The 57,671-nt window shown below is 42.3% G+C and carries 56 protein-coding genes (1 of these 56 running past the window's edge); 18 read left to right on the forward strand and 38 right to left on the reverse strand.

What is annotated here, in order from left to right:
- The first annotated feature begins 343 nt into the window (after nucleotides 1-343).
- Nucleotides 344-1,618: a CinA family nicotinamide mononucleotide deamidase-related protein gene (locus tag IEY03_RS12180; RefSeq protein WP_188842068.1), complete on the forward strand. Its 1,275-nt coding sequence runs from the start codon at nucleotides 344-346 to the stop codon at nucleotides 1,616-1,618.
- Nucleotides 1,619-1,672: 54 nt separating this feature from the next.
- Here IEY03_RS12180 and IEY03_RS12185 read toward each other — a convergent pair whose 3' ends face one another.
- The 3 genes from IEY03_RS12185 to argE all read right to left on the reverse strand — a co-directional run bounded on the left by IEY03_RS12185 (nucleotide 1,673) and on the right by argE (nucleotide 6,157).
- Nucleotides 1,673-2,209: a YceB family lipoprotein gene (locus tag IEY03_RS12185; RefSeq protein ID WP_188842070.1), complete on the reverse strand. Its 537-nt coding sequence runs from the start codon at nucleotides 2,207-2,209 to the stop codon at nucleotides 1,673-1,675.
- The gene (gene ppc, locus IEY03_RS12190) at nucleotides 2,209-4,857 is read right to left on the reverse strand and encodes a phosphoenolpyruvate carboxylase (RefSeq protein WP_188842073.1); all 2,649 of its coding nucleotides are present in this window, start codon (nucleotides 4,855-4,857) and stop codon (nucleotides 2,209-2,211) included. The genes IEY03_RS12185 and ppc overlap by 1 nt, the downstream gene beginning before the upstream one ends.
- A 148-nt stretch (nucleotides 4,858-5,005) precedes the next feature.
- The gene (gene argE / locus IEY03_RS12195) at nucleotides 5,006-6,157 is read right to left on the reverse strand and encodes an acetylornithine deacetylase (protein WP_188842074.1); all 1,152 of its coding nucleotides are present in this window, start codon (nucleotides 6,155-6,157) and stop codon (nucleotides 5,006-5,008) included.
- A 264-nt stretch (nucleotides 6,158-6,421) separates the two neighbouring features.
- Here argE and argC point away from each other — a divergent pair, with 264 nt between their 5' ends.
- From argC to IEY03_RS12230, 7 genes are all read left to right on the forward strand, one after another.
- Entirely contained in the window at nucleotides 6,422-7,402 is a 981-nt protein-coding gene (gene argC / locus IEY03_RS12200) for an N-acetyl-gamma-glutamyl-phosphate reductase (RefSeq protein ID WP_188842076.1), read from the forward strand.
- A gap of 25 nt (nucleotides 7,403-7,427) precedes the next feature.
- Nucleotides 7,428-8,207, forward strand: a complete 780-nt coding sequence (gene argB / locus IEY03_RS12205; protein ID WP_188842078.1) for an acetylglutamate kinase — start codon at nucleotides 7,428-7,430, stop codon at nucleotides 8,205-8,207.
- Nucleotides 8,208-8,218: 11 nt separating this feature from the next.
- Nucleotides 8,219-9,124, forward strand: a complete 906-nt coding sequence (locus IEY03_RS12210) for an ornithine carbamoyltransferase (protein WP_188842080.1) — start codon at nucleotides 8,219-8,221, stop codon at nucleotides 9,122-9,124.
- A gap of 63 nt (nucleotides 9,125-9,187) precedes the next feature.
- Complete coding sequence (locus IEY03_RS12215; protein WP_188842082.1) at nucleotides 9,188-10,411, forward strand: argininosuccinate synthase; 1,224 nt, start codon at nucleotides 9,188-9,190, stop codon at nucleotides 10,409-10,411.
- 141 nt (nucleotides 10,412-10,552) lie between these two features.
- A complete protein-coding gene (argH, locus tag IEY03_RS12220) occupies nucleotides 10,553-11,917 on the forward strand; it encodes an argininosuccinate lyase (protein ID WP_188842084.1) in 1,365 nt (454 codons plus the stop codon).
- A 159-nt stretch (nucleotides 11,918-12,076) separates the two neighbouring features.
- Entirely contained in the window at nucleotides 12,077-14,029 is a 1,953-nt protein-coding gene (locus tag IEY03_RS12225; protein WP_188842086.1) for a methyl-accepting chemotaxis protein, read from the forward strand.
- A gap of 160 nt (nucleotides 14,030-14,189) precedes the next feature.
- On the forward strand, nucleotides 14,190-15,626 hold the full coding sequence (locus IEY03_RS12230; RefSeq protein WP_188842088.1) for an MFS transporter: 1,437 nt from the start codon (nucleotides 14,190-14,192) through the stop codon (nucleotides 15,624-15,626).
- Between the two features lie 46 nt (nucleotides 15,627-15,672).
- Here the strand turns inward: IEY03_RS12230 and IEY03_RS12235 are convergent, their stop codons facing one another.
- From IEY03_RS12235 to IEY03_RS12315, 16 genes are all read right to left on the reverse strand, one after another.
- A complete protein-coding gene (locus IEY03_RS12235; protein ID WP_188842090.1) occupies nucleotides 15,673-16,389 on the reverse strand; it encodes a sulfotransferase in 717 nt (238 codons plus the stop codon).
- Between the two features lie 117 nt (nucleotides 16,390-16,506).
- Entirely contained in the window at nucleotides 16,507-17,691 is a 1,185-nt protein-coding gene (locus tag IEY03_RS12240; protein WP_188842092.1) for a winged helix-turn-helix domain-containing protein, read from the reverse strand.
- A gap of 12 nt (nucleotides 17,692-17,703) precedes the next feature.
- Complete coding sequence (locus IEY03_RS12245) at nucleotides 17,704-18,054, reverse strand: FKBP-type peptidyl-prolyl cis-trans isomerase (RefSeq protein WP_188842094.1); 351 nt, start codon at nucleotides 18,052-18,054, stop codon at nucleotides 17,704-17,706.
- 237 nt (nucleotides 18,055-18,291) lie between these two features.
- Entirely contained in the window at nucleotides 18,292-19,626 is a 1,335-nt protein-coding gene (locus IEY03_RS12250; protein WP_229778313.1) for an MATE family efflux transporter, read from the reverse strand.
- 97 nt (nucleotides 19,627-19,723) lie between these two features.
- Entirely contained in the window at nucleotides 19,724-20,755 is a 1,032-nt protein-coding gene (locus tag IEY03_RS12255; RefSeq protein ID WP_188842096.1) for a protein-glutamate methylesterase/protein-glutamine glutaminase, read from the reverse strand.
- Complete coding sequence (locus IEY03_RS12260; protein WP_229778314.1) at nucleotides 20,752-21,627, reverse strand: CheR family methyltransferase; 876 nt, start codon at nucleotides 21,625-21,627, stop codon at nucleotides 20,752-20,754. Before IEY03_RS12260 ends, IEY03_RS12255 begins: the two co-directional genes overlap by 4 nt.
- Before the next feature lie 94 nt (nucleotides 21,628-21,721).
- Nucleotides 21,722-23,920 carry a methyl-accepting chemotaxis protein gene (locus IEY03_RS12265; RefSeq protein WP_188842098.1) on the reverse strand — a complete coding sequence of 733 codons (2,199 nt, stop codon included), beginning with the start codon at nucleotides 23,918-23,920 and terminating at the stop codon, nucleotides 21,722-21,724.
- Nucleotides 23,921-23,966: 46 nt separating this feature from the next.
- The gene (locus IEY03_RS12270) at nucleotides 23,967-24,503 is read right to left on the reverse strand and encodes a chemotaxis protein CheW (protein WP_229778315.1); all 537 of its coding nucleotides are present in this window, start codon (nucleotides 24,501-24,503) and stop codon (nucleotides 23,967-23,969) included.
- 14 nt (nucleotides 24,504-24,517) lie between these two features.
- Nucleotides 24,518-26,884 (reverse strand): chemotaxis protein CheA, encoded by a 2,367-nt coding sequence (locus IEY03_RS17085; protein WP_229778316.1) that lies wholly within the window; start codon nucleotides 26,882-26,884, stop codon nucleotides 24,518-24,520.
- A gap of 17 nt (nucleotides 26,885-26,901) precedes the next feature.
- Complete coding sequence (locus tag IEY03_RS12285) at nucleotides 26,902-27,267, reverse strand: response regulator (protein ID WP_188842100.1); 366 nt, start codon at nucleotides 27,265-27,267, stop codon at nucleotides 26,902-26,904.
- Between the two features lie 12 nt (nucleotides 27,268-27,279).
- A complete protein-coding gene (locus IEY03_RS12290; RefSeq protein ID WP_188842102.1) occupies nucleotides 27,280-27,561 on the reverse strand; it encodes an STAS domain-containing protein in 282 nt (93 codons plus the stop codon).
- A gap of 319 nt (nucleotides 27,562-27,880) precedes the next feature.
- Nucleotides 27,881-28,543, reverse strand: a complete 663-nt coding sequence (locus tag IEY03_RS12295; protein ID WP_188842104.1) for an SCO family protein — start codon at nucleotides 28,541-28,543, stop codon at nucleotides 27,881-27,883.
- Nucleotides 28,544-28,597: 54 nt separating this feature from the next.
- Nucleotides 28,598-29,506: a heme o synthase gene (gene cyoE / locus IEY03_RS12300; protein WP_188842106.1), complete on the reverse strand. Its 909-nt coding sequence runs from the start codon at nucleotides 29,504-29,506 to the stop codon at nucleotides 28,598-28,600.
- Between the two features lie 15 nt (nucleotides 29,507-29,521).
- The gene (locus IEY03_RS12305; RefSeq protein ID WP_188842108.1) at nucleotides 29,522-30,502 is read right to left on the reverse strand and encodes a COX15/CtaA family protein; all 981 of its coding nucleotides are present in this window, start codon (nucleotides 30,500-30,502) and stop codon (nucleotides 29,522-29,524) included.
- A complete protein-coding gene (locus IEY03_RS12310; protein ID WP_188842110.1) occupies nucleotides 30,502-31,053 on the reverse strand; it encodes a redox-active disulfide-containing membrane protein in 552 nt (183 codons plus the stop codon). Before IEY03_RS12310 ends, IEY03_RS12305 begins: the two co-directional genes overlap by 1 nt.
- 47 nt (nucleotides 31,054-31,100) lie before the next feature.
- Nucleotides 31,101-31,919, reverse strand: a complete 819-nt coding sequence (locus IEY03_RS12315) for an SURF1 family protein (RefSeq protein WP_188842111.1) — start codon at nucleotides 31,917-31,919, stop codon at nucleotides 31,101-31,103.
- A 1-nt stretch (nucleotide 31,920) separates the two neighbouring features.
- Here IEY03_RS12315 and IEY03_RS17090 point away from each other — a divergent pair, with 1 nt between their 5' ends.
- Nucleotides 31,921-32,085: a DUF2909 domain-containing protein gene (locus IEY03_RS17090; RefSeq protein ID WP_229778317.1), complete on the forward strand. Its 165-nt coding sequence runs from the start codon at nucleotides 31,921-31,923 to the stop codon at nucleotides 32,083-32,085.
- 9 nt (nucleotides 32,086-32,094) lie between these two features.
- Here IEY03_RS17090 and IEY03_RS12325 read toward each other — a convergent pair whose 3' ends face one another.
- The 6 genes from IEY03_RS12325 to lexA all read right to left on the reverse strand — a co-directional run bounded on the left by IEY03_RS12325 (nucleotide 32,095) and on the right by lexA (nucleotide 38,210).
- Nucleotides 32,095-32,970 (reverse strand): cytochrome c oxidase subunit 3, encoded by an 876-nt coding sequence (locus tag IEY03_RS12325; protein WP_188842115.1) that lies wholly within the window; start codon nucleotides 32,968-32,970, stop codon nucleotides 32,095-32,097.
- Nucleotides 32,967-33,530 (reverse strand): cytochrome c oxidase assembly protein, encoded by a 564-nt coding sequence (locus IEY03_RS12330; protein WP_188842118.1) that lies wholly within the window; start codon nucleotides 33,528-33,530, stop codon nucleotides 32,967-32,969. The genes IEY03_RS12325 and IEY03_RS12330 overlap by 4 nt, the downstream gene beginning before the upstream one ends.
- A 1-nt stretch (nucleotide 33,531) precedes the next feature.
- The gene (gene ctaD, locus IEY03_RS12335; RefSeq protein WP_188842120.1) at nucleotides 33,532-35,124 is read right to left on the reverse strand and encodes a cytochrome c oxidase subunit I; all 1,593 of its coding nucleotides are present in this window, start codon (nucleotides 35,122-35,124) and stop codon (nucleotides 33,532-33,534) included.
- Between the two features lie 10 nt (nucleotides 35,125-35,134).
- Complete coding sequence (gene coxB, locus IEY03_RS12340; RefSeq protein WP_188842122.1) at nucleotides 35,135-36,688, reverse strand: cytochrome c oxidase subunit II; 1,554 nt, start codon at nucleotides 36,686-36,688, stop codon at nucleotides 35,135-35,137.
- 389 nt (nucleotides 36,689-37,077) lie between these two features.
- Nucleotides 37,078-37,596, reverse strand: a complete 519-nt coding sequence (locus IEY03_RS12345) for a cell division inhibitor SulA (protein ID WP_188842124.1) — start codon at nucleotides 37,594-37,596, stop codon at nucleotides 37,078-37,080.
- The gene (lexA, locus tag IEY03_RS12350) at nucleotides 37,593-38,210 is read right to left on the reverse strand and encodes a transcriptional repressor LexA (RefSeq protein WP_188842126.1); all 618 of its coding nucleotides are present in this window, start codon (nucleotides 38,208-38,210) and stop codon (nucleotides 37,593-37,595) included. The genes IEY03_RS12345 and lexA overlap by 4 nt, the downstream gene beginning before the upstream one ends.
- Nucleotides 38,211-38,460: 250 nt before the next feature.
- Between lexA and plsB the strand changes: the two genes are divergently transcribed.
- The 4 genes from plsB (at nucleotide 38,461) to IEY03_RS12370 (ending at nucleotide 43,489) form a co-directional block, all read left to right on the forward strand.
- Nucleotides 38,461-40,884 (forward strand): glycerol-3-phosphate 1-O-acyltransferase PlsB, encoded by a 2,424-nt coding sequence (plsB, locus tag IEY03_RS12355; protein WP_188842419.1) that lies wholly within the window; start codon nucleotides 38,461-38,463, stop codon nucleotides 40,882-40,884.
- Nucleotides 40,884-42,140 (forward strand): tryptophan permease, encoded by a 1,257-nt coding sequence (gene mtr / locus IEY03_RS12360; protein WP_188842128.1) that lies wholly within the window; start codon nucleotides 40,884-40,886, stop codon nucleotides 42,138-42,140. Before plsB ends, mtr begins: the two co-directional genes overlap by 1 nt.
- A 247-nt stretch (nucleotides 42,141-42,387) precedes the next feature.
- Complete coding sequence (locus IEY03_RS12365) at nucleotides 42,388-42,654, forward strand: hypothetical protein (RefSeq protein WP_188842130.1); 267 nt, start codon at nucleotides 42,388-42,390, stop codon at nucleotides 42,652-42,654.
- A 271-nt stretch (nucleotides 42,655-42,925) separates the two neighbouring features.
- Entirely contained in the window at nucleotides 42,926-43,489 is a 564-nt protein-coding gene (locus tag IEY03_RS12370) for a NapC/NirT family cytochrome c (protein ID WP_188842421.1), read from the forward strand.
- A gap of 74 nt (nucleotides 43,490-43,563) precedes the next feature.
- Here the strand turns inward: IEY03_RS12370 and IEY03_RS12375 are convergent, their stop codons facing one another.
- Both IEY03_RS12375 and rsmD read right to left on the reverse strand, forming a co-directional pair.
- Nucleotides 43,564-43,842: a DUF1145 domain-containing protein gene (locus tag IEY03_RS12375; RefSeq protein WP_188842132.1), complete on the reverse strand. Its 279-nt coding sequence runs from the start codon at nucleotides 43,840-43,842 to the stop codon at nucleotides 43,564-43,566.
- Nucleotides 43,843-43,845: 3 nt separating this feature from the next.
- Nucleotides 43,846-44,427 carry a 16S rRNA (guanine(966)-N(2))-methyltransferase RsmD gene (rsmD, locus tag IEY03_RS12380; protein ID WP_188842134.1) on the reverse strand — a complete coding sequence of 194 codons (582 nt, stop codon included), beginning with the start codon at nucleotides 44,425-44,427 and terminating at the stop codon, nucleotides 43,846-43,848.
- Between the two features lie 178 nt (nucleotides 44,428-44,605).
- Here rsmD and ftsY point away from each other — a divergent pair, with 178 nt between their 5' ends.
- From ftsY to rpoH, 4 genes are all read left to right on the forward strand, one after another.
- Complete coding sequence (gene ftsY, locus IEY03_RS12385; RefSeq protein ID WP_188842136.1) at nucleotides 44,606-45,970, forward strand: signal recognition particle-docking protein FtsY; 1,365 nt, start codon at nucleotides 44,606-44,608, stop codon at nucleotides 45,968-45,970.
- A 3-nt stretch (nucleotides 45,971-45,973) separates the two neighbouring features.
- Complete coding sequence (ftsE, locus tag IEY03_RS12390; RefSeq protein ID WP_188842138.1) at nucleotides 45,974-46,660, forward strand: cell division ATP-binding protein FtsE; 687 nt, start codon at nucleotides 45,974-45,976, stop codon at nucleotides 46,658-46,660.
- The gene (gene ftsX / locus IEY03_RS12395) at nucleotides 46,661-47,626 is read left to right on the forward strand and encodes a permease-like cell division protein FtsX (RefSeq protein ID WP_188842140.1); all 966 of its coding nucleotides are present in this window, start codon (nucleotides 46,661-46,663) and stop codon (nucleotides 47,624-47,626) included. It begins immediately after the preceding gene.
- Nucleotides 47,627-47,903: 277 nt separating this feature from the next.
- Nucleotides 47,904-48,764, forward strand: a complete 861-nt coding sequence (gene rpoH / locus IEY03_RS12400; RefSeq protein ID WP_188842142.1) for an RNA polymerase sigma factor RpoH — start codon at nucleotides 47,904-47,906, stop codon at nucleotides 48,762-48,764.
- 145 nt (nucleotides 48,765-48,909) lie between these two features.
- On the opposite strand, the gene IEY03_RS12405 is transcribed toward rpoH, so the two are convergent.
- Together IEY03_RS12405 and IEY03_RS12410 are read right to left on the reverse strand one after the other, a co-directional pair.
- Nucleotides 48,910-49,914 (reverse strand): hypothetical protein, encoded by a 1,005-nt coding sequence (locus IEY03_RS12405; RefSeq protein WP_188842144.1) that lies wholly within the window; start codon nucleotides 49,912-49,914, stop codon nucleotides 48,910-48,912.
- 54 nt (nucleotides 49,915-49,968) lie between these two features.
- Entirely contained in the window at nucleotides 49,969-50,175 is a 207-nt protein-coding gene (locus IEY03_RS12410; protein WP_188842146.1) for a hypothetical protein, read from the reverse strand.
- Nucleotides 50,176-50,473: 298 nt separating this feature from the next.
- Between IEY03_RS12410 and IEY03_RS12415 the strand changes: the two genes are divergently transcribed.
- On the forward strand, nucleotides 50,474-51,616 hold the full coding sequence (locus IEY03_RS12415) for an SDH family Clp fold serine proteinase (RefSeq protein WP_229778318.1): 1,143 nt from the start codon (nucleotides 50,474-50,476) through the stop codon (nucleotides 51,614-51,616).
- Nucleotides 51,617-52,057: 441 nt separating this feature from the next.
- Here IEY03_RS12415 and IEY03_RS12420 read toward each other — a convergent pair whose 3' ends face one another.
- From IEY03_RS12420 to IEY03_RS12460, 9 genes are all read right to left on the reverse strand, one after another.
- Nucleotides 52,058-52,729, reverse strand: a complete 672-nt coding sequence (locus tag IEY03_RS12420; protein ID WP_188842148.1) for a nucleotidyltransferase family protein — start codon at nucleotides 52,727-52,729, stop codon at nucleotides 52,058-52,060.
- A gap of 393 nt (nucleotides 52,730-53,122) precedes the next feature.
- Nucleotides 53,123-53,752, reverse strand: a complete 630-nt coding sequence (locus tag IEY03_RS12425; RefSeq protein ID WP_011494774.1) for a tyrosine-type recombinase/integrase — start codon at nucleotides 53,750-53,752, stop codon at nucleotides 53,123-53,125.
- A 7-nt stretch (nucleotides 53,753-53,759) separates the two neighbouring features.
- Entirely contained in the window at nucleotides 53,760-53,966 is a 207-nt protein-coding gene (locus IEY03_RS12430; RefSeq protein ID WP_188842150.1) for a hypothetical protein, read from the reverse strand.
- Nucleotides 53,967-54,195: 229 nt separating this feature from the next.
- Complete coding sequence (locus IEY03_RS12435) at nucleotides 54,196-54,654, reverse strand: hypothetical protein (RefSeq protein ID WP_188842152.1); 459 nt, start codon at nucleotides 54,652-54,654, stop codon at nucleotides 54,196-54,198.
- A 58-nt stretch (nucleotides 54,655-54,712) separates the two neighbouring features.
- The gene (locus tag IEY03_RS12440) at nucleotides 54,713-54,985 is read right to left on the reverse strand and encodes a hypothetical protein (protein WP_188842154.1); all 273 of its coding nucleotides are present in this window, start codon (nucleotides 54,983-54,985) and stop codon (nucleotides 54,713-54,715) included.
- Entirely contained in the window at nucleotides 54,982-55,278 is a 297-nt protein-coding gene (locus IEY03_RS12445) for an AlpA family phage regulatory protein (protein ID WP_188842155.1), read from the reverse strand. Before IEY03_RS12445 ends, IEY03_RS12440 begins: the two co-directional genes overlap by 4 nt.
- A 97-nt stretch (nucleotides 55,279-55,375) precedes the next feature.
- The gene (locus tag IEY03_RS12450; RefSeq protein WP_188842157.1) at nucleotides 55,376-56,098 is read right to left on the reverse strand and encodes a DUF6387 family protein; all 723 of its coding nucleotides are present in this window, start codon (nucleotides 56,096-56,098) and stop codon (nucleotides 55,376-55,378) included.
- Between the two features lie 5 nt (nucleotides 56,099-56,103).
- Entirely contained in the window at nucleotides 56,104-57,318 is a 1,215-nt protein-coding gene (locus tag IEY03_RS12455; RefSeq protein WP_188842159.1) for a tyrosine-type recombinase/integrase, read from the reverse strand.
- A gap of 168 nt (nucleotides 57,319-57,486) precedes the next feature.
- Nucleotides 57,487-57,671 carry the end of a YicC/YloC family endoribonuclease gene (locus IEY03_RS12460; protein WP_188842161.1) on the reverse strand. Its footprint extends 679 nt past the window's final position, so the window shows 185 of its 864 coding nt (coding positions 680-864); the start codon falls outside the window, past its right edge — the gene reads right to left on this strand; its stop codon occupies nucleotides 57,487-57,489.

A 57,671-nucleotide genomic window follows, 5' to 3' on the forward strand; every position in this document is an offset into this window, starting at 1 on the left:
TACCTTTTGCGCCCATATCTACTTTGATTAATGCTCTCTGCATTTACCTGCTTATGTTCTCTTTTTTAAAATGATTATTGGCTAATGTTTAATACCAATCGTAATAAATAACTGATCATTTTAGCTTGTGATAATACCTGATAACGGCGTTAGATTTTTTGATTGTAGAATAACTACTTATCAAAAAAATCTGCCTTGTTATCACGCATTTTTCCTACGCTATTTCTGGCCACTTATTTACTGTGATTGGTATAAAACATTATGATAAATAGATCTATTTTCTTGCTATTGCCATATTGGTTGCCTAACTTATGGGGCAATTACTGCATTAAAGGATTTAGTAATGAAGCTAGAAATGATTTGTACTGGTGAAGAAGTATTATCTGGCCAGATTATTGATACCAATGCTGCTTGGGTTGCTAACGAGCTAATGTCGCTTGGCATTGAAATGCAACAACGAACGACCGTTGGCGATCGTCTAGATGATTTAATCGCCGTGTTTCAGGAACGGAGCAAATTTGCGGATGTTATTTTGGTTAATGGCGGTTTAGGACCTACTAGCGATGACATGTCAGCGCTTGCGATGGCCAAAGCCAAAGGTGAAGCCTTAGTTGAAAATAGCCAATGGCGTGATCACTTAGTAGATTGGTTTACTAAGAATGGTCGTGTTATGGCTAAAAGTAATTTGAAGCAGGCTATGCTTCCTGAATCCGCTGTCATGGTAGATAATCCCGTAGGTACTGCTTGTGGTTTTCGGGTAAAACTCAATAATGCGTGGTTGTTTTTTACCCCAGGGGTGCCTTTTGAGCTTAAGCATATGTTTAAAGAACAGTTTGTGCCCTTTATTAATCAAGAGTTCGGATCGGGTGATAATACTCAATTACATAAACTACTGACTATCGGCTATGGAGAATCTGCATTAGCGGATATGTTGACAGAACTCACCCTTCCAACTGGGATTGAGCTAGGTTATCGCTCTTCAATGCCGCACATTGAAATAAAAATCTTTGCTCGTGGTGATAAGGCTATTCGTGCTTTACCAGAAGTAACTAAGGCGGTTAAACAATGTTTAGGTACAGCGGTCGTGGCTGATAACAAGCCTACGCTAGCTGCAGAGATCCATGGTCGTTTATTACAATCTGGTTTTAGTCTTAGTGTGGCTGAATCTTGCACAGGCGGGATGATCACCAGTCAGCTGATTGATTTCGCCGGAAGTTCATCATACTTGCATCATGGATTAGTGACTTACAGTAATGAATCTAAGGTTAAAGTGTTGGGTGTTAGCCCTGAAGTTTTAGATGATCATGGCGCCGTTTCCATCGCAACGGTAGAGGCTATGGCTGAAGGTGCGCGTAAGATTTTGGACAGTGATTTTGCTTTGGCTACCAGTGGCATAGCTGGCCCTGACGGCGGAACAGATGATAAACCTGTGGGAACGGTTGCTATTGCATTAGCTACCAAGCAGGGTATGTATAGCCAAATGATTAAATTACCTAGACGTTCTCGCCAATTGGTAAGGAGTTTAAGCGCTGCAGTTGCTTACGATATGTTACGCCGATCATTACTCGATGAGGCCGTGATTGTTGATTACCCCTCAATTGGCCGTTTTGATAAATAAGTGCTGGAAACAAATAAAGCGCCCATGGCGCTTTATTTTTAAAGGAGCTCTAAGCTAAAATTTTACTACCAATTTGCCTTTTTCAACGGCGAGTTCTTTAGTCATTTTAGCCATTAGTGCCTGATTAGTGTCATTCATATCCAGCGTATAAACAGGCTGGTTTTCTAGAAAACCACGTAAAAAAGTCATCACTTGTGGCGTTATTGCAGATAGTGTTTGTTCAATGTCGGCCGGTTCTGCACTGACACTCACTAAATTCAACTGACGTAAATAAACGCTTTTTGTTTGGCTGTCGTACCAAGGTTGTGCTTCAAATGTTGTTTTAAGCTTAGCGCTAATTGGCATTAGGGGATTGCGAATACTGACTTTTGTCGTAGCCGTTAACCCCATAATGTTAGGTTTGTCGCCTAAGCTAACTTGCATATCATTTAATACCAGATTAATACCGATAATCTGGTTACCTTGTTTTACCTCAAAGTGCATTTCATTATTAAGGTAATTTTCTATCTCATTTTCAGTAATGCTGTACTGACTGGCGCAGCCAGTCAGTAGTAGCAATCCACTGACCAAAATCAGTTGTAATGTTTTCATTAACCCGTGTTTCTCATGCCTGCGGCAACACCCGCGATAGTAAGCATTAGCGCCAATTGCACGTGCGCAGAAGGCTCTACTTCTTTACGTGTACGCGCTAATAGCTCAGTTTGCAGGAAGTTTAACGGATCAATGTATGGATTGCGAAGCTTAACTGATTCACGGTTCCACGGTGTGTGCGACATTAACTGATCTGATTCCGTTAGCGACAGCACAGTATCAACGCCAAGTTGTAGTCTTTGGCGAAGTTTTTCACCTAAATGATGCAGTTCAGGTTTCACTAAGCAGTTTTCATAATAACGCGCTAAGTTTGGCTCTGCTTTCATGTAAACCATTTCTAGCATGGAAATACGTGTTTCAAAAAATGGCCATTCGGCTTCCATTTCACGCAGTAATGCTAACTCGTCACGTTCTATCGCAGCATTCAATGCTTCGCCTGCACCTAACCAAGCGGGTAACATTAAACGGTTTTGAGACCAAGCAAAAATCCATGGAATAGCACGTAAGCTCTCAATGCCACCATCGACTTTACGTTTTGCAGGTCGGCTTCCCAAAGGCAGCTTACCTAACTCGACTTCTGGTGTGGCTGAACGGAAATAAGGCACAAAGTCTTTTTCTTCACGTACAATCCCGCGGTAATGTAATACTGATTCTTCAGCAATACGCTGCATACAATCGCGCCAGGCTTTTTTCGGTTCTGGAGGCGGTAATAATGTCGCTTCCATAACGGCTGATGTATATAGCGCTAAGCTTTGTACGGCTAATTTAGGTAAGCCAAACTTAAAGCGGATCATCTCGCCTTGCTCTGTCACTCGGATACGGCCATCTACCGAACCAGGAGGTTGTGACAAAATCGCTTTGTGTGCTGGTCCGCCGCCGCGGCCAATTGAGCCACCACGGCCATGGAATAGCATCAATTTAACATTAGCTTTATTACATACCGCAACAAGTTGTTCTTGAGCACGATATTGCGCCCAAGCCGCTGCCATTACCCCCGCATCTTTTGCTGAGTCAGAATAACCAATCATGACTTCTTGCATGCCTTTGGTGTATCCACGATACCAATCGATATTTAATAACGACTCAATGCAGCTTGCCGCATTGGTTAAATCTTCCAGTGTTTCAAACAATGGCACAACACGCATTGGATGACTGCAGCCAGTTTCTTTTAATAGTAGTAACACGGTCAAAACATCAGACGGTTTACCTGCCATTGAAATAACATATGAGCCTAAAGATTCTTTAGGTTGTTTAGCAATAAGCGCACAGGTTTTAATTACCTCTGCAACATCATCACTTGGTTGCCAATTTGATGGTATCAATGGGCGGCGGCTGGTTAACTCGCGCAATAAGAAAGCTTGTTTCTCGTTTTCATCCCAATGGTTGTAATCACCTAAACCTAAATATCGGGTTAGTTCAGCAATAACATCGCTATGGCGAGTAGAGTCTTGGCGGATATCTAGGCGCAGCATGTGAATACCAAAGCTGGCAAGACGTCGTAAAATATCCAGTAGTAAGCCGTTAGCAATCAACTTCATGCCACTATCGCATAAGCTATGGTAAAGAAGCTCTAATGGCTCTTGAAGATCGGCTTGGCGCCAAACAATATCACGGGTATCAATATCAGGATGACGACCTTCAAGACGTTCGTTTAAGTAGTCAATCGTTTTACGTAACTTACAGCGCAACTGGCGTAACACCACACGATAAGGCTCGTTACTGTTATCGGTCAGGGCCAATAATTCAGGCGTTGCTTGCTCCATAGATAACTCACCCACTAAAGCCACTACGTCTTTTAAATAAAGGCGTGCGGCGGCATGGCGGTTTCTGTCTAATACTTCTTGGGTTACTTTGTGGGTAACAAATGGGTTGCCATCGCGATCGCCACCCATCCAGCTAGAAAATCTTACTGGGGCAATGTTGATAGGTAACTCTTTACCTGTACGTTGTTCAACTTGGTCATTTAGCTGACGTAAAAAGTCAGGGATAGCTTGCCATAACGAGGTTTCAATGGTGCTTAATCCCCAACGGGCTTCATCCACAGGAGTTGGACGTTCGCTGCGTATTTCGTTGGTATGCCATATTTGAGCAATTAACTGACGTAAACGTAAGTTATTTTGGTTACGCTCGCGATCAGATAACTGGCTGTTTTCCTGGTCAGTTAAGCAATCTACCACGGCAGAGTATTTTTGAATTAATGTACGGCGAGAAATTTCTGTCGGATGTGCCGTTAACACTAAATCGATTTCAAGTTGCTTTAAGCAATTGATGACATCGTTTTCGTCTAAATCAGTATTTAATATTCTGCCAAGCAACTGCTCTACTGGATCGGGCACACATACCAATTCATCGCAGTTGCGACTGATAGTATGGTATTGCTCAGCAATGTTAGCTAAGTTTAAAAATTGGTTGAAGGCTTTGGCAAATGGGACTAATTCTTCATCAGGCAAAGATGTCAGCAGGGCTAACATTTGCTCACGTGAACTTTCATCACCCTTACGAGCTTGTTTGGCGAGAATACGAATTTGTTCAACTTTCTCAAGAAATGCATCACCAAGATGGCTTTGCATAGTTTCACCTAAAATTTGGCCTAAATGTCCCACGTTCGATCTCAGTGAGGCATACATATCTGCCACTTGCTCTGCCATACATACTCCAAAGTCACTCGTTAAAATTGCCTGACTATCACAATAACCATCGTACAGTATTCGGTCAATACACCAACACTGTGTTTTGTAATTTTATTTCGTTAATAACTTTCATATTGCACTATTTGTAGTGCTTATTTAGTTGTTACTACTTAATACATGCGTGATAAATCATCTTTTTGATCAGTTCTACCGTAGGTGTAAGGTATTCCAAACCGATAAACTCATCGGGTTGATGTGCTTGATTAATACTACCAGGGCCTAAGACGAGGGTCTGACAGCCTAACTTATTAATGTATGGCGCCTCAGTTGAATAGTTAACCACTTCTGCTTCATGGCCAGATAACTCTGCGACCAGTTTGGTCCATGGGTTATCTGCTTTACCTGCAAATGATTCGGCGCCAGGGTATAAGGTGCTGACACTAATACTGCCTGGGTACTCTTTGCTAATATCGCTTAAATAATTCAAAACCATTAATTCAAGCTCAGCCAATTCCATGCCGGGAAGAGGGCGAATATCAAGATGCAAATCACAACAGCCACAAATTCGATTCGCCGCATCACCGCCATGAATATGGCCAAAGTTCATCGTTGGGTAAGGTACAGTAAAAGCATCTTCGCGATAGTTTTCACTTAAATGCTGTTTCAGTTTCATTAACTGACTGATGACTTTATGCATTACCTCAATGGCATTTAATCCTCTTGCGGGATCTGAAGAGTGACCGCTGCGACCGATAACTCGAATTCCCTGGGCTAAATGGCCTTTATGCATATACACAGGTTTTAAGCTGGTCGGTTCGCCGATCACCGCATAATCTGGGGCAATCGCTTTTGAGTCAGCAAACGCTTTGGCACCGCTCATGGTGGTTTCTTCGTCGGCGCTAGCAAAAATGGTTAACGGACGCTTAAAATCTTCAAGTGGCATATCTTTCAATGCTTCAAGGACTAACGCAAAAAAACCTTTCATGTCGCAAGTACCTAATCCGTACCAGCGATTATCCTTCTCAACTAACTCAAATGGGCTCTGACTCCAGCGGCCTTCATCAAATGGCACTGTATCTGTGTGGCCTGCCAATAAAAGCCCGCCTTCACCTTGTCCCAAACGGGCAATTAAATTCTGTTTGTTGCGTGAGTCGGCCACTACTGGCGTCTCACAACTAAACCCCAACTCGCTAAACCAGCTTTGTAACAACTCAATAACTGCATGGTTACTCATATCGTGCTCAGCTTCTAATGCACTGATAGATGGCGTGCTAATTAATTGTGAAAAGGCACTTTTAAGGTTAGGTAGTGTGCTCATTTGTGATCCTAAGTAGAAAAACAATAAAATACTTATTCAGTAATATTGCATAAATAATATTGTGTGTTAGTCTAGCAAACAGATGACTAAGGCACTACAACTTGAATGTAAGAAATGAAAATAAATATGTGTAAACTTGCTGTGAAATCCAATATACCAATAATTAAAGCGAACTTCCTGCGACGATAGCGCTAAATTAGACGTCCCCTGTCTAAATGCTTTATGCTAACACTTCCATTTATTACAACAAAAGACAACAACACAATGAAAAACATCGCAATTATTGGTGCTAGTGGTTACACCGGCGCGCAAATTACGTCTTTGATTAATGCAGATGCTAATTTATCTGTACAGGGTTTGTATGTCTCTGAAGGCAGTTTAGATAAAGGCCGTAAACTGGCAGATTTGTACCCTACTTATAGTCATATGTCCTATGTACTTTCCCCTTTAACGGCAGAGGCTAAAGCGCAAATTGTCGCAGAAGCAGATGCCGTGGTATTAGCCACTGAGCATTCAATTAGTTTGGAGTTAGCGGCGGAGTTTTATCAAAAAGGCTTGGCGGTATTTGATTTAAGCGGCGCGTATCGTTTTGCGGATGTTGCCCAATATCCTAAATGGTATGGCTTTGAACATACTCATCCAGAAGTATTGGCCGATGCGGTTTATGGTTTAGCTGAATGGAATGCTGAACAAATTCAGCAGACAAAAATGATTGCAGTACCTGGGTGCTACCCAACCGCATCATTAACGGCGCTAAAGCCGTTAAAACCTTTTTTAACATCAGCTTATCCAGTAATTAATGCCGTGAGTGGTGTGACTGGCGCAGGACGTAAAGCGCAATTACATACCAGTTTTTGTGAGGTTAGCTTAACGCCATACGGAGTATTAGGTCACAGACATCAACCTGAAATCGCCACTCAATTAGGCCAAGAAGTTATTTTTACTCCACATTTGGGTAACTTCAAGCGAGGTATTCTCGCTACGATTACCGTGCAATTAAAACCAGGCACGACAGAAGCCGATGTAGCAAAAGCATATAGCGTGTATGACAACTCGCCAATTGTGACGGTTAAACATAACCAATTTCCAAAAGTTGATGATGTGGTTTTAACGCCAAATTGCCATTTGGGTTGGAAATACGATGCTAACAGTGGCTACTTGGTTGTTGCCAGTGCAATCGATAATTTAATGAAAGGTGCAGCAAGCCAAGGTTTGCAATGTATCAAAATCCACTTCGGCGTTTAACGGCTAATAAAACAAGGATATAAAAATGACAACTCATTCTGTTTTAGTGCTTAAAGTTGGCGGCGCGTTATTACAAACTGAATCTGGCATGGCTAATTTAATGTCTGCCATTAAAGACATGACAGCAGCAGGTCAGAAAATTGTATTAGTGCATGGTGGTGGTTGCTTAGTTGACGAGCAGTTAACCGCCAACGGTAAAGAAATTATCAAGCTTGACGGTTTACGCGTTACCCCGGCAGATCAAATCGGCATTGTTGTGGGCGCATTAGCCGGCACCTCAAACAAAATCCTTCAAGCTGCGGCAGCCAAAGCGGGTGTCGTCAGTGTTGGCATGAGTTTGGGCGACGGTAATGTGGTTAAGGCGAACATTAAAGATGAACGCTTAGGTCTAGTCGGTGAAGTTACCCCGAATGACGCCAGCTATTTGAACTTTATTTTACAACAAGGCTGGTTGCCCATTTGCAGTTCTATCGCGGTGTCTGATGCCGGCGAAATGTTGAATGTGAATGCGGATCAGGCTGCAACGGCATTAGCCAAGTTAGTCAATGGCACATTGGTATTGTTATCTGATGTTGCTGGTGTGTGGGATGCAAACAAGCAAGTGATTAAAAGTTTGAACAAAAGCCAAATTGAAACCTTGGTTGCAGAGGGCGTGATTGAAAAAGGTATGAAAGTAAAAGTTGAAGCGGCTTTAGAAGTGGCCCAATGGATGGGGAAACCCGTTTTAGTTGCTTCTTGGCTAGAGACTGAGCAGTTAAAAACATTAGCACAAGGCGGGTCCATCGGGACTCAAATACAGCCTTAATGGAGTAGTTTATGAAGCACCTGTTGTCGATAAAAGAGTTATCTCAAACTCAGTTACTGGATATTTTAGCGCTAGCTAAAAAAATTAAAGCAAACCCAGCTGAGTACCGTCGCGCCTTAGATGGAAAAAGCGTTGTGATGCTTTTTGAAAAACCATCACTGCGCACTCGAGTTAGCTTTGACATCGGCATCAATAAATTAGGCGGTCATTGTTTATATCTTGATCAGCAAAATGGTGCTTTAGGTAAGCGTGAATCGGTGGAGGATTTTGCCACCAATATTTCATGCTGGGCCGATGCGATTGTTGCTAGAACCTATTCACATACCACAATTGAAAAATTAGCTAAGCATGGCAGTGTGCCAGTGATTAATGCCTTATCGGATCTGTATCACCCCTGCCAAGCACTTGCTGACTTTTTATCATTATCAGAGCAATTTGATGATGTCAGCAAAGCCAAACTAGCTTATGTTGGTGATGGTAATAATGTCACTCATTCACTGATTTATGGCGCGGCAATTTTAGGCTTAACCATGACAGTGATTTGTCCAGAAGGGTATTTCCCTGACGCCTTAGTGGTTACAGAGGCGCAAGCTTTAGCGGCAAAAAATGGCGGTAAGTTGACATTGTCGGCCGACATTAATCAAATAGAAGGTCACGATGCTATCTATACTGACACTTGGATTTCAATGGGGGATGAAACCTCTTTAACCGAAATTAAAGAACGTTTCAGCCCTTACCAAGTGAACGCAGAGCTTATGGCGAAAGCGGGAGCAAAATACTTCATGCATTGTTTACCCGCGCACCGTGGCGTAGAGGTGACAGATGAAGTCATGGACGGCAAAGGTTCGTTAATTCTGGATCAAGCTGAAAATCGTATGCATGCTCAAAATGCCGTATTAGTCACCTTATTAAGTTAATACTGTTAGCAGTGTTAATCGTTAAATTGAACAGCGTTAAGTCGCAGATTTTAGGAAGAAAACATGTCTAGTGCAGTGAAAAAAACCGGCGTTAAAAAAGTCGTATTAGCTTACTCAGGTGGGTTAGACACCTCAGCCATCATTCCATGGTTAAAAGAAACCTATGATGACTGTGAGATTGTGGCATTTTGTGCTGACGTTGGTCAGGGCGAAGAAGAGTTAATAGGCTTACATGAAAAGGCTATCGCATCAGGTGCTTCTGAGTGTCATATCGTTGATCTAAAAGAAGAGTTTGTTGCCGATTATATCTACCCAACTATTGCTACTGGCGCAATTTATGAGGGCACCTACTTGTTAGGTACGTCTATGGCGCGTCCGATTATTGCTAAAGCGCAAGTTGAAGTGGCTCGCAAAGTGGGCGCAGACGCCGTATGTCATGGTTGTACTGGTAAAGGTAATGATCAGGTGCGTTTTGAAGGGTGTTTTGCTGCGCTAGCACCAGATTTAAAAGTGATTGCACCATGGCGAGAGTGGGAAATGCGTAGTCGTGAAGACTTACTTGCCTACTTGGCAGAGCGTGACATTAAAACCAGTGCCTCAGCGACTAAAATTTATAGCCGTGATGCAAACGCATGGCACATTTCACACGAAGGTGGCGAGTTAGAAGATCCGTGGAACGAGCCATCAAAAGGTGTGTGGACGCTAACCGTTGCCCCAGAAGATGCACCGAACGAGCCTGAATATGTGTCACTGGCGATTAAAAATGGCCGTGTGACCCACGTAAATGATGAAGCATTGTCGCCCTATGCGGCATTAATGAAGTTAAATGATATTGCTGGTAAACACGGTGTAGGCCGTATCGATATTACTGAAAACCGTTTAGTCGGCATGAAGTCACGTGGTTGCTACGAAACACCTGGCGGCACTGTAATGTTTGCAGGCTTGCGCGCCATTGAAGAGTTGGTGCTAGATAAAACTAGCCGTACTTGGCGTGAACAAATTGCCGGCCAAATGTCGCATCTAGTCTATGACGGTCGCTGGTTTACGCCGTTATGTAAGTCGCTTATTGCAGCATCTGAATCTTTAGCAGAATCAGTTAATGGTGATGTGGTGATCAAGCTTTATAAAGGCCAAGCAACACCGGTTAAAAAGCGCTCGCCAAATAGCTTATATTCAGAATCATTCGCCACCTTTGGTGAAGATGATGTATATGACCAAAAGCACGCTGAAGGCTTTATCCGTTTATATTCTTTAGCTAGCCGAATTCGCGCGCTAAATAGCAAATAAACATAAAGCTCACGATATTAGGGCGCTATTAGGCGCCCTTCTTGTAATCACTTTTACTCTCGTACAAAGAGTGCTTACCAGAAGTAAATACTCATAAAATCGACATAATTGAATAGCTACAGCTAAAAAGAGGATACCGACATGGCATTATGGGGCGGAAGATTTCAGGGCGAGACCAGTGCACTTTTCAAATTATTTAATGACTCGCTGCCCGTTGATTATCGCTTATTTGAACAGGATGTTGTCGGTTCAATTGCCTGGGCTGATGCAATCGCTAGCGTGGGTATTATCACAGCTCAAGAGTGCACCAGCTTAAAAGCGGCGTTAAATGAATTACTCCTCGAAGTGGGTGATGATCCCCAAGCCATTATCGGTAACGGCGCAGAAGATATTCACAGTTTTGTAGAACAAAAACTGATTGCTAAAGTGGGCGATTTAGGCAAAAAACTTCATACCGGTCGTTCTCGTAATGATCAGGTCGCCACCGACTTAAAATTATGGTGTAAAAAAGAAGGCGCAGCCTTACTTGCGCGGTTAGGCACTTTACATGCTGAACTGATAGCCCTTGCTGAGCGTGAAGTGGACGCAGTTATGCCGGGTTATACCCATTTACAACGTGCGCAACCGGTGACTTTTGGTCACTGGGCAATGGCCTATGTTGAAATGTTTGAGCGTGACATTAGCCGTTTACAAGATGCACTTAAGCGTGCGGATTCGTGTCCATTAGGTTCAGGGGCATTAGCGGGTACGGCTTACCCGATTGATCGTCATGCACTTGCTGCGGCGCTTAACTTTGCTCGCCCAACGCTTAACAGTTTAGATACCGTTTCAGACCGGGATCATGTGGTTGAATTATGTAGCGCAGCGTCAATCAGCATGATGCACTTAAGCCGTATGGCTGAAGATTTAATTTTCTTCAACTCAGGCGAAGCTAATTTCATCTCATTAGCTGATGAAGTGACCTCTGGCTCATCTTTAATGCCGCAAAAGAAAAACCCTGATGCATTAGAGTTAATCCGCGGCAAAACCGGTCGCGTATATGGCAGCTTAGTGGGGATTTTAACCACGATGAAAGCCTTACCGCTGGCATACAACAAAGACATGCAAGAAGACAAAGAAGGCTTGTTTGATGTGGTTGATAGCTGGGCAATTTGTTTAGACATGGCCGCATTAGTATTGTCAGGCTTAAAAGTGAATCGTCCCCAAGCTTTACTTGCGGCGCAACAAGGTTATGCCAATGCGACCGAATTAGCGGATTACTTAGTCGCGAAAGGCATGCCGTTCCGTGAAGCGCATCATGTTGTCGGAGAAGTGGTCGTGTTTGCGATTGGCGAGCAAAAGCCGATTGAAGAGTTAACCGTAGCGCAATTACAGCAGTTTGCTAAGGTGATCAGCGACGATGTTTACCCTAACTTAACGATTGAAGCATGTTTAGAAAAACGTGATGTTTTGGGGGGCACCGCCTTGAATCAAGTGAAAGCTGCCATCGCCGCTAAAAAAGCGTAAATATCACATCACTTATCAAAACGCCCTGCTGGTGGACACCAACAGGGCGTTTTCATTTTGTGATGTCCCTAGGGTAACTCTGTTGAGTTAATTGTCATCTTTTTGTCATAACATCTTCATATTATGGGGTAAATAATTTTTCTCTATTAGAACCCTGCCATGAAAATTTCGACGCTTTCATTAACCGCATCGGCCATTTTATTGTTATTAGCGGGATTGCTGGCTACCGCAGTATTGTGGAGCAGTGACAAACGCACCGAAATTGACATTCAAGCTAAAGAGTTGCTGGATATTCAACAGGTATTTTTACAAACTGTCCGCCCCGATATCAGCGCTTATTTACACTCGGGTAATAGTCAATACATTAGTCAGGCTCGCCAGCAACTGACTGAGATAGCTCAGCGTATTAATCAGCTGAATTTACCTAGCGCGCAAACTGAAATAGCTGCCGCGGTACAATTTCTAAATGAATTTATTTATAACCTCGATAATCGTTACCGTGCAGCAGGAAAGTTAGCGGGAAACCCTCGGCAATTATTAGCCCATGCTGAATCAGAAATGTTAGATAACAATAAACGTTTAGCCGATTATGCCGAACAAGGCGCGCTAAAAAACGCCCCATTAGCGCAACAGTATTTATCTATTACTCGTACTTTACCATTAATCGTATATCGGCTTTCACAGCTTTCTGACGGGTATTTAATTGGCAAAGACAATCGGCTTGAAGTTGGTTTAAAAGCCAGTATTACTGAGCTTGGCCTGTGGCATAATCAGCTTAGTCAATTACCCTTAATTGGCATTTATCAGCAGCAAGAAGTAGATGAGTTTGCCTTGGGGGAGGATGAGGCCGAGCAAGTTGAAGTGGGCGAGTTTTATCGAGATGAATTATTGAGCTTAAGCTCGCGTTATGAAAAAGAAATCGCTACTACTTATCAAATGCTTACCGATAACTTGGCGGTACAAGAGCAGCTGAGCGCCGACACTTTGCAAGTCGAATCAAAGTTGTTTTCTTTGGGTAATATTCAGGCCAAATTTGATGTGCAATTAAAGCACTGGCTACAAAGCATTCAGTACGCCATGGTGACCATAATAAGCCTATTTGCCATTGGCTATTTATGGCTGCAACAACACAGTGTTGTTATGCCATTAACCCGATTAAATAACGCATTCATGCAATTAAGTGACTCAAACAGTCGTGAGCCGCTAGTGATTTCCAGCCGTAATGAAACGGGTCAAATAGCAGGTCATTTTAATCAGCTGCTTTTACGGTTTGAGCAAGAAGATCAGCAGCAACGCCAGCAAGTTACCGCGGTATCGCAATCATTAGGTTTACTGATTGAACGGATAAAGTGCATTGCTGCTAACACAGAGCAAACGCAAACCGTGGTTAATGTAGCTCAAACCCAAACCAATCAAATTAAATCGCTTGCCGATGAAGTAAAACATTCCTCCATGACAGTGGAGCATAGCTCAGCCATCACTATGCAGCAGATGCAAGACAGTCAGCAGCAAGCGGTGGAAGTACTCAAAGCGACCCAGGAATCACAACATGCCGTTGATCATTGCCAAGCATCGTTAGCAGAGTTATCTACCGCGGTCACCAGCGTTACCCAAATTGTCGATGTGATAGGTAATATTGCTGAGCAAACCAATTTACTGGCTTTAAATGCCGCCATTGAAGCTGCACGAGCAGGTGAGCAAGGCCGCGGTTTTGCCGTGGTGGCCGATGAGGTGCGTAATTTGTCCCATCGTACTCAATCTTCTTTGAAAGACATTATGAGTATTTTAAATCAGTTAAGCCTATCAAACAGCAGTTTAACGGACAGTGTGAAAGGGATCGGACAAGCAACGCAAAGCCAGCAGCAGCGAGTAAATCGCTTGCTTGATGTGGCACAAACGGTTCAACAGCAAGCAAGCGAAATGGTCGATACAGCCAAACAAGGCTCGGGTTATGCTATACAGCAGGTGAGCTATTTAGATGAGTTTGCTGCTGCAATGAACACCTTAAAAGGCCATGCGCAAACAGCGACAGAACAAAGTCATCAAATTGCGCAGGAAGTGGCTGATGGGGTTAAAGCCATTGAGCAGACCTTGGGTATTGCCGCTAGCTAATTGGCGATTTTATGGGTAAAGGTTTATGTTCATTTACCCTGCATTTTCGGCGAATATTTTGTTATGGTGTTGAATGGTAGGCGGCCACTTAATCAGCCATAATCTACTGCATAAATCAGTAATCATTATATTCATCAGCTAATAAGATATTGATCAAACCATGAACGCAGCCCAACGTGACACCCCTTCACCTTGTTCTAGCCGACGCGACAGATTGTCGTGGCTAAGATGCACCTTAAAGCGTTCGCAACAGGAAGCGGTTGCCTCTTCAACCATGACAGCTACCAGTGATAACTTTTTTAATGCTTATGCTATTTTTCTCGGCGCAACCATGGGGCAGATGGGCTTAGTGACCGGATTACCCCAGCTATTTGGTGCCGTATCGCAATTATTATCGGTTTGGTTAGTGAGTCACTTTTCACGTAAATACTTTATTGTTGCTGCCGCTGTGCTACAGGCGCTTGTGGTATTTGCAATGGCTGGCGTTGCTGCTATTCGCCCTGATAATGCGGTGTGGATCTTTATTGGTCTTGCGGCGTTATATCATGGCTTTATGAATTTGATTCAACCGCATTGGCGTGCATGGATGGGAGCTATCGTGCCAGATAAAAGACGAGGGGCTTTCTTTGCTGCGCGCACTCGCTTAACGATGGCAGCTTCATTGAGTGTGTTTTTTGCTGGTGGCGGGATACTGAGTTTAACCGACAGTATTGAGATGACCTGGCTTGGGTTTAGTTTACTGTTTTCAATTGCATTTATGGGCCGATTAACTTCAGCATGGTTGTTATGGCAAATGCATGATCCAGAGCCGTGTCCAACTAAAGTGAGTGGTTATTTTTCACAAACTTTATCTAACTTCAAACAGGCATGGGCAGATAACACCTTTAAACAATACAGTTTGTTTGTCGCTGGAATGCAATGCATGGTGGCAATATCCGCGCCATTTTTTGCTGTATATATGCTGGAAGATTTACAGTTTACCTATATCGAATTTGTGATGGCCAGCGTTGCATCAATTATTACCCAATTTATCACCTTACGTTTTTGGGGACGTTTTAGCGATATTTACGGTAATCGCATTGTGATGCTGATCACGAGCAGTTTAATACCCAGTTTACCGATATTGTGGATATTTTCTGATAGCTACACCTACATCATCGCATTACAGGTGTTATCGGGTTTTGCATGGAGTGGTTTTACGCTAAGTACAGCCAATTATTTATATGATATTCGCCCTTTTAGAAGCGACTTTGCCACCTATGCCGCTTTACAGGCAGCCTTAAGTGCCGCATTTGTTTTTATGGGGGCAATGGTGGGCGGGGTTATTGCTTCTTATGCAGGCAGTTTTTTAGCTTTTACCGGTTTAAACACTTGGTTAAGCAGCCCAATATTTGTGGTGTTTATTGTTTCAAGTATCATGCGCACCCTAGTGACATTGTGGTTTATTCCTCGCTCTGTTGAACCCAAAGTGAGGCCACGTCCGCAGTTTTTACAGCTTATTTTCCGTATCAGGGGCTTTAGTGCCATATCGGGCGTCAGTTTAGACTGGTTAACGGTAACCAAAAAGAAATCGGGATCAGATGTGCAAGGCGAGTAAGCAACTTAAATGGGTGTCTAATAGACTTTAGCCGCTGGATTCAATATTAAAGTGAGTAGCTAAAAAACCGCCTTCTTTCAGGCCCTGAAGCATTGGCGCTAATTTTATTTGAATGCTTATATTCATCCCAACTTGCCACATTACGGCCCATGTTAAGTCGCGGAAAATCAAGCCGCTTAGCTGGGTATAATGGCGTTTCTATACCGACAAACTCCAGTAACTGAGTTAAGCCACCCGTTTGACTAATATCGAGTGATAAAAAATCATCTCGACCATCAAAATACGCTACCACCTGTTGCTGGTGGGTTAGGTAGCATTCACGTAAATGAGCCGCATCGGCAGGTTCAGCAACATCCGATATTTTAAAGCAGTGCTCAAAGCTGCGTTTCATTATCGGGTGAAAGCGGCCAGCATCTTTATCTAAATGCACTAACATGCGCCCGAGTAACATTTGCATCGACGGGATCCACTTATCTAACGGCCTGTCTAAATACACAAACCTAGCAGTAGGAAACAACTTATCTAATTGCTGATAATCGCTAAAACACGGCGCATCTGACACCGCATCTGCCAACATAAACGCCTGCTTAGTAAACGCTTGGTGCGCCACACTTAAACCATGTTCAAGCAAGGCCACACTCACACTCGTTGTGCCCGTGCGTGGCAAACCGATAATAAATATTTTATGGGGCAGTTTATTTACTACGGACGATGTCGACATAGTTGAGGATGATTTAGTGAAGTCAGTCAGCTTAGATGTCATTAACTTGCTATCGCATAGTGTCTTTTGAGTCGGGTGATGATTATACCGAAATCGCAGATTAAAGTGTTATCCAGGTGATAAGTGAGATTGATGATGTAATTAATGCGTCTATCTGCCTTATTTGATGGGTAGCATTTGGCTCATGGTTTTATCATTACACCGTATTAGTTGCCAACGTTGGCAGTAATTGAATGCACAATAATGTTTTATTGCTGCGATAAATGCAGGGATGAATTCACTAATATCAGCGTTTACACCATGTAATTGGGTGTTAAAAGCATACTCTTCAATGTGTAGGTTTTGCAGTAACAAGCATTGTTGTTTTCTATCGGCTTTGACATCGACTCGGCCGATAAAACGGTCGCGCCATAATATGGGGAGTGAGTAATAACCGTATTGGCGTTTGGCTTCAGGCACGTAGACTTCGATTTGATAATCAAACCCGAACCATTGCTTTAGCTTTTGGCGTTGGATGACGAGGTTATCAAACGGGTTTAGCAGCCAGACTTTATTTGGGATTTCAGCAGGTAAGGATAAGTTTGTCACAGAGTAATAATCTTGGTTTGATTCTGTAAAGTGCGATATTTCCCCGCGCTCGCACATGTGTGCCAATGTTTTGCTGAGCAAAGGTTTAATGCCTTTGCGTAAGTATTGGATTTGCTGCAAATTACCAAAACCATGGGCTGATAAATAGCGCAGAATTAAGTGGCTGGCAAACTCGTTATCGCTTGGCGGGCGAGTATCAATATGACTGGGTAATACCCGCTCGGTTAAGTCGTAAACTTTTTGAAATTTCTCCCGCCTAACGACCATGAGATCGCCTTGCATAAATAACTGCTCAAGGGCTTTTTTAGCTGGTTTCCAATCCCACCAGGTGCCAGCTTTATGATTTTCATCATGTTGAAATTGATTGGCTTTTAATGGGCCTTCCGCTGCGATACGGGCTTTCACTTCACGCATGACTTTATGCTCAGGCTCAAACCAATGTTTATCGCCCTGTTGCAGTTGTTGCTTGCGGTATAAGCTAAATCGATAATCCTCTATGGGTAGATATGCGGCGGCATGCGACCAGTATTCAAAAATGCTTTGACTGCTCATGGCGCTATCAAGTTGGCTGGGTGAATAGTCGGCTAGGCGGGAGTGTAAAACATGGTGATGCGCCCGTTCGACCACATTGATGGAATCAATTTGAATATAACTGAGTTGCTGAATGACCTCAGCAACTGCGCTTGAAGGTTGCAATAAACCTTGCTGTTGCAGGCTTATTTGTAGCCATTGTTGAGGAGAGAAGGGCGATGTCATTATGGGTGCGACTTAATCATCACGGGTTAATACTTCAAGCAATTCGATGTCGAAAAACAAATCAGAATGGGGTGGGATTTTATCGCCAATTTGACGTTCGCCGTAACCAAGACTTGCAGGCACTGACAGTTGACGCTTACCGCCGACCTTCATCGGGTTATCACCAATAATGCCTTGATACCAACCTTGAATAACCCGTTTTGCGGAGATCACCACTTGAAATGCTTCAGCGCTATCGAAAACCGAGCCATCGGCTAGGGTGCCAGTGTATTTACAGGTAATTAACGCGCCTTTTTCGGCGGCTTTACCTTGGCCGATTTCAATGTCATTGATCAGTAATTCTGCAAGAGTAGGTGCTGTCATGGTATCTCTTCATTTAGTAAACAATGCCCATATCATAACAGGTGATATGAGCATTGATAAATGTGTCATCGCAGCGGGTTACTGCACGGGGAGATGCTTTTTCAAGAATGCGTCTATGGTATAGAAGGTTTTTAATCTATCGGCGTTGTCACTCAAGTAATGGTCGCCATCTTCCAGCTCAACAAACTCGACATTTTTATTGTATTTTTTTGGTTTAGCCTCTACTTGACCTCCTGTTTAGATAAGCTTTTTTAACCTGAAATGGTAGTGCCACCCCAAGCTCAAACTACGAAATAACATAAAGGCACATAACGCTCCCCATAGGGCATGATTTTCAAATGTCTGCAAACTCCACCAAAGTGGAAAATACACCCCAAACGTTGCCAATATCATGCTGTTACGCATTACCTGGCCTTGTGCAGCGCCAATATAAACCCCATCAAATAAGTAGCAACCAAAGGCTAAAATAGGCATGGCAATTAGCCAAAATAAGTAGGTGTTTGCGGTTTGTTGTACGCTGGGGATATTAGTCAGTAAATGTATTATTTGATTGCCAAATAGCCAAAAGCTACCGCTAAATATGAGGGCGATAATCGCCGACCAAGCAAACGCTAGACTGACAGATTCAAATAACAACGTGGGGTTACCTTGGCCAACGGCTCGGCCTACTTCGGCCTCAGCATAGTAAGCTATCCCATCAAGTGCATATGAAATTAGCATCAATAAATTAAGTAATACGGCATTGGCCGCTAGGGTGGTATCCCCTAATCCAGCACCGTAAAAAGCCATAAAGCTGAATGCCGCTTGTAAGCATAAGCTGCGAATGAATATGTCACGATTAAGAGTGAGTAGGCGTGATAATCCGCTAAGCTTAAAGTGTTGTAGCAATTGCGACCAAGCAAAATGGCGTTGTTGTTTAAGCTGGCGTGTCACCATCAAAGCGGCAACAGTGAAGGCGCAGATGTCTGCAATAACGGATGCAAGTGCCGCCCCCTGCACATCCCATTGAAAACCGATGACAAATATCACATCCAAAACAATGTTGACGATATTAGCAATAATGAGTTGCCACATAGCGGCTTTGGGCTGTTGTCTGCCCAGCAGCCAGCCAAGTAACACAAGGTTGGTTAGGGCAAAAGGTAATGACCAAATACGAATTTCAACATATTGACGACAATAATGCTGCACTTGGGCGCTGGCCTCAGTTAAGTTTAGTGCCAATGACAGTATGGGTTGTTGTAAGGCTAGTGCGCCAATAGCGAGTAAAAGTGCTAAACCGATACCTTGAACCAATAATTGTTGTTGGGTGTGATTGTCTTGTGCTCCATAGGCTTGAGCAACTAAACCTGTGGTCGACATACGTAAAAATCCCAGTAGCCAGACTATTAAAGTTATTATGGTGCTACCTAGAGCGACCCCGCCTAAATAATATGCCTCACCAAGGTGGCCGATGACCGCGGTATCGATTAGTCCCAGCAGTGGAATGGTGATGTTGGATAAAATCATTGGAATGGCTAATGCCATTAACTGACGGTTTTTATCGCCATTGGAGAGAGCGCGCAATAAGGACATATAAAAGGTACTGTATTTTAGATGGTTTTATTATTAAGGAGGCGATATTGCCCCTAATTCATGGATTGGCTTAATGCCATCATTTGCCAAGACGACGTTAATTGATTGTCAGTAATGTGAGTAATTTACTACTCATATCGTCAAGGGGTAATACTTCATTTGCGGCATTGATACCGACAGCGGCACCAGGCATACCCCATACCACCGATGACGCTTGATCTTGAGCTATGGTATAAGCCCCGTTTTGCCGCATCGTTAATAAACCTTGGCTGCCATCATTACCCATACCTGTTAATAATATGCCAATTGAAGTTTTAGCGGCATTTTCAGCCACACTGTTAAACAGTACATCAACTGAGGGTTTATGGCGATTAACCGGATCGCTATTTAGCAACTTGGTTTTTAAATGAGCACCGTCACGAATGATGATTAAGTGCTTATCACCAGGGGCGATATAAACGTGACCCGCCAGTAGCTTTTCTCCACCCTGGGCCTCCATTACATTGAGGCCGCAATTTTTATTCAGTCTTGCGGCAAACGAAGTGCTAAAAACGGGCGGTATGTGTTGAGTAATCACTATTGGAGGAAAGTTAGCTGGTAGAGGGGTTAGTAAGGTTTGAATGGCTTCAATTCCCCCCGTTGACGCACCTATAGCAATCAAACGGTTTTTAAATTTGTTGTTAATGTCAGTTGGGGGTAACTGAATATGACGAATAGGAGGTGGTGCCTCAAAACTGATTTGACCAGCGGCTAATACTTTGTATACCAAGTTGTTTTGAAACAAGGATAGGCTATTTTGATGATTGTTTTTAGGCTTAGCAACGTAATCAATGGCACCTAATGATAGGGCTTCTAAGGTAACATCTGCGCCCTTTTGGGTTAATGACGAGACCATAACAACGGGCATAGGTCTTAATCGCATCAAGTTGCGTAAAAATGCTAAACCATCCATTTTGGGCATTTCAACATCAAGGGTCAGCACATCTGGAGAGAGTTTTTTGATTAACTCGCGCGCCTCGTAAGGATCTTCGGCTTGTCCAACGACAATAATATTGTCGTCGGCGTCTAACATATGAGTCAACAATTGACGCATAAAGGCTGAATCATCGATGACAAGTACTTTAATCATTCAGCCCCCTGTAATTGTTGTAGATGTGATGATAAAAATGGTGCGCTTCGTTGCTTAGCACGGTAAATAGTTTGGCCAACAAATTCAAAATCAGCTGCAAAATCATTGATACTTTCAGAGTGGCCAATAATTAAATAACCACCATCACTTAATAATGTTCTGAATTTTTTTATGATTCTTTTCTTTGTCTCGCTATCAAAATAAATAAACACGTTGCGACAAAAAATCACATCAAAAGGGCCATTCATTGGCCAAGGTTGCAGTAGGTTTAACTGTTTAAAGTGTACTAGATCCTTTATACGTTGTTTGATTGAAAAGTGTTCAGTTTTAGGTAGGGGCTTGGTGTATTTTGACGAGAAATTCGCTGGTATTGTGGGCAATACTTCGGCTGAATATATTCCTTTTTTTGCGGTTTCAAGTACTTGAGTGTTTAAATCCGTCGCTAAAATTTTTAAGTCAAATAGGTTTAAATCAATTCGGCCATACAGTGTCATTGCGATGCTGTAAGCTTCTTCCCCAGTAGAGCATGCTGCTGACCAAATACGAATTCTTTTTTGCTTATTGGCCAGCCATTGTGGGCAGATTTGTTTATCTAAATGCACAAAATGATGCTTCTCTCTGAAGAAAGCCGTTAAATTTGTGGTGAGCGCATTAATAAACTCGGGCAATTCCTGGGTATTCGTTTCTAAGTAACGGCAATATTGGCTAAAGGTTTTGAAACTCAAGGTGCGTAAACGTCGAGACAACCTTGAATACACCATCTGTTTTTTGCGTTCTGGCAGCACAATGCCTGTGTGTGAATAGGCTAGATTGCGTAAAAAGTCGAAGTCCGCTAAGGTCATCGGGAATTCTTGTTGCTGCCACTTATCCACAGTTATTATCCCTTAAGCAGGTTAAATGTGCTGTTTAACAAAAATTAACCTCAAGAACCAAGCCTGAGGTTAATCATGTTGCTCATTTAATTTGTTAAAACTCTTGCCAATCTTCGTTACTTACTTGAATTGCCATATGTTTTATTTTTGCTTTTTGCTCGTTTTTGGTGTCAGAGGCCATGAAGGCGTTGCCCGTATTGAAAAAGCTGAGTTTACGTTTCATTTGTCGAGCTTGTTCTGTCATGGTGTCACCCGCTGCGGCGATTTCTTCAACTAAGGCGGCATTTTGTTGCGTCATCTGATCCATTTGAGAAATAGACTTGTTCACTTCAAAAATACCGGAAGATTGTTCTTCTGCCGCAATCGAAATATGGGCAATCATTTCAGCCACTTTACTTACTGAAAGCATAATGTCTTTGAGCGTATCACCTGACTGATTAACCAGTTGAGTACCGTCGGTCACTTTATTCACGCTGTCTCTGATCAGCTCTTTGATTTCTTTTGCTGCACCAGCACTGCGTTGAGCCAAATTACGCACTTCCCCAGCAACCACAGCAAAACCTCGGCCTTGCTCGCCTGCTCTTGCAGCTTCTACTGCTGCGTTTAGTGCTAAAAGATTTGTTTGGAAAGCAATTTCATCAATCACAGTAATAATGTCAGCGATGCGTTTACTTGACTCAGTAATGGCATCCATAGCCACTACGGCTTGTTTAACTACATTACCACCTTGTTCTGCTTTTTGATTTGCTTCAATGGCAAGGTTATTGGCAATTAAGGCGTTGCTTTCACTTTGTTTAACAGTGGCAGTCATTTGTTCCATGCTGGCAGCGGTTTCTTCTAATGATGCCGCTTGCTCTTCGGTGCGTTGGCTTAAGTCAATATTACCTTGGGTAATTTCTTCAGCACTGGATGTGACCGTATTGGCGGCATCACTAATTTCACTCAGCACCTCAGTCAGGCGTTCAACAGTGGTGTTGGCATCTTGCTGTAGCTTGTTGAATTGTCCTGAATAGGTTCCGTCAAGTTGACGACTTAAATCACCTCTGGCTAAAGCATCAAAAAGTTTTACAACATCAGATAAAATGTTATCTGATACCGTTAACAATTGGTTTAGGCCTTTAGATAATGACAGGAAGAATCCGGCTTTACCTTCTAAGCTTAATCGCTGGCTTAAATCGCCTCCATTTGCCGCAGCAAGTAGTTGGTTAAGCTCTTTTTCTATCATGACTTCCGATGTGCGGTCTTCCCACTCAACCACAGTACCAATCCGATTATCTAAACTGTCCTGAATAGGATTGGCAGTAAACTTGAATACTCTGCTACCCACTGCAAACTCGGCTCTGTGTGTTGTTTTTAATGCTGCAATCACATTATGCTGATGGGCTGGATTTTTGTGGAAAACATCAATGTGCTCTCCGACAAGTTGTTTGGCATTAAAATTAGGTAAGCCTGTTCTGACGTCTTCTTCAGCATTTTCAAACATGGTTTGTAGCGCATCGTTAGTGTAAATAATACGATTGTCATTATCGGCGACCATGGTGCAAGCGCTGACACAGTCTAATGCCTGCTTTAAGCGGGTATTTTCAGCGGCGAGCATATGTTCTTTTTGAGTTTTAGCCACTTGCTCTGTCATGTCTAGCCATTCGACAACCGTACCTATACGTTGATCATCTTTAAATAAAGGCGTGGCGGTTAATCTAAAAGATAACCCTTCAATCACAAATCTGGTGCAATAAGGGGTGGTCAGCTTATCCATCAATTTACGTTGATGCTCGGGATGCTGATGGAAGATATCCATATTTGAACCTACGAGTTTATCTACCGATAAACGAGTGAGGCTTTTTTGCAATACTAGCTCGTTTGACTTAAACATTTTGTACAGCGATTCGTTGCGATAAACGATGTCGTAATGCTCGTCTGCCACCATGATATTACCCTGACAAGCATCTAAAGCTTGCATGTAAAAGCGGCTGTTGATGGTATCTTGATGCCATTGATTGAGTGCTGACTGAAGTTGCGGCCAATGTGATGCCTCAAACTCACCTAAATTAACGGTATGATCTGTGTCATAGCTGCTGGCAATATCCTGGGTTGCTTTAATAAGACGTTGATTCATCTGCTGTAGTTTGAATATGGCTAATAATGTACTCAACAAGGTTAACAGCAGTAATACGCTAACCCATAGCGTATCAAGCCCAGCAAGATCTCCCGCTAATGCGAGTGCGCAAAGTATCGGTGCCCCGTATGCAAGAGGATGGAGGCCACTGGTTGGCGTTGGTTGATTTACTTGCATGTTTTACGTCCTCTGTTTACTTATTCTTATATGGGCCAAATGTGCTTTAAACTGTGGGTATTTCGAGTTGCTCTATGATGCTAGACAATTGCTGTGCACTGGGTAAAACCTCATTTCCTAGGAGTTTATGCACATCTAAAATAATCACCATTTTGTCACTGAGACTGGTGAGTCCTTTGATAAATCTAACGTCAGTGTCGAGCCCAAAATCAGGTGTAGGTCTTAGGTTTTTATCATCAACAATAATCACATCAGATACCGCATCAACAACAATACCAATAATTTTACTGTTTTTTTCAAGTTTAACTTTAACCACTATCACCACGGTTGTTGGGCCATAGCTGAGTTCGTTTAGCCCAAAACGTTGGCGTAAATCTATGATGGGTACCACGTTGCCACGTAAATTAATCACCCCTTTTACATATTCAGGAGCATTGGGAATAGCGGTGGTTTTTTGCCAACCGCGAATTTCCTGTACTGAGAGTATTTCTACTCCGTATTCTTCTGGTCCCATTATGAATGTTAAGTATTGTTGATTAACATCACCCTGGGTTGCTTGCGATTGCTGATGCGAAACATCCACGTTAATTCGCTCCTTTATGCCGCATGTTCTTTATGATGGCCAATGCCAGAAAGATGTGTGAGGCTGATAACATCTATAATCAGTGCCACTTCACCATTACCCAGTATGGTTGCCCCCGATATACCGGGTGTTTTGGTGTAGTTAACCTCTAAGTTTTTAATCACCACTTGTTGTTGCGACAGTAACTCATCAACCAACAGGCCAACTTTTTTGTTATTGCAATCAACAATCATTACTATGCCTTTTTCAATATTTTTGGCATCTGCTTGATGGTTAAATTGTTCAAATACTTTAACGATAGGAATAAATTCTTCGCGCAGGTGGATGACCTCTTGGCGATGACCTTGCTGGTCTTTACCTAAATCATTTATCTGACGTTCAGATACCTGTAATGACTCATGAATCGACATCAATGGCACAACATACACATGGTCGCCTACTCGGACTAATTGACCATCTAAAATGGCAAGGGTTAATGGTAGGCGAATTGTCATATGACTACCTTTTCCCGGCGTTGAACTTAAGTTGATATCGCCATTGAGCTCAGTAATATTTCGCTTCACTACATCCATGCCAACGCCACGTCCTGACAGGCCTGATACATTATCCGCAGTTGAAAATCCGGGTTTAAATATTAGCTGGTGGATCTCTTCGGTGTTCAGGTGTTCGTTGTCTGCAACCAAGCCTTTTTTACGCGCGATACTGAGAATTTTATCTGTATTCAAACCTGCGCCATCATCGATGATCTCAATGATAATATTGCCGCCACGGTGAAATGCATTCAGTTTGATTGTGCCTGATTCAGGCTTGCCCAGTGTGCGCCTTTGTTCGGGCACTTCTATGCCGTGATCCAATGAATTGCGAACGAGGTGCACCAGCGGATCAACGATTTTTTCCATCACAGTTTTATCAAGTTCGGTTTCTTCGCCGCTGAGTACTAAGTCAACTTTTTTACCCAGCTGTAAACTAATGTCATGTACCAGCCTTGGGAAGCGATTGAAGGCAAATGATATGGGCATCATTCTAATTTGCATCACGTTTTCTTGCAGTTCACGGGTGTGAGATGCAAGTTGTTCTAACCCTAATCTCAGTGTAATAAGGGTTTCTTGGTTGATCGTTTCCTGTTGGCCAATTTGACCTAGCATGGCTTGGGTAATGACTAACTCCCCAACCATATTGATTAACTGATCTACTTTTTCTATGTTGACCCGTATGGAACTTTGATTGATATCGGTCGAGCGTGATGTCGGCCTGGCAACGACCGATGTATTGGGCTGTTCACTGGCTGTCGATACTGCGGTGGTATTACTTGTTAAGGTCTGGTTTGTCTCAACTTGCTTGATTTGATCAGCCTGTTCATCTGCAGTTTTTGTTTCTATTTGCTCAATGGGGAATGCTTGAGGGCTTGGCTGATTTTGTTGTTCAAAAGCTTCAGCCAAGGCACTCGACATATCAAAACTGTTGAATGGCTCAAGGGCTGATTGGGACTCAGTTAGGTTTGGTGTCGGTGCGTCTTTATGAACGAATGTTTCTTCACTGGCATGTTTATTTGCCTCTTTCAGGGCTTTGGCATCAAATGGCGAAATAAACTGGGCATCGGTTTCGGCGTTTCGTTCAAGTTGTGTAAATTGAATGTCACATTCACTTTCTACCCATTCGAATACTTCTTTAATGCGCGACAGTGATGTGTCAGTAAGCAGTAATAATCTCCACTGCAAATAACACACTTCAGCTTCGTATTCGTCTACATCTGGGTAAGCGACATCTTTTAATGTGACTTTTAGCTGCCCGAGCTCTGCAAGCTCAGTGAACATGTAAATGGGATCGTTGCCGCAGCGTAAAATATCTTCGCCAGCGCTAAAGTCGATTTGCCACAGGGCTAAATTGGGGTCCAAGCCTGTATCTGGCGGTGTGGTTTCTGACATCGATATATCGTTAGGAGATTGTACTTTATTGGCAGCAGAGTTATCGGTGGCGATATTGTCATTTGACGGCTGAGCGAGAGCTTGTTCGAACTGCTTCATTAACGGCGCTAATGCGGGATCATTAAAGGCTTGATCCTTCATTAAGGCATCAATCATATTGCGGATAACATCCACAGATGCCAGGAGCATTTCAACGTGCTGTGGTTGCATCGGCCTAATTTGTTCACGGATCTCGTCTAACAAGGTTTCGAGCAAATGTGTAAAATTAGCCACTTCGGTAAAACCAAAGGTTGCACTGCCTCCCTTGATTGAGTGGGCGGCGCGAAAAATGGTATTAATACTTTCTTGATCAAAATTATCAATATCAATTGCCAATAGCTCAGACTCCATTTTAGAGAGTCCTTCTAAGCTTTCTTCAAAAAAAACTTGGCTAAATTGACTAAGATCGATATCCATTTATGCTCTGCTTATCGCTAAAAACGGAGTACTTTGGCAGCGGTTGCCAATAGTTGTTCCGGATTAAAAGGTTTGACTATCCAGCCAGTGGCTCCTGCTGCACGCCCTTGTTGTTTTTTTTCTGGGCTAGATTCAGTGGTCAGCATTAATAATGGTGTAAAGCGGTATTGCTCAAGGGCTCGTAATTCTTGTATGAGTGTAATGCCATCCATCACTGGCATATTGATGTCAGAGATCACCAGATCAAACTGGTTTTGTTTAGCGAGTGCCAACGCTTCACTGCCATCAGCTGCCACATGCACTTCATAACCTGCTGTTTGCAAGGTAAAGCTGACCATCTGTCGCATGGAGGTGGAATCGTCCACTGCCAGAATTTTTTTCATTAAAACTGTCCTTTAAACTGAGCTAATCAGCGGTGGTATTGTAATAGCGAGTAATGCTAATTGCTTGCTTATCTCTTTATCGGCGGGAAGCCATGTAATATTAATTGACCGCTTGATACTGGTTTGATGCAGAAACAAGAGTAACTGCGCCCCTGCAGTATCAACTTTGGTCAGTTTGCTAGCATCAATAATAAAAGGTGTGGTTTGCTGTAAATGATTCGCAAGCTGAGAGTATATGGGCTGTATATTACGAATTGTAATCGCCGTGCCTAAATCTAGAGTGGTTTCAGTCATGCAGTATTCCAGCCGTTAACAGCAACTTATTAAAATATAGCCTTTATTACTATTTGAGCAATATTAATCATGGTTTTACAGAGATTATTAATCACTAAGGTCAGAGCCGGGCCCACATAAAAATAACTCGAACCCTTCGGGCTAGGTTTGATGGTCATTTTTACAGTGTTATCGACTTGCTATGTTGAATATCTAGACCACAAAGTTTCTGCCTTGTGCAAATAGGTCACAACTTGAGCAAATAACCTTGAAACGTCAACAGGCCTTAGATAACACGTTACTGATCAAATCGCTTAATGTAAACCGATGTTAAATCGGCTTATGCATTATTAACAATCTTTTTAAAATCAGCTATTAACTCATCATTGAGTATTTGAGGTGGTAAACCGGGTTTAGGTTTTGCCTTAAACACGGCGGTTTTTTCTCCTTGGGGCGAAACCAACACATAGGATGCACTGTGATCAATTTGGTAATTATCACCTTCACCCACCATAGCATAAACAAAGCCTAGATCACGGCTGAAGGGGAATAACTGGCTGTGTTCTGCGGTGATAGCTTTAAAATCACGGTTAAAAAAGTTGATGTAGTCGAGGCGTTTAGCTTGGGTGTCGCGTTGGGGATCTGCTGACACAAATACTACCTGTATATCGGCAGATATTTGCTGTAGTTCTGGGTAGGCCGCCGCCAACTTATTCAGTGTGGTGGGGCAGACATCTGGGCAAGAGGTGAAGCCAATAAAAAATAGACTCCACTTACCTTCTAACTGTTTATTTGTGAAACGGTTTCCGTACTGATCGCTTAGGCTAAAAGTTGCCAGCTTTCTCGGATTGTCGTAAATAAAGCCAGTGGCAAGTTCTACATTTTTGTAGGGTGATTGATGCATTGGTGCTACTGAGTTATTTGAGGGTGTGAGCCATTGATAAGCGGCAGTACCGCTTATCGCCACCGCCATCAGTGCCACAACTATACTGTGCTTACGCATTTAGCACGTCCTTTATCATTAATGTCATTTTAAAAGATGCTTTTTCGTCACGATTTAGTTAACCCACAAATAGTGATCAACCAACAACACGATGAATAACACCATCAAATGATAAATAGAAAACTTAAATACATTCATCGCTAAACCTTGATAGTCATGGTATTTAAGCTGCCAAGCCTTATAAATAAATCCACAACTGAGTAAGGTTGAGCCGACCAGATAAACCGGGCCACACATACCGACTAGTACTGGCAGTAAACACGCGATGGCAAGCAAAATGGTGTAGAGCAAAATACATGTTTTAGTAAATTCAACACCATGGGTGACGGGCAACATGGGGATATCGACTTTGGCGTATTCTTTTCTACGATGAATCGCCAGCGCCCAAAAGTGTGGCGGCGTCCAAGTGAAAATGATGATAACCAAGAGTAGGGCATGACCATGTAGTTCGTTAGTGACAGCAGTCCAGCCTAACAATGGCGGCATCGCGCCAGCTAAACCGCCAATGACGATATTTTGTGAGGTTGCGCGTTTCAAATAAGCCGTATAAACCAAGGCGTAACCGATTAAACTGGCAAAAGTTAGCCAAGCCGTCAGTGGGTTTACCCATGCATAAAGCATGACAAAGCCTATTACCCCAATGGAGATCGCAAATACACCGGCTTTAGTGCCTGATATTTTTCCTTTTGGCAAAGGGCGGTTATAGGTGCGGGCCATTAATCCATCAATGCGACGGTCTATTAGGTGATTGAATGCGGCAGCAGCGCCAGCCATTAACCCAATGCCAACCATACCTATAATTAGCGGTTGAAGGGGCACTACGCCGGGTACCGCTAAACACATGCCAACCAAAACGGTTAGCAGCATTAACGCTACGACTTTGGGTTTTGTCATTTCAAAATAGGCTCGCCATTGAAATGTTACTGCCTCATGAGGGGCGTTGAGGATGATCGGTTTTGTCATTGTTATGTCCTCTAATTACGCTTTACGCCATAGGGCGTAGTTAATAAATACCATGGTCAGTAACAGTAATGCTGCACCGCCATTATGAGAAACTGCGATACCTAACGGTAAGTGCATTACTACATTGCTGATCCCAAGTGCGACTTGTGCAATCACTAATAAAATAAGTAAGTAGGCACTTTTTCGCATTGTGGTTGATTGTGCTTTTAATAGTTTTATCGCAAACCACACTAAAATGATGGCGGTTAACACTCCCCAAATACGATGACTAACATGAATTGTCATTCGGGTCGCATAATCTAAAACGCCAAATTCAAAACTGGGATGATTGCCTTGAAATGGCGAAAAAGCATCGGCAAAGCGTAAGTTATCTATCCAATTACCTTCGCAGATCGGCAAAGTTGTGCAGGCTAATGCCGCGTAGTTTGATGAGGTCCAGCCGCCTAATATGATTTGAATCACTAACACTGCCAGCCCTAATGCTGCAATGGGGGCGAGCTTTCTGGCATATAGGTCGCCGCCAGGGATCCTAAATGGTTTGGTGCGCAAATACAGAACCAATAATAAAGAAAATAAACTGAAGCCACCGATTAAGTGCGACATGACCACAATTGGCATCAGCTTCATGGTGACGGTCCACATACCCAGGGCCGCTTGAAAAATGATGAGTGCCGAGATCAATATAGGTAACTTTTTGGGAGCAGAATGTTGCTTTAAGCATAGAATTAAAATGACGAGAACCAGTAAGCCTAAGGTACCCGCGATATAACGATGGATCATTTCTAGCCAGGCTTTTTCAGGCTCAACCGTATGTTCAGGAAAGTGAGCCTCCACTTTGGCCAATTCATGACTTTCGTTCGGCACAGTTAAATGGCCATAGCAACCTGGCCAATCCGGACAGCCTAATCCCGCATCAGATAAGCGAGTGTAAGCCCCCATCAGAATCACCATTAAGGTGAAAACTAGGGTGAATTTGATTAGGTGAGGAATGCGCATTAGCCAACCCTCGACAATTTAAGCATTTTACGCAGATCGGCTATCATTGATTTGCCTTGAGCTATGCTAGCCTCTCGACCAGCGACACCTTCATATTGCATCACTAGATTGCCTAAAGGGTCGATGATGATCATCTGTTGTTGAGTTAACAACGCGGCTATTTGCTCATTGCTTTGGGCAGTTTCAAATTGAATATGGAGTTGTTTAAGCGCGTCTAGATCACTGTTATTTTGCAGTAAGATAATTGGGCTGACTCGCTCACGGTCTCGCCCTAATGCTATGTGACTCTGGTTAATCACATACAACCTATCCATACATTGCTGGTCACATTTTTCAGGCAGTAAGTACAACATTTGCCAAAGATGTGGCTTGGGGTTCACCATGTTTAACGCACTGTATGTCAGCTCTGTATTTAACAATGCACCTTTATTGGTGGCACCGCCATGGTATAGATCTAAGCTTAATACCAATTTGGCTAAGGCAACGGGTAGCACGAAAACGACTAACAATATTATGAGTGTTTTATTACTTCTTTTGGGCTGGGAGTTCATTCTAGCTCCTCTTCTTACTGCTTAATGTTAATGTTAATGTAAAATGTTTAATGCGCGTTTGCTTGCCACTTTTTGTGAGCCAGCCATGCCATTAACCCTAAAAATACCGCGGCCATAGTGAACCACTGTAAGGCATATCCTTGATGTTTTTGTGCTGATAACGGAATGGGTTGCCATGGTTGTGGCAAACTTAAATCAGGTACGTTATCTGGTTGCAACACCACAGGTAATAATGAATAACCCAGCAGCTGCGATAATTCATCTATAGCCAAGTTTTGAAAGCGTATTGGGTTGCCTGTTTCAGCCATTAAATGATCGCTTAATGGATTGGCCTGTTTTTGATAAATCCGTCCAATCAGCTTGTATCTTCCCGCTGAAATCGCGCTGATATTGGGTAAAACTCGGCGGTCTTTAGCAGCGGGCACAAAACCGAGCTCAACGAGTAAATTGGGTGACGAGGCATTCACTTGAAATACCTGATAAGCCAAATAGCCAACCTGGCCCTGATAGATTTGATTATCGAGTAGCAGTATTTGTTTCGATACAGGCGATGCCGATACGGCAATTCGATATCCTGTTAAAGTGTGTTGTTCTGAATTAGCTGCCGATGTGTGCTCTGTAATGACTTGCAATAACGAATCGAAATTCATTGCTGCTTGGTTTTGTCGCTCGCTTAACGTTTCATCCCATGAGCTTTTGAATTCTGCCCGTTCCAGTTGCCATAATCCTAGCTTGACCAAAATGCTAAACACCGCCACAGTGATGGCAATAAAAACAAACGCGGCCCAACCTAAACCCGCAAGAGGATTGCCTGTGACAGCCCCATTGTTAGTTAAGTTAGTTTTAGTGCTACTGCTTGTATTCATTATGTTTAATTTAGCCCGAGCATTATTTATTATGGTTAAAGGTGAAAACAAACAATCTATGAGTCCATTTTTAGGTCGAAGAGTGATGTTTTCAGCCCTAGTCGTTATCTTACTGCTGGTGGCCATGGCATTAGGTATTATTCAACCTAACCCACGGCCTTATTAATCAGTGTGTTTACAGTACGTAAACGAACACAAATAAACATAACCACACGACATCAACAAAATGCCAATACCAGCTGCCTGCCTGAAAAGCAAAATGCTTGTCGGTTGTGAAGTGGCCTTTTAATACCCGCAACAGCAACACAATTAAGAACACAGTTCCCAAGGTGACATGCATGCCATGAAAGCCTGTGAGCAGAAAGAAGGTATTACCGTAGATCCCAGACTCAAGCGTTAAGCCCATTTCATGGTAAGCATGGCTATATTCTTCTACCTGTAACACCAAGAAAGCGATACCCAATAGAATGGTTAGCGTTAACCAAATTTTTAATGGTGTGCGTTTAGCTTTTTCTAAACTGGTATGGGCAAAATGCAGTGTGACAGACGAGGTTAACAGTAAAATCGTATTGATTAATGGTAACCCTGTCCATGGCATAGCTTCTGTTTTGGTGCCATCTGGGGTGGTGACTAAAGGCCAAATCGCTTCAAATGCTGGCCATAAAACTTCATGGGTCATGGCATTATTTGAAGCACCCCCTAACCAAGGTACGGCAACCATTCTGGCGTAGAATAAGGCGCCAAAAAACGCGCCAAAAAACATAATTTCCGAGAAAATAAACCAACTCATTCCCTGTCTGAATGAACGATCCATTTGGGCTGAGTATAAACCTGCCATAGATTCATCAATGACGGTTTTAAACCAACCGAAAACCATAAATAAAATCACAGCTATGCCGGTAATAAGAATATAACCGCCATAACTTTCTTCTGTTGATAATTGCTGTACGTAGTTGCCTGCGCCAAAGGCGATTAAGAAAAGGCCAATGGCACCAATGATAGGCCAGGCACTTTGTGCAGGCACATAATAGGCTTCATGCTTTGTGGTCATTTTGCTGCTCCTTGCTTTAAGCCACTACCGACTTTTTCAGTAATGTCATAAAGGGTATAAGAGAGAGTCAGGGTGTTAATGGATTCTGGTAAATCAGGATCCACGTAAAATATCAATGGGAGTTCAGCAGTGGCTGATGCCGCGAGTGGTTGTTGATTAAAACAAAAGCATTCGGTTTTATTAAAATAAGCCGCACCTTGACCGGGTGATACCGAGGGTATCGCCTGGCCAACAGTATCGTTTGCTGACAGGTTTTTGGCATGAAATTTCGTATGGGTTAGTTCACCTGGGTGAACTTGAATACGATTTACCGTAGGAGCAAACTCCCAGGGCATACCAGATTGTACTTGAGCAACAAACTCTATAGTAACAGTGCGATTTTTATCAACAATAACAGCTTCGTATGTGCTGGCAGTACTTTGGGTTTTTCCATTAATTCCTAAAGTGTCGCACAGCACATCGTACAAAGGCACCAGCGCAAAACCAAAACCAAACATGCCCACAGCCCCAAGAATGAGCATGGTGAGTAGCTTACGGTTTGATTTGGTTGGCTGATTCATCTCATTTCACCTCTGGCGGTGTAGTAAATGAATGATAAGGAGCAGGACTTGCGATAGTCCACTCTAATCCTTCCGCGCCTTCCCATGGTTTATCCGGTGCTTTTTCTCCGCCTTTGATGCACTTAAGAACAACGGCTAAGAAAATCAGCTGCGATAAGCCAAAGGCGAACCCACCAATAGATACAATTTGATTAATGTCAGCAAATTGAATCGCATAATCAGGAATACGGCGTGGCATACCTGCCAACCCTAAAAAGTGCATCGGGAAGAACAGTACGTTAACTGAAATAACCGAACACCAAAAGTGCCATTTCCCTAAGGTTTCGCTGTACATATGCCCGGTCCATTTAGGTAGCCAATAATAAGCTGCCGCCATGATCGAGAATACCGCTCCAGTCACTAACACATAGTGGAAATGTGCTACAACGAAGTAAGTATCGTGATACTGGAAATCTGCTGGGGTAATGGCCAGCATTAATCCTGAAAACCCACCAATAGTAAACAGAATGATAAAGGCAAGGGCGAACAGCATCGGCGTTTCAAAAGTCATCGAGCCTCGCCACATAGTGGCAACCCAGTTGAAGACTTTTACCCCCGTAGGAACCGCAATCAGCATGGTGCAATACATAAAGAACAGTTCAGCAAATACTGGCATACCTGTGGTGAACATATGATGCGCCCACACTAAGAATGACAGAATCGCAATACTGGCCGTTGCGTATACCATTGATGAATAACCAAATAACTTTTTACGGCTGAACGCTGGAATGATGGCTGAGATGATACCGAACGACGGTAAAATCATGATGTACACTTCAGGGTGACCAAAGAACCAGAAGATATGCTGGAACATGACAGGGTCGCCGCCACCTGCAGCATCAAAAAAGCTGGTGCCGAAATACTTATCTGTTAACACCATGGTGACAGCACCAGCGAGCACTGGCATCACAGCTATGAGTAAGAAAGCCGTAATTAACCAAGTCCATACAAACAAAGGTAACTTCATCCATGTCATGCCAGGAGCACGCATGTTAACTATGGTTACAATCACATTGATTGCGCCCATAATCGAGCTGATCCCCATAATATGCACCGAAAACACAAATAACGCAGTGGTGTCTGGACTATATGTTGTCGATAGCGGGGCGTAGAATGTCCAACCAAAGTTAGGGCCGCCACCTTCCATAAATAGCGAACCAATTAGCATGGTAAATGCGAACGGTAATATCCAAAAGCTCCAGTTGTTCATTCGTGGTAGCGCCATATCTGGTGCACCAATCATCATAGGGATTAACCAGTTAGCCAAGCCGGTAAAAGCGGGCATAACGGCACCAAACACCATGATAAGTCCATGAACTGTGGTCATCTGATTAAAAAAGTTAGGCTCGACCAGTTGTAACCCTGGCTGAAATAACTCGGCGCGGATCACCATAGCCATGGCTCCGCCAGTCAAAAACATAATAAAACTGAACCATAAATATAACGACCCAATATCTTTATGGTTGGTAGTTAGCAGCCAGCGCATAATGCCTTTTGGGGCACCATGGTGATGATCGTCATGGACTGCAGCAGTATCGTGCGTAGTTGTACTCATTAATTATCCCCTACTGTCCATAGCTATTAACATCAGTGGCTTGCACTGTATCGCCAGCGTTATTACCCCATGCATTGCGCTCATAAGTTATCACTGCAGCCATTTGTCGCGGTGATAGTGAACTTGCAAAAGCTTGCATTGCGGTACCAGGCTTACCATTACGAACAATATTAATATGCTGTTCTACAGGCCCCTTAATGACAGGGCTGCCGATTAATGATGGGAAAGCGCCAGGCAAACCTGCTCCAGTGGCTTGATGGCAAGCGGCACAGGTGGCGGTATATACTTGTAAACCTTCGGTCATTAATTCTTCATGGGTCAGTTCGGTTAAATCAACTGGCATTACCGTTGCTACAACCTGTTGAACATCAGTTGGAACCGACTCCATTGGGCTATCAGAAGTCATAGGTTGAGGAGCTGAGGCACTGTTATCAGCGTTGCCACCATTAGCGGCATTACTCACATCCACTGCTTGAATAACATCACCAGAATTATTACCCCAAGCATTACGCTCATAGGTAACCACAGCGGCAATATCTTTCGCACTCAACTGTTTAGCAAACGACTGCATGGCTGTTCCGGGCTTACCATTAAGGACAATGTCAATATGGCCATTAATTGGTCCCTTGATGATTGGGCTGCCAATAAGCGAAGGGAACACGCCGGGTAAACCAGCACCGTTTGGTTGATGACAAGCAGCACAGGTAGAAAGGTAAATTTGCTCGCCGGTTGCCATTAACTCTTCTTTTGAAAGGGTTTCAGACAAAGCGGCCTTCGCGGCTTCAGCGGCGTTACTCGCCTGTTGTTTTTGGTCTAGCAACCACGCATCGTATTCAGCTTCAGGTAATGCCTGCACAACAATTGGCATAAAGCCATGATCTTTACCGCATAATTCAGCACATTGGCCTCGGTAAGTGCCTGCCTTGTCGATACGCGTCCACGCCTCGTTAATGAAACCTGGGTTCGCATCTTTTTTAACTGCGAATGCAGGCACCCACCAAGAGTGAATAACATCATCAGAGGTCATCAAAAAGCGGACTTTACGGTTAAGAGGTAAAACTAAAGGTTTATCTACTTCTAACAAATAGGTGTCACTTTTGGTTTCACCGCCTTCAATTTGATCGCGTGGAGTCGATAGAATGCTATAAAATTCGACGTCTTCATTAAAATAGCTGTAATGCCATTTCCACTGTGAGCCGGTAATTTTAATGGTCAAATCCGCATCTGACGGATCCTCCATCGCTATTAGGGTTTTAGTGGCTGGAATCGCCATTCCAATAAGAATGACAAATGGAATGACAGTCCAAGCAATTTCCACTTTAGTACTTTCATGAAAATTTGCCGCGACAGCGCCTTTGGATTTTCGGTGATAAATCATGGAATAAATCATGATCCCAAACACCACTAAGCCAATTGCACAACAGATATAAAGAATAATCATGTGGAGGTCATAAACCTGGCCACTAATATTCGTTACACCTTTTGTCATGTTGAGGGGCATTTCGTTTGCCCCAACGGGAGGTGCCAGTAACACCGCCATTACACAATACAACCATTGCTTCACAAGACTTCTCCTCTGCCAATTGCGAATAGCAACTACAAAGAAGAGTCACACAGTAAGTCTCTGCTCTATGCAAACTCTTCGGTTCCCAAAAAAGTTTGATGACTCCAAAGCACCTTGGTGGTTGTAAGCGTTTAGGCTTACTGGTTTTTATTAAATGTGCACCACGCTGGTACTTACAACTGAACTTATCAATTCTGATTTGACGCTTTTATCTGTCAGATAAAATCTAGACTGTAGCGTTTCAATAAGGTTAAAAGTGTTTCAACCTTGTTAAGTACATTACTTGTAGATTAAACATTGATCAAGATCACTTTTACAGCTAATTAGCTGAAAAAATGTACAAAAAAGCCCTGCACATGGGCAGGGCTCAGTAAATACGGCAGTTATAACTAATGGAACGAGGTGAAATTAATTGTGCTAACCGTATTATTTTGATTTGAAAGCATCGTTTTAGTACTTAAATCATGGCTTAAGTCTGCATTAGCATCTTCAATCACAATGCCTAACGCGCGTGCGCTTTTAGCGACGAGTTCTAAACGGCGACTGTCGCGAGCATCTAAAGGCTGTGTCCATGAAATCACTGCGCTTGATGTGCCGCTGGTTAATGCCTTTTCCATTGCCCATAAGGTTTCAATCTCATCTTTGGTATGGACTAAAAGCACTCTATCCATCCTAACGCCTGCGCTGGCTAGCATCTGTTTATAACTGATATTGGCAGGGTTAATTAATACAATCCATCGTCCTTGCTGGCTTAATTGAGCTAACTGGCTAGCATATTGGCTGAGTTCAATTTTGCCGTGAGTTTGCGTTTGGAGCGTAGTAATTGGTTGTGCCAGATTAATATCTGCTGTTGGCATATCCATCCATAATCCAGGATGACGCGGGGCTGTGCCCATTAGTTTGTTCATAACCACTCTCCATTACGAATAACACCAACAGCAAGCCCTTCGATCGTTAGGCTTTGGTAACTTAAATCAACTTCAATTGGTGAGTACGCTTCATTTTCGGCATGCAGATAGACAACATTGCCTTTTTTCTCGAAACGTTTCACTGTGACATCATCTTCAACACGTGCGACAACAACCTGGCCATTCCGAGCTTGTTGCATTTTATGCACTGCCAATAAATCGCCTTCTAAAATGCCGATATCCTTCATGCTGTCACCACGCACTCTTAATAAAAAGTCAGCAGCAGGTTTAAACATATTGGGGTCGACTTGATAGTATTGCTCGACGTGTTCCTGGGCTAAAATCGGTTCGCCAGCAGCAACTTGACCAATTAACGGTAAACCATTTTCTTCTGGTTCATCTTCTTGGGTTAGGCGAATGCCACGTGAAGTACCGGGCATAATTTCTATAAATCCCTTTTTAGCCAAAGCTTTTAAATGCTCTTCAGCCGCATTGGCGCTTTTAAAACCTAAGCGTGTGGCAATTTCTGCACGAGTAGGTGGCATCCCAGTTTCAGAGATGTTGTTTTTAATCAGCTCTAAAATTTCAGCTTGGCGTGGTGTTAAGGGTCTCATGTTGCTTCCTGTCTTTCTATACAGTAACTGTCATTATATACAGTGTTTGTTTTTGCGCAAGTATTCGCCAACTATTTTTTAATTTTAAAACAAAATGTGATTTTTTTATGTTTTATTTCAGTAGTATGGGATAAATAAAATGTTCTGTGTTGGCAAAGCTATGCTTGGTTTATACAGCAGTTGGTGAAAGCTAACCAGTTTCTGGTATTCTATGCGCCCATATGAAAAGGGCTTTATTGCGAATATTACTATGTCAAAACCAGATTCAATCATACTTAGGCTGTTGCGTTGGGTTCAAAAATGGATGGTACACACAATTGTTGTGCCTCATGATCCGTTTGCTGATTTAAATTTTGATCCTGCAAAACCTATTGTTTATGTGATGAAAACAGAGTCGCTAAGTGACACTGCAGCATTAAGTGAAATGACTGAGGACTTAGGATTACCTAGCCCATACTCACCATTACAACTTGATGGACTGAAAGTACCACGAGTGGTTTGCTTAGAAGGTCGTAAACCGATAATCGGCAAGCGTGAAGGTGGAGAAAAGTTTTTAAGTTGTTTTACCAGCTTATTAGCTCTTCATCGTCAACAGCCCGATCTCGACATTCAATTGGTTCCGGTCAGTCTTTATTGGGGGCGTACTCCTGGCAAGGAAGATGACACCATGAAAGCCGCAGTGCTTGAGCGTGAAAGCCCAACTTGGCTGCGTAAATGGTTAATGATTTTATTTTTAGGTCGCCATAGCTTTGTGCAATTTTCTAATGCCATGTCATTACGTTATATGGCGGATGAGCACGGGACTGATAAAGCCATTGCACACAAACTAATTCGTGTTGCTCGTGTGCACTTTCGTCGTCAACGCAAAGTGATGACGGGCCCACAATTGCCGAACCGTCAAGCCATGTTCGCTTCGTTATTGTCCTCTGAATCCATTATTAAAGCCATTGAAGAAGAAGGGGCTAATAAAAAGATATCTAAAGAAAAAGCACGTGAAACCGCAATTGAATATTTGGATGAAATTGCTGCTGATTATTCTGACAGTTTAGTGCGCATAGCTGAGCGGTTTCTCACTTGGCTTTGGAACAAACTCTACAGCGGTATTAACATTAAAGGCGCAGAACAAGTACGTCAGCTACATCATGATGGCCATGAAATTGTCTATGTGCCTTGTCATCGTAGCCACATGGATTATTTGTTACTTTCTTATATTTTGTATTATCAAGGTATGGTTCCACCGCATATCGCAGCGGGTATTAACCTCAACTTCTGGCCTGCAGGCCCCATGTTCCGTCGTGGGGGAGCATTCTTTATTCGTCGCAGCTTTAATGGCAACAAGTTATACACTGCGATTTTCCGTGAATACTTAGATCAACTTTTCGCCAAAGGCTATTCAGTTGAATACTTTACTGAGGGTGGCCGTTCACGAACAGGGCGATTACTCGCACCTAAAACGGGCATGTTGGCAATGACAATCAATAGCGTATTGCGCGGTATTGAGCGTCCAGTGACTTTAGTACCGGTTTATTTGGGTTATGACCACGTGATGGAAGTGGCTACTTACCACAAAGAGTTAAGTGGCAAGAAAAAAGAAAAAGAATCTGTTTGGCAAGTATTTGGTGCTATTAGAAAATTACGTAATTTTGGTCAAGGTTATGTCAACTTTGGTGAGCCAATTAACCTGCAGAACTTTTTGAAGCAGCAGGCTCCAGATTGGCGTGAAGAAGTGGCGAAAGACCCTGAACAAAAACCATCATGGGTAACGCCTGCAGTTAACCTTTTAGCTAATCAAGTGATGACCAAAATTAATGGCGCGGCAGCGGCAAGCTCTGTGACGTTAACCAGCCTAGTGTTATTAGCTTCTGAGCAAAATGCATTAGAACGTCATCAATTAGAGCGTCAGTTAGATTTTTATCTCAAACTGCTAAAAAATGCGCCTTATTCCAATTACACTTCCGTGGCGGAAGGCAATGGTGCCTCGATTATTGAGCACTGCTTATCTTTAAATAAGTTCACACTTGAAACTGACCCTTTAGGTGACATTGTTGCGCTAGATCCAAAGCATGCCATCACCTTAAGTTATTACCGCAACAACATTATTCATTTAATGATTATTCCTTCCCTTATCGCCAGCTGTTTAGTGCGCTACGAAGAGTGTAACCGTGAGCAAATATTGGCTGTAGTGGAAGATTTCTATCCACTAATGAAAGCTGAGTTATTCATGGGAATTGAAGATATTTCAGTGTATGTGGATCAAGTGTTGGCGCAGATGGTGGCTGAAAACCTCCTGAGTTGTGGCGATCGTTGTACTGTAGTTGAAAGTAACATTACCCAACTAGAATTGCTTGCTGAAACCGTAAGTGAAACAATGCAGCGTTATGCGATTATCTTTAATCTTTTGGCTATAAAACCTCATTTAGAGCGTGCAGAGCTTGAATGTGACAGCCATTTATTAGCTCAACGTTTAGGCGCGCTACACGGCATTACGGCGCCAGAGTTCTATGACAAAAAACTATACAACACCTTGAGTGTTAAATTGAAAGAGTTAGGTTATTTAAGCAGTAACGAGCATTCAGACGAAGTCTCTCGTATTCGTGATCATGCCAATAGTTTGTTACGTTCATCCGTTAAACAAACCATCCAAGATAGCGTTAACGCGGAGCATTTAAGTTAATGACCAACCATATGAACGCGGCAAAAAATGGCCCCAAAAGTAAATCACTTATCGGCGGGGCGATGATTATTGCAGGAACAACCGTTGGGGCAGGTATGTTCTCTTTGCCGGTTGTCGGTGCCGGAATGTGGTTTAGTTATTCAATGATCATGTTGGTCGGCATTTGGTTTTGTATGCTGATGTCCGGATTATTATTGTTAGAGGCTAACCTTCATTTCGAGCCTGGGGCCAGTTTTGACACCTTAACCCGTGATACGCTTGGGCAGTTTTGGCGTATCGTTAATGGCTTATCCATCGCGTTTGTATTGTATATTTTAACTTACGCCTACATCAGTGGTGGTGGCTCAATTGTTAACCATAGCTTGCAGGCTATCGGTATCGCACTACCACAAAGTATTGCCGGTTTAGTGTTTGCCGTAGTGTTAGCCTTGATAGTGTTAACCAGTACTAAAGCTGTGGATCGTATTACCACCATTATGTTGGGCGGTATGGTGATCACTTTCTTTCTTGCAACCGGTAATTTACTGATTGAAATAGAGCCAAGTCGCTTGTTCGAGCCCGATGGTGAGCCTCGCTATTTACCTTACATGTTAGCCGCATTACCTTTTGGTTTAGCCAGTTTTGGTTATCACGGCAATGTCCCCAGTTTGGTCAAATATTACGGTAAAGATGCTAAGACCATTGTAAAAGCTTTAGTATTAGGAACCTCTATCGCGTTAGTGATTTATACCTGTTGGTTAGTGGTTACTATGGGTAATATTTCACGTGGGATGTTCTCAGAGGTTATCGCCCAAGGCGGTAATATGGGCGTGTTAGTCGGGGCATTGTCTGAATCGATTTCAAGTGAAAACTTATCGCGCGTGTTAACCCTGTTTGCAAATTTGGCTGTAGCCTCTTCATTTTTAGGGGTGACATTAGGTTTGTTTGATTATCTTGCCGATCTATTCGGTTTTGATGATTCACGTATAGGCCGTTTAAAAACTGCCTCGGTGACTTTTATTCCTCCGACTCTGTTGGGTTTATTGTTCCCGAATGGTTTTTTGATGGCGATTGGTTTTGCAGCACTAGCAGCAACCATATGGGCGGTGATTGTTCCTGCTCTATTGGCGTATAAAACCCGCCAGTTATACCCAGACAGCCAAGGATTTAAAGTACCTGGCGGAAATGCGTTGATTGTTATTGTGGTGATGTTTGGTGCGCTTACGGCAATATGTCACTTATTGGCGATGGCAGATATTTTACCCGTTTATAAATAATCGTTTCAAAAATAATAATAAAAAAGTCTTCTTCGGAAGACTTTTTTATTTTATAGCCAATGAAAAGGCATTTTGCCTGATGAAATGAACCAGAGTTGCGTCAATTGATATTCACTTACACTGTTATTCAGAGATAACCCAAATCAATCACCTTGCTGGTAGAAATAAACTGCGTCAGACGTGAAAGTTGCTGTAGTGTCTGCGTTGAATTTGCTATGTTATTTTTTTGATCATGGATGAGGTTTATATGACAGATAACAAGCTACAAAAAATGAAACAAATTGAAAGAAAAATGCTGTTGGTTGGCATTATCGACTTTCCCGGTAGTTTACTGTTTGGTTTAGGTTTGTACGGTATTTTTGTCGGTTTCGGCAACGATTTTTTACCTATGTTAGCCGACCAAACGATTGTTTACAGCATGCTAGCTGTCGGTGGAGCAATCATGGCCTGGGGCGCGGTGAATATGTTTAAGCTCGGCATGGAAAAAAAGCGCCTTCTTGCTACAGATATATAATAGATTGGAGTAAACATCATCTATTTGAGATCTGCGTTGCAATTATGCCGTTGATTTTTTGTGTTTTGTTGTTATATCGCCTGACTTGTATTAAGTTAAATTTAAGTTTGGAGTGAGTATGTTGAGTCGATTATTGATCGACTTCAAAGTTTAAGTGATTTCTACAACCCTATACGCTTAAACTTAGAGTCATATCTGCTTTTTTGGCGCCAAAACACTCTACACTTGCCGAAAATTAAAACGTAAAAATACTGTAAAACGGAGATGTGTGATGAACTGGCGTGCACTTTTTAAACCAAGCGCGAAATATTCCATTATTGTGCTGATAGTAGTCGGCGTGATTTTGGGTGTAGTAGGCTACTTTGCGACTCAGCAAACTTTACATGCAACAAGCACAGACGAATTCTGTATGTCTTGTCATAGCAATCATTCATTAAAAGATGAAGTATTAGCTTCTGCTCACGGCGGCGGGAGTGCGGGTGTTACTGTTCAATGTCAAGATTGTCATTTACCTCATGGTCCAGTTGATTACTTGATCAAAAAAATCATCGTATCAAAAGATTTATATGGTTTCTTAACCATTGATGACTTTAACACTCAAGCTTGGTTAGATGAGAATCGTAAAGAACAAGCCGATCTTGCCTTAAAATACTTTAAGGCCAATGACTCAGCTAACTGTCGTCACTGTCATACTCGTATTTATGAGAATCAACCTGAAGACATGAAGAAAATGGCCAAGAAGATGCATGAAAACAACTTCAAAAAAGCGCCAGAAGACAGAAAAACCTGTGTAGATTGTCATAAAGGTGTTGCGCATCCTTACCCTAAAAAGTAAGTGTATTTAGCTGACAAAAATAAAAACCTCGTTTCAGAAAACGAGGTTTTTTTATGCTTGCCATTTAATCGAGACTAAAGAAGTGTTCTTTGTATTATTTTTTGCCGATAAGCTAATAAACCAAACAGACCAAAAACACAGACCATTAAGTAGTCTTTTATTGTTAAAGAGAGCCTATCTTTAAACATCTGGTGAAATATGACTATTTGTAAAGCATGCATTATTACCGTTACCAGTAGCAATATCGTTAAGGCCATGCCCATCAAGCCTGCAAACGGGTAAGCCAGATTATAAATCATGGCCAACCAGGCCATAGCTGTGGTGGCATAACCCAACTTAATCAGCTGTGTCATCCATTAACTCTCAGCTTGATAAGTAAATAAGCGATAACTGACCTGGCCTGCTTTTTTTTCTTTTAATGGCTGCCAACTAGCGGGGATCACAATATCAGCAACATCGTGTTCGGTTTCAAGATAGATGATCGCATCATTATTTAGCCAATTATGGGCCATCAACAGCTCAATCGTTTGTTGAGCTAAACCCTTGCGAAATGGAGGGTCAATAAACACAAGGTCAAAACCTGTGTCTGCTCCTTTAGATAATAATTGTAAACTATCTCCATTAACCACTTTCGCATTGGTGCAATTTAATGTCTGGAGATTTTTAGTTAATTGATTAGCAGCACTTTTTTGCAGTTCAAACATTAAGGCAAATTCAGCATAACGTGATAAAGATTCAAGACTTAATGCACCACTTCCCGCAAAGCAGTCTAATACTCTGGCACCACGAATATCGCTAGATAACCAGTTAAAAAGAGTTTCTCGCACACGGTCAGTTGTTGGCCGTAAGCCTTCTAAATCATGGATCGGAAGCTTACGAGAACGCCACTGTCCTGAAATAATTCTGACTTGCCCGCTACTGGTATTTTGTCGCGCCATGGGTTCCTCGTGATTTTGCCTGAACAAAGAAAAAGAAAGTGGTAGACTATGCTCACCTTAAACAGCTGATATTTTATATTAAACTCAGCAAAATTACTGAGTATTCTCCAATTCACCCTATTGGCGAGCAAAATTAGCTGTTATTGATCCTATTTTATATTTAGCACTGGTAGCAAACATGGCAAAGAAAGGTTTTTTCTCTTGGTTCCGTAAAGATAAGAGTGAGCAAGAAGTTGAACAGGTTTCTAAAGAAACAATCCAAGATCTAACCCAAGAGTCTCCAGCGGATACGAGTGCTGAAGACGTTCGTATTGCTGCTGAAGCCAAGGCTTTAGAAGATGCCCGTATTGCTGCTGAAGCCAAGGCTTTAGAAGATGCCCGTATTGCAGCAGAAGCCAAGGCTTTAGAAGATACCCGTATTGCAGCAGAAGCCAAGGCTTTAGAAGATGCCCGTATTGCTGCTGAAGCCAAGGCTTTAGAAGATGCCCGCATTGCTGCTGAAGCCAAGGCTTTAGAAGATGCCCGTATTGCCGCTGAAGCCAAGGCTTTAGAGGATAACGCTCAAGGCGTGGTTAGTCAGGTTGAACCGGAGCCACAGGAAAAGCCGAAAAAAGAAGGGATGTTCGCCCGTTTAAAGCGCGGTTTAATGCGTACCAGTGAAAACATTGGTTCAGGCTTTATCGGACTATTCAGTGGTAAGAAAATTGATGATGACTTATTTGAAGAGCTTGAAGAACAGCTATTGATCGCTGACGTCGGTGTTGAAACTACGACTAAGCTAATTAATAGCCTAACGGAACAAGCATCACGTAAACAGTTGAAAAATGCCGAAGCACTGTATGAACTGATGCGCGATGAAATGCATAAGATGTTAGAGCCTGTCGCTATACCATTAGTGCCGGATAATGCCGATGGCCCTTTTGTTATTTTAATGGTGGGTGTTAATGGTGTTGGTAAAACCACAACAATCGGAAAGTTAGCAAAACAGTATCAAAATCAAGGTAAATCTGTCATGTTAGCCGCTGGTGATACCTTCCGTGCGGCTGCCGTTGAGCAGTTGCAAGTGTGGGGGCAGCGCAATAATATTCCCGTTGTGGCTCAGCATACTGGGGCTGATAGCGCATCGGTGCTTTTTGATGCACTGCAAGCCGCCAAAGCTCGTAAGGTGGATGTATTAATTGCAGATACTGCGGGCCGCTTACAGAACAAAGGCCATTTAATGGAAGAGTTGAAAAAAGTGGTTCGAGTGATGAAAAAACTCGATATTAATACACCACATGAAGTCATGCTCACCCTAGATGCCAGCACTGGCCAAAATGCCATCAGCCAAGCGCAACTATTCCAAGAAGCAGTGGGTGTAACCGGAATAACACTAAGTAAACTCGATGGTACTGCCAAAGGCGGTATTATTTTCGCTATTGCAGATAAATTTAATATTCCAATTCGTCATATTGGTGTTGGCGAACAAATTGATGATTTACGTACTTTTAATGCCCATGATTTTATCGAAGCATTATTTAGTCAAGAAAAGGCAGAAAAATAACCCATGATCCAATTTGAGCAGGTCAGTAAAGTTTATCCAGGCGGGCAAAAAGCCCTATTGGATGTTAATTTTCACCTACGCCAAGGTGAGATGGCTTTTTTAACCGGCCATTCAGGTGCGGGTAAAAGTACGCTGCTTAAGTTGATCACCGTTATTGAGCGCGCATCTGCGGGAAGAGTGTCAATCAACGGGCATGATATTGCCAATGTTAGCCCTAAACATGTGCCTTATTTACGCCGTAATATCGGGATGATTTTTCAAAATCATCATTTATTACTGGAAAAAACCGTATTTGATAATGTGGCGTTACCTTTGGTTATTGAAGGTTTCTCCCATGGTGAAATTAAAAAGCGGGTTGCCGGCGCCTTGGATATGGTCGGGTTATATGGCAAAGAGCGACATAACCCTATTATGTTGTCAGGTGGTGAGCAGCAACGTGTTGGTATTGCTAGAGCAATTGTGAATAAGCCACCTATTTTGCTTGCCGATGAGCCCACAGGTAACTTAGACCCTAAGCTGTCTATGGATATTTTACGATTATTCGAAACGTTTCACGATGCCGGTACCAGTGTATTAATTGCCACCCATGACCTAGGGTTAATTGCTCGGATGAAATACCGCACATTTACGTTAAAACAAGGGCAAATGATTGGTGGTGAGCAGCAAACTAGTCGAGTGGGTGAAGCTTAAATGGCCAAACAAAATCATATAACCCAAAGTAAGCTGCCAATTTCAGGCCGAATTGTGATGTTTTTTATTCGCCACGTGCAGCAAGGCATGTCTAGCATAGGTGAATTATGGCGAAACCCCATTTCATCTATTATGACCATGGCAGTACTTGGCGTGAGTTTAAGCTTACCAGCTGCACTGCAAGTGCTGGTCAAAAATGCTGAAAATATTACTCAATCTTGGAACAGCGCAGCCGAAATATCGCTTTTCATTAATGAAGGACGAAGCGAACAGTCGATTCAAAGTTTAATTACCCGAATAAAGTCATTTCGTGAAGTCGCCTCTGTGGACTACATTAGTCGCGAACAAGCCCTAGAAGAGTTTCAGCGCTTATCAGGATTTGGTGAAGCATTATCTTATTTAGATGAAAACCCGTTGCCTGCTGTTGTCAGCGTGACTCCCTCAGTAAAGTATTCCAGCCCTACAGGTGCACGCGAACTTCTGCGTAAATTAGAGCGTGAACCAGAGGTTAGCTTTGGTCGTTTAGACATAGAATGGCTTGAGCGTTTACAGGCGCTGGTTCGCTTGTTGGAAAAAACTGTCCTAGCCATTGCGGCTTTATTGGTTCTAGCCGTGGTATTGGTCATTGGTAATACAATTCGTTTGGCCATTATGAATCGCCGTACCGAAATCGAAATCATGAAGTTAGTGGGGGCAACGGAAGCCTTTATTCAACGACCTTTTCTTTATACCGGCATTTGGTATGGTGTTATCGGTGGTTTATTGGCCTGGCTTATTATCAATATACTTGTGTGGTATTTAGATAGTGCGTTGGCTGATTTGATGGGACTATATGGCAGCCAGCTAAGTTTAGCCTCGTTAACTTTTGCTGAGTTAGGGCAACTCGTATTACTCGCGTCATTCTTGGGTTGGTTAGGGTCATATCTGTCAGTACGCCAACACTTACGTAAGATTGAGCCATCGTAAAGTTTTACTGAACCCTCAAGAAGGTCAATCGCTTAGATATCTTAATTAGAATATCCGATAATGTTAATCGAGCAATCTTCAGCATATGAAACTTTGTTTACTTGCAAAGTAGTGCATTAACGGGTTAAATAACCACTCGAATGAACTTTTTTTGACATAAGATGTCTTAAATACAGTAAGTTCATTAGCTAATAACTTGTAGTGTTTTTAGTTTATGTCATTCAATTACAAGATTTTATAGCATGTTTTATCCAAAGAATAAGTAGTAGGAGAGCGAATGACTTATCAAACGCAATCAATGGCGCTAGCGTTACCACAAAGCAGTGGCAGCATAGAAGCTTATATTCAGTCAGTATCTAAAATTGAAATGTTAGATGCTAAGACTGAATTTGATCTTGCCAAGCGTTTACAAGAAACGGGCGATCTTCAAGCGGCAAAACAACTTATTATGTCGCATTTACGCTTTGTTGCTCACATAGCCAAAGGTTATTCAGGCTATGGGCTTCCACAAGCGGATTTAATTCAAGAAGGCAACGTTGGTTTGATGAAAGCGGTAAAACGTTTTGATCCCGATGTTGGCGTACGTCTAGTATCATTTGCTGTTCACTGGATTAAAGCTGAAATTCATGAATATGTCTTAAAAAACTGGCGTATCGTGAAAGTCGCAACCACTAAAGCGCAAAGAAAATTATTCTTCAACATTCGTAAATCTAAAAATCGTTTAGGCTGGTTTAGCGAAGAAGAAGTGGCAATGGTGGCTGAAAACTTAGGCGTGTCTAAATCCGATGTGACCGAAATGGAATCGCGTATGGCGGCTCAAGATCCTGCATTTGATTTAACTAACGACAGTGATGATGACGCAACCGATTTTGCACCCGCTTTGTATTTAGAAGATCATTCTTCAGACGTCGCTCAGAACATTGAAGATGATAACTGGGAATCAGATTCGCAGAATCGATTATTATCCGCCATTAAAACATTAGATGAACGCAGCCAGCACATTTTGCGTTCACGTTGGTTAGATGATGATAAAGTCACATTGCAAGAGCTTGCCGATACTTACCAAGTGTCAGCAGAGCGCATTAGACAGTTAGAAAAAAATGCCATGAACAAGCTTAAAAGCTGTATGGATATCTAACCTTCGTTATTCTCAATAAAAAAACCTGCCACGGCAGGTTTTTTTGTATTTACTTTTGTTTGATTTAAACCTTATTCAACGTTTTGGATCTGCTTGTTGGTTAGTCATCATTTTTTCTTTTAAATAAGTATTTTAATGATCTTTTTTATTCTTGACGTAATTTTGCCCACCAAATTGCCCACCATTTATCTTGAGCGAGTGGGGAGGGGGGCGTGGGTTCAATGTTTCCATTAACCCCATCGTAGACGTCTTTAGAAAACCATGATACCGACTCAATTTGATCTACTTTAACTACAAGACTCGCATCATAATCAAGTGGGATAGTGTATTCACTTTGTAGTAATACTTTTAGCGTGTCCTTATCTCGATAACCAGATATTGCGGGAACCAGAGAAATTTCTTGATTTGGTGCATTTGACTCGCTAGGTTCCCCAGGCTTGTTTACTATCCCTACGTATATTTTTCGACTTTTCATCGAAATAAGTATTGGTTTTCTTTTAATTAAAGATTCATAGAACATGTAATCTATAGGGCTATCTTTTAGTATCTTTCCTAGCATATTCATTGCTACAACATCATTGTTATAGAATGATCTAGATATTTTACTCTTAAAAATAAAAAATAAGAGTTTTGCTATAGAAATTGTATAAGCTAAAAATACAGTAAAGAAAGATAATGAAAGTAGCCATGATTGCTCAAGTGTTTTTTTACTAACTTTTTTTTCATTTTTTACTTCTGAGATTTTTTTTGCGATATAGCTAACTACTGAGGGATCAAAGTGTGAGCGGTTTTTCAATTGTACAGGATTTGGCTGTATAGTTAGTTTGTCTTTAGGAGCAACATTGGTTTTTATTGGTTCTACAGTATGGTTATCTACTGATTTGCTCCCGCTATCTACCGACTTTTTGTTATCCACTATGTCTGCTGATGCGATTGATGTTCCGTTTTCGCTCAATGTCCATTCGAAAGATATATCTTTTAATAAGAAAGAACAAAGTGTAACAAAAAAGAAATATCGGAGACCAATTTTTGCGGATTTCAAGTATAGCAATTGACCATCATAACGATGGAGTTTTAGTTTCTCATTTGGATTTATGGTAAGAACAATAAATCCACTTACAAGAATTGGGAGGATGAGTAAAGCAAACATGTGGTATCGTAATGTTGTTTATTTTCATTATGATACCACAATTTTATAGGATTTCTAGATACGTGCAGATTCGCGAGAATTAATTATCTTTTTAGCTTGAAGCTTCAGAGCTTGGAACTCTGTTGAGGACGCGATTACTCTACCATCCACAACAATTGTGCCTCTACCTACAACCTCTGCACCAGTAATATTAGAATCTGCTAACGCTTGACCAAGTTTTTGTTCTTCAGAGTTAAGCAAGAACTTAAAGAGTTTAATCATATTTGTTACTCCATACTGAGAAAGTTTGAAATTTTAACAGTAGATTTTTAAAGCTTCCTTGACAGTATAGTATCTATACATTGGTTTGACGTAACTGTACACACTTTTGATGTGACAAAATAACATTCATTCTTTAGAAGCGGTTGCTTAAACGTCAGCTATATACAACTTAATTGGGGCCATAATTCTACAGATTTACTGTGAAGAAGCAAGGTGTTCTTACTTTTCCTTCGCATTTCTTTTTGATTTGCAATTGTGATAATATTAATGATATTCAATAAATTAGGGTGATACTTTGATGGCGAAGCAGAGTTTTAGTAAACATATTATTTCGGATACCTCGTTAAATGTAGAGGATACAGTTTCACAAGCTGCTGGACCTTCTGAAATTATTGCGTCACCTAAAATTGAGGGTGAAACCAAGGCTAAGGGTGAAACCAAGGCTAAGGGTGAAACCAAGGCTAAGGGTGAAACCAAGGCTAAGGGTGAAACCAAGGCTAAGGGTGAAACCAAGGCTAAGGGTGAAACCAAGGCTAAGGGTGAAGCCAAGGCTGTATTAGATGCTGATGATGACGAAGCCAGCTTAGAGTTGGATGTTATTAATTATTTAGGACCTATTTCCCATAATGGCTATTTAAAGCTAACTAAAATAATCGAATCGAAAATTGAGAGAGATAGTAAAGCTAATAGATTGATTCTCGTTTTAGCGACCTCAGGTGGTGAGCCTGATGCAGCGTATAGAATTGGAAGTGCATTAAATTATTATTATGATGAAGTTGAAATATTGATACCTGACCGTTGTAAAAGTGCTGGTACGTTAATAGCAATTGCTGCGCATGAACTGATCATTGCGGATTTAGGTGAGTTAGGTCCACTTGATATTCAATTGAGAAAATCTGATGAAATGGGGGAGCAATCTTCGACTCTTAATATTTTTAAAACGCTAGAAGAATTACAGAAGTCTACTCTTGAGTCATTTCGTCATTTTGTGACCGATATTCGATATGGGACAGGGGTAAGTACAAAGCTTGCAGCTGATATTGCATCAAACTTAACCAAATCACTTATCAGTCCAATAGCTGCACAGATTGATCCTATGAAACTTGGTGAACACAATCGAGCCTTACAAATTGCAAAAGATTACGCGACTCGTCTAAATGATTTATCTGACAACTTGAGATCTATTGACTCTTTAGAGCAACTTATTTCTGGTTATCCTTGCCATAGCTTCGTGATTGATAGAAAGGAAGCTAAGGTGTTGTTTAATCGTGTTAGGGGTACTCAAAATGAACAGGAAGAGTTGCTTTACCGCTTTGCTAGAATGTACATGTCAAAAGTAAGCCAGAGAGAAATGTACAGAAATAATGAAGCTGATGTTCAGGATTTTAAACTGATAGTTGATTTAGTAACATCATCATTAGATGCGGTGGAAGCATCGTAGTTCTGTGCCATAAAAAAGATCTTATTTCTCGCACATAAAAATTGAACTAAGAGGGCGGTACTGTGCTTACAAGGCTGTAGGTATTTGACTACCCCCTCCATTTTGTAGAGGTAAATTCGAGGTGGCTAAAAAGGCTGTACTCCTTATAAACACTGAATGGTAGGCTGTCCTTTGTTCGTCGGAATGGAAGGGCGCATATGCCATGTTGTGAGACAAAACCATGATGATCATCTTCATTGGCCTGGTGTTATTCATTGTTATAATCAGCCGGTAAAAGTTGTTTTTAGCCTTGTTTAGACCAAGAATTGAGTTAAACAAGGCTAGAGTTAGCTAACTAATAAGTTGTTTTAAGTGTTTTGGCGAACGTTATTGTACTTAATCTTTGCATTTGTGACGTGTCACAAACACCCTAGCTGTCTCCAAGTTTTTTGTAGTCATAATTTACACAGACACAGTTTCGTTTATTTGAAATACAATTTTATGTTCAAATTGCTCGTAGCCTTCGCTGTGCCCCTGGATGCTGATGACTCTTGAACCGTTTTTGAGATACTTTCTGACATCCAATTCAGGCCAGTGCAGTTTTTCGATTAAATTTTTAAAGCGGCGACCTTCAACCAGCATTTCCTTGGTTCTCTGCTCGCGAATGATTGAAAAATCAGTATCAAATTTCGGCTTACATGATACCCAAATGAACAAGTCGATATCACTCACTAGGTCAGCCTCCGTTAGATAACTTCCGAACAAAGCCACTTTGGTTACTTGATACAGATATGAGTCATTGAAATTGATTTCATGGACTCGTTGTAGAAACGCCTGATAGTGCTTGTCGGCTGTTGCTCGCTTAACTTTCTTGGCGGCACTGGCTTGGGCTAACGTGGCGGCTTTCATGGTGAGTTGCCAGCGGGTTTTATTGCCACCATCAATTAATTTTTCAAAGTATCCCTCAGACTCAAACGCTTCTATACGGGTTTTAGCGATCTCCTGGCTTATCTTAAATCGATTGGCAAAGCATCGAATAGAGAAACCATTGGTTTCAAAGGGGATACTGCTGACAAGCTTTCGCGCGTTCATTGCTGGCAATCCTGCTATGGTTGTTTTCGAGTCTATATTCAAAATCTTCTCCTACTCTGTTGATGTTTGTATAAGTTAATTACGGCACCGTGGTTTATCGCTGTTCGTCGCAGCTAAAATACGGCAAACGGCAGCCTGTAGCCCAGTAAATACAAGGCTTTTTCCAGTGACCTGGTAACATTGCTGCTGTTGCATAGGGGCCTCAATAATTTTCCAGATACCGCGGGCCTCGTACCCGTGGTTAAAGTTGAAACCCCCAGGGTCCCCCGATGTTTTTAAATGACTGAGCAATTCTTGTAATAGATTGATATAAAAGCTTTTTAATCGGTGATTTACTTGATAACGGTTGCTTAAAATACTTATCAATCATAGTATTTATGAATCTTTAAAAATCAGTGTGTTAGCTTTCATTTGGGACGCAACTTATAAACTGTCTCAATTGTTCTTTTGATCTAAGATCCCCTCACCAAATAGCGCTATATCTCCTGCTACAAAGGTATCGACTAAGTCTTGTTCGTTATTGTCCAGATAGTTGATGGTTGTTTCTGGCTTACTGTGGTTAAGTAATTGCTGTAATTCTTCTAAAGTCACACCTGCTTGCTGTCGTAATCGTGAGCCTGACTTACGCAAAGAGTGAGTACCGAGATTAACGCCCCCTAAGCGGCCACAGGTACGCCGCCACTTGATGACATCGGGTTCTACTTGTGACATCCAACGCCAAGCTGTCTTACGACTTAATGGTTTTCTCGAACCTCCATGACGGCTTTCAAACAGATATATGTTGTTTGGGAATGTCAGTCTCATTTTATTAAGTAATTTAATGGCATGAGGGGTTAAGGTGATCACTTTATTTTTTTGAGTCTTGGTCTCGATAATGGTGAATTCACCAGTATTAAAAGACTCATCAACTTGAGCGGTTGTAATTGCGAGTAAATCGCTGATCCTTAATGCCCATAGTGCGGTTAACTCTGCCAGCCAGCGGGCTTTAAGTCCGTGATTTCGTTCCAACGCATCAAGAATTACGCCAAATTCGTCACGATCCCTAGCTGAATGCACTCTTGACATGATTAGCCTACTTATTTGATTTAAGGGTGGTATTTAAGGTGGCAAGGCTGTTTTGAATATCATTGGTCATATCGGTTAGGGTGTTGAAAAAATGCCCAATATCCTCTGAGTTTAATTCTTCAATATGACTCCCTTGGGCAAGAATGGTTAAGGCTTTAATCTGTGAGGTTTTGGTTTCGATTTGTTCTAGCGCAGTAAATGTTTTAGCAGACATTCCTATAATTCCTCGGACATAAAGTGAGTTAATTTTTTGTTTGGGTATGGCTTATATAAAGCACACCAGATTTTGGGACAAACCCTTGAACATTATAAATTGTGATTATTTCTTTCAAGTTATTGATTAATAGTGTTAATTATTGGGTTTTTATGGGTTTTGCAAACACCAGTAATTGGTGTTTGCTGTTTATCAATTAAAGATGGTTTACACCAGTTATTGGGACTAACTAGCTGGTGTTTGCACCAATTTTTAGTACAGGTGATTTTGAAATCTTATGGCCGTTAATCTTATTCCAGTCATTCCGAATCGGGCTTAATGTCGGTTTTGTTGTCATCTGTCCTTGTCCACGATATTCATCTACCGACTCCCAGGTTATCGCGTATAGCACTGGTGGTAATCCGCCTTTTCTCGATGTTGAGCCTGTGCCCGTGACTTCGATTAATCTATGTTTAATGAGCGCCTTTAGGGCACTTCTCATTGTGTCTTGGCCGCCGAAGTAGGGTTTCATTTGGTCCCAAGTACAGGTTAGATTGCCGTTGTTATAGCCATTCCACTGCCTAACGATTAGGGTCAGCAATTTGATGGCACTGCCATTAAGGTCAGCGTAGCTAGTCGAATCCAATACACAGTGCGGGATACTGATATAGCGTTTATGTGCACTGCGACTTTGCCGTCTTTTTGCCATGCCTTATCCATGTAGCCTCGTTTAAGTGAAAATAGAGATTTGTCTGTGTTTCTGTTGTTTAACATGGGGTTTCTAGTCTCTGTTGGTGACAGTTAAACCATGAATTAACGATCTCGAACTTATCGCCGTAGTCCATGATGGTTTTAAAGTCTTGAATGTTGTCGACTCTAGCCGCACCAAAATAGGTTTGAACTTCGTTACCTTCTTGACAGCGTAAAATAGTGAAGTGCAAAGGTTCCTGGTTGCGATAAGCGAGGATGATGCCGCGCCTTTGATATACATGTGCATCACTAAGCGGCAGTGTTAGCCCATTGTGAAAGAGAGTATTCATTTCTGTGCTCCTAACTGGGCTTTGCTAGTCGCACGGGGACCTGATACTGCTTGAGTGAGTGTGGGGTGATAGATAAACCACAGTAAATCTGAGAGTAGCCAGGCGACTGAGTTCACGCCAAGCTTGGTTCTGATAGGGTGCAGCCCTAAGCGTTCTAGCTCCCAGGTTCTGGACCGAGACAGGGTGGTGATTTGCTTACGTTCATTCTCACGGACTAAACGATCTGATTCGCCAGCGACTTTAAGCAGTTCCTGGCGTTGTTCAGGGGTAGGGCGGGTGTATTGGATGGTCATTATATGCCTCAACGTGTGTTGGTAAGTTCAGGCATATACTAGGGAGAATATTAGAATAAAAACGCTCATCTTCTTACCTAAGAAGATGAGATGAAAATTAGATTCTATGGGTTTTTATATCCACCTCTAGTTGTTTCAAATAGCTAATGCTCAGGATTTGTTGAGCATTTCTCTGAACTTTGTTTTGGATTTCTGTTGCAGTAAAGACAGGGGTTTTATCAGCATTGACGATAGCCTCTGCAAACACTCTAGGTGGAATTTTTAAGTTATTGGTTTTGGCCCAAAGATTTAGGTCTATATACTCAAACACATGGTTTTGAAAAATAGCATCGAATTTTTCTACACTCCTGAACTCGCGTTTAGGCTCAGGGATATTTGATTCTTTTCTGAGTTTGTCTAATAGAACTGTGAACTCATCAATAATTTCACTATTAGTTGCCAGTTTTAGATTCAGGCTTACAAAACCATCCCCAAATAGCTTGCACATCCCAATTTCATGGACATATCTATTTTCAGAGTCATCACTGTCCCTCATGACTTCTCCTGCTAATATCTTAAGAACAGGGGATGATATTAATTTTACATTCAGTCCCAGAGCGTTGTATGCGTCATCTGGAGGAATGTCTGAATCGTTTATAAACCGCTTATTAAATAGTAAAGATAGCTCTTTACACTCCTTGCCTTGTTCAATGTCTTCGTAAGCATGATGACGTAACCAAAGTTCACTCAGAATTACTTCATAACTTGCACGCTTCAAATGTATATATCGTTCAGGTGTATACCAGGTTGGTAATTGTGCAATGCTTGATATGATTTCCATCTTCATCATCCGTTGATTATTGGATCGAGTAAATCAGCCACTTTAGCGTGGGCTTCCTTGCGTTCTTCTAGGTAATCGTGGCGGTCGTAAATGCCTTCTACACCTTTGAGTTTGTGGTTTAAACAGCGTTCGGCGACATGACCAGGCACACCTTGGGATGCAGCAAGTGTTCTGAAAGTTCTTCTTAAATCATGCGGGGTAAAAAGCTGCATATCCCCCATAAGGTTTGGTGGTTGCACCTTACGCCCAGGTTCACGACCAAACAGCTTAGAAATAGCGCGATTAAGTGTGTCATTGCCCATGTGTGGCTTGCTTGAGGATCGGCGAGCAGGAAAGACATAGTCAGAGCCACAAGATCTGATTTTAAGCTCATTAAGCCATTCCATAGCCTGGCGAGGAAGTGGAATGGTAATAGGTGCACCTGTCTTGCTTCTGCCTTCTGGTAAGTGCCAAAGGGCCTTATCTAACTCAAACTCATTCCACATGGCGCAGCATAGCTCACTCTTACGAAGGCCCAAAGTGACCAACATGGCGCAAGCTAAATAGTTATCACGGGTGAAGCTCATTGCGTTGGCTTTAAATAGCTTGAACGCTTTTTCTATCTCAGGGAAGGTCAAGGCTCTGTCTTTGCTGAGTTCAACGCCGCCAGCGTCAGAAACAGTAAATGCACTGGCAGGATTGTTTCCTAATAGATCTAACTTGATGCCATGCCTGAATAATTGCTTCAAATACATTAACGCATCATTGGCGGTTGTCGGCCTTTCTTGAGCAATTTTCTGAACGATAGCCCTAACGTCCCTGGCATTCACTTGGTCTATCGGAATTTCTCCGATGGCGGGCTTTATATCATTACTGTATACCCGCTGTGGAATATGTGGGTGCTTAAGTCGCTTAACTAAGTCCGACTCGTACCAGTCATTAAATAAATCATCAACCACTTTTATGGATTGTTCTTTGATGCGTTGGCGAGCAATAAGGGGATCTGAGCCAGCGTTTATATCTCGTTTTTGAATGGCGGCTTCCGCTTTAGCATCGGCAAGTGAAAGGTAAGGGAATTGACCCAAAGTGATTTCTTTACGCTTGCCATTGGAGGTATAGCGCAGCATCCAATAAGGAGTGGCATTGTTTCTTACGACGAAGTAGAGGCCGCCACCAATAGGGTGTCTTTTGGGTTCACCATTGGCGAAAGTCTGTATTTGTTTTGCTGTTATTGTTGCCATTATCTTCCCTGCCCACCATTGCTATTTTTGTTTGTGGTAGCTGCCCACCGCATTGCCCACCACAAATACTACAACAACTGCGAACAAACGGAAACGAGTGAAAACAAAAAAGCCTCAAAAATTGAGGCTTTATAGGGTTTTTAGTGTTCTAGCGTGACCGCTAAAACATTACTCAACATTCTGGATCTGCTCGCGCATTTGCTCGATAAGTACTTTTAGCTCGACGGCTGCGGAAGTGATTTCTGCGCTGATAGATTTTGACGCTAGGGTGTTTGATTCGCGGTTAAACTCTTGCATCATAAAGTCTAAACGACGACCTTCACTGCCACCTTTTTTAAGGATTCTGCGTGCTT

Origin of the sequence: Shewanella aestuarii, from assembly GCF_014647215.1 — a bacterium.
GTDB classification, from domain to species: domain Bacteria; phylum Pseudomonadota; class Gammaproteobacteria; order Enterobacterales; family Shewanellaceae; genus Shewanella; species Shewanella aestuarii.

Coding starts and splice junctions, on each gene's coding strand:
- IEY03_RS12180 (WP_188842068.1), top strand. CDS start 344: ATGAAGCTAGAAATGATTTGTACTGGTGAAGAAGTATTATCTGGCCAG.
- IEY03_RS12185 (WP_188842070.1), bottom strand. CDS start 2,209: ATGAAAACATTACAACTGATTTTGGTCAGTGGATTGCTACTACTGACT.
- ppc (WP_188842073.1), bottom strand. CDS start 4,857: ATGGCAGAGCAAGTGGCAGATATGTATGCCTCACTGAGATCGAACGTG.
- argE (WP_188842074.1), bottom strand. CDS start 6,157: ATGAGCACACTACCTAACCTTAAAAGTGCCTTTTCACAATTAATTAGC.
- argC (WP_188842076.1), top strand. CDS start 6,422: ATGAAAAACATCGCAATTATTGGTGCTAGTGGTTACACCGGCGCGCAA.
- argB (WP_188842078.1), top strand. CDS start 7,428: ATGACAACTCATTCTGTTTTAGTGCTTAAAGTTGGCGGCGCGTTATTA.
- IEY03_RS12210 (WP_188842080.1), top strand. CDS start 8,219: ATGAAGCACCTGTTGTCGATAAAAGAGTTATCTCAAACTCAGTTACTG.
- IEY03_RS12215 (WP_188842082.1), top strand. CDS start 9,188: ATGTCTAGTGCAGTGAAAAAAACCGGCGTTAAAAAAGTCGTATTAGCT.
- argH (WP_188842084.1), top strand. CDS start 10,553: ATGGCATTATGGGGCGGAAGATTTCAGGGCGAGACCAGTGCACTTTTC.
- IEY03_RS12225 (WP_188842086.1), top strand. CDS start 12,077: ATGAAAATTTCGACGCTTTCATTAACCGCATCGGCCATTTTATTGTTA.
- IEY03_RS12230 (WP_188842088.1), top strand. CDS start 14,190: ATGAACGCAGCCCAACGTGACACCCCTTCACCTTGTTCTAGCCGACGC.
- IEY03_RS12235 (WP_188842090.1), bottom strand. CDS start 16,389: ATGACATCTAAGCTGACTGACTTCACTAAATCATCCTCAACTATGTCG.
- IEY03_RS12240 (WP_188842092.1), bottom strand. CDS start 17,691: ATGACATCGCCCTTCTCTCCTCAACAATGGCTACAAATAAGCCTGCAA.
- IEY03_RS12245 (WP_188842094.1), bottom strand. CDS start 18,054: ATGACAGCACCTACTCTTGCAGAATTACTGATCAATGACATTGAAATC.
- IEY03_RS12250 (WP_229778313.1), bottom strand. CDS start 19,626: ATGTCCTTATTGCGCGCTCTCTCCAATGGCGATAAAAACCGTCAGTTA.
- IEY03_RS12255 (WP_188842096.1), bottom strand. CDS start 20,755: ATGATTAAAGTACTTGTCATCGATGATTCAGCCTTTATGCGTCAATTG.
- IEY03_RS12265 (WP_188842098.1), bottom strand. CDS start 23,920: ATGCAAGTAAATCAACCAACGCCAACCAGTGGCCTCCATCCTCTTGCA.
- IEY03_RS17085 (WP_229778316.1), bottom strand. CDS start 26,884: ATGGATATCGATCTTAGTCAATTTAGCCAAGTTTTTTTTGAAGAAAGC.
- IEY03_RS12285 (WP_188842100.1), bottom strand. CDS start 27,267: ATGAAAAAAATTCTGGCAGTGGACGATTCCACCTCCATGCGACAGATG.
- IEY03_RS12290 (WP_188842102.1), bottom strand. CDS start 27,561: ATGACTGAAACCACTCTAGATTTAGGCACGGCGATTACAATTCGTAAT.
- IEY03_RS12295 (WP_188842104.1), bottom strand. CDS start 28,543: ATGCGTAAGCACAGTATAGTTGTGGCACTGATGGCGGTGGCGATAAGC.
- cyoE (WP_188842106.1), bottom strand. CDS start 29,506: ATGACAAAACCGATCATCCTCAACGCCCCTCATGAGGCAGTAACATTT.
- IEY03_RS12305 (WP_188842108.1), bottom strand. CDS start 30,502: ATGCGCATTCCTCACCTAATCAAATTCACCCTAGTTTTCACCTTAATG.
- IEY03_RS12310 (WP_188842110.1), bottom strand. CDS start 31,053: ATGAACTCCCAGCCCAAAAGAAGTAATAAAACACTCATAATATTGTTA.
- IEY03_RS12315 (WP_188842111.1), bottom strand. CDS start 31,919: ATGAATACAAGCAGTAGCACTAAAACTAACTTAACTAACAATGGGGCT.
- IEY03_RS17090 (WP_229778317.1), top strand. CDS start 31,921: ATGTTTAATTTAGCCCGAGCATTATTTATTATGGTTAAAGGTGAAAAC.
- IEY03_RS12325 (WP_188842115.1), bottom strand. CDS start 32,970: ATGACCACAAAGCATGAAGCCTATTATGTGCCTGCACAAAGTGCCTGG.
- IEY03_RS12330 (WP_188842118.1), bottom strand. CDS start 33,530: ATGAATCAGCCAACCAAATCAAACCGTAAGCTACTCACCATGCTCATT.
- ctaD (WP_188842120.1), bottom strand. CDS start 35,124: ATGAGTACAACTACGCACGATACTGCTGCAGTCCATGACGATCATCAC.
- IEY03_RS12345 (WP_188842124.1), bottom strand. CDS start 37,596: ATGAACAAACTAATGGGCACAGCCCCGCGTCATCCTGGATTATGGATG.
- lexA (WP_188842126.1), bottom strand. CDS start 38,210: ATGAGACCCTTAACACCACGCCAAGCTGAAATTTTAGAGCTGATTAAA.
- plsB (WP_188842419.1), top strand. CDS start 38,461: ATGTCAAAACCAGATTCAATCATACTTAGGCTGTTGCGTTGGGTTCAA.
- mtr (WP_188842128.1), top strand. CDS start 40,884: ATGACCAACCATATGAACGCGGCAAAAAATGGCCCCAAAAGTAAATCA.
- IEY03_RS12365 (WP_188842130.1), top strand. CDS start 42,388: ATGACAGATAACAAGCTACAAAAAATGAAACAAATTGAAAGAAAAATG.
- IEY03_RS12370 (WP_188842421.1), top strand. CDS start 42,926: ATGAACTGGCGTGCACTTTTTAAACCAAGCGCGAAATATTCCATTATT.
- IEY03_RS12375 (WP_188842132.1), bottom strand. CDS start 43,842: ATGACACAGCTGATTAAGTTGGGTTATGCCACCACAGCTATGGCCTGG.
- rsmD (WP_188842134.1), bottom strand. CDS start 44,427: ATGGCGCGACAAAATACCAGTAGCGGGCAAGTCAGAATTATTTCAGGA.
- ftsY (WP_188842136.1), top strand. CDS start 44,606: ATGGCAAAGAAAGGTTTTTTCTCTTGGTTCCGTAAAGATAAGAGTGAG.
- ftsE (WP_188842138.1), top strand. CDS start 45,974: ATGATCCAATTTGAGCAGGTCAGTAAAGTTTATCCAGGCGGGCAAAAA.
- ftsX (WP_188842140.1), top strand. CDS start 46,661: ATGGCCAAACAAAATCATATAACCCAAAGTAAGCTGCCAATTTCAGGC.
- rpoH (WP_188842142.1), top strand. CDS start 47,904: ATGACTTATCAAACGCAATCAATGGCGCTAGCGTTACCACAAAGCAGT.
- IEY03_RS12405 (WP_188842144.1), bottom strand. CDS start 49,914: ATGTTTGCTTTACTCATCCTCCCAATTCTTGTAAGTGGATTTATTGTT.
- IEY03_RS12410 (WP_188842146.1), bottom strand. CDS start 50,175: ATGATTAAACTCTTTAAGTTCTTGCTTAACTCTGAAGAACAAAAACTT.
- IEY03_RS12415 (WP_229778318.1), top strand. CDS start 50,474: ATGGCGAAGCAGAGTTTTAGTAAACATATTATTTCGGATACCTCGTTA.
- IEY03_RS12425 (WP_011494774.1), bottom strand. CDS start 53,752: ATGTCAAGAGTGCATTCAGCTAGGGATCGTGACGAATTTGGCGTAATT.
- IEY03_RS12430 (WP_188842150.1), bottom strand. CDS start 53,966: ATGTCTGCTAAAACATTTACTGCGCTAGAACAAATCGAAACCAAAACC.
- IEY03_RS12435 (WP_188842152.1), bottom strand. CDS start 54,654: ATGGCAAAAAGACGGCAAAGTCGCAGTGCACATAAACGCTATATCAGT.
- IEY03_RS12440 (WP_188842154.1), bottom strand. CDS start 54,985: ATGAATACTCTCTTTCACAATGGGCTAACACTGCCGCTTAGTGATGCA.
- IEY03_RS12445 (WP_188842155.1), bottom strand. CDS start 55,278: ATGACCATCCAATACACCCGCCCTACCCCTGAACAACGCCAGGAACTG.
- IEY03_RS12450 (WP_188842157.1), bottom strand. CDS start 56,098: ATGGAAATCATATCAAGCATTGCACAATTACCAACCTGGTATACACCT.
- IEY03_RS12455 (WP_188842159.1), bottom strand. CDS start 57,318: ATGGCAACAATAACAGCAAAACAAATACAGACTTTCGCCAATGGTGAA.